The following is a 57451-nucleotide window of genomic DNA, read 5'->3' as shown; positions in this document are numbered from 1 at the left end:
AGGTCGACGAGCGGATTGCGGTTGCGCAGTTGCTGGAAGCCCCAGATGCCGAAGACAACCACGGCGGACGCGGCCATGGACAGCACCGCCGGGCTCGTCCAGCCCCACGAACTGCCCTGGGTGATGGGCACCAGCAAACAGATCAGTGCTGCCGACAATCCGGCCGCACCCACCACGTCGAAGCGTCCGCCCGCGCGGCTGTCCGACTCCGGCACGACCAACCACGCCGCAAGCGTCACGCCCGCACCGATGGCCGCGGTCACCCAGAACAACAGGTGCCAGTCGGCGAATTGCACGATCGCGGCGGCGAAGGGGATTCCGACCGCGGTGCCGATGCCGAGGGTCGAGCTGAGCATCGCAACCGAGCGGTCCACGCGATCGCGCGGCAGCACCTCGCGCAGGATCGCCATGCCGATCGGAAGCACTGCGGCGCCCGCTCCCTGCAGGCCGCGCGCAAAGATGAGCAGCCCGATGTTCGAGGTCATGGCGCAGATCAGCGAGCCGATCGTCATCACCGTGAAGGCGATCAGGAGCATCTTCTTCTTGCCGATCATGTCGGCGAGGCGGCCGAAGATCGGTGTCATCACCGCGCCGACCAGCAGCGTCGCCGTCACCAACCACGACACCGCGGTCGGTCCGGCACCGGTGAAGCCCGGCATGCTGGGCAGCAGCGGCACCATGACGGTCTGCATGATCGCCTGGAAGACGGCTCCGACCGCGAGCACCGCGAAGACGAACCGGCCCAGGTCCGGACGACGGGCAGCGCGAGCGTCGATGCGGATTCGTTCAGCGGGACGGAAGCGGCGGGGCACGGACAGCCGCAGAGGGACCGAAACTGTCAAGGCCCCTCCTCGGCATAGGTGAATGGGTGTTCACCAGATTAGGTGAACACCCATTCACCTCACAACACGAGTGAGACGATTCACTCCCGAATGCCGTCGAGAAGCGTCTGCACCAGCGGTGCGTAGAGGGCCACGACCTCGTCCAGCGTTCCCGTGGCGTGCTCCCGCATCATGCGACGACGCATGATCGCGAGACCCATCACCGCCGACATCGCCAGTTCGGCGCGCAACCTCGCATCGGCGCCCGGCAGCCTCGCGGCAAGAGCATCGATCATCTGCGTCGAATAGTTCTCACGCAGCAGGCGATTGCTCTCGTCGCTCGCCCCGCTCATGAACAGAATGTTCATGGACAACGGCTTGTACGGTTCGAGCGGACGGGCGAACATCGCGACCATCCGCTCCCCCAGCGTCTCCAGCGGGCCGTCGAACAGCACCTGCGCGCCGGCTTGGAAATCCACCAGCGCTTCGTACAACTGCTCCTTCGAGCCGAAGTACTTGATGATCAGCGGAGCACTCACCCCCGCGTCCACCGCGATGTCCTTGAGGGTGATGTCGCGGTACGGCCGGGTCGCAAAGGCCTTGCCCGCCGCATCGAGGATCAGCTTGCGCGTCTCGTCCGAACTCCGTCGGCGCTTCTCGGGTTCGTCCGTTGAGATGTCGTCCGCGGCTCCGCCGGTCACATCGCTCGCCGGCCCGACAGCGCACGTCCGAGGGTGAGCTCGTCCGCGAACTCGAGGTCACCGCCCATCGGCAGGCCGGACGCGAGGCGCGTCACGGTCAGCCCGGGGAAGTCGCGCAACATCCGGACCAGATACGTCGCGGTGGCCTCGCCCTCCGTGTTGGGATCGGTCGCGATGATCACCTCGGAGACGTCGACGCCGTCCTCCTGGTTGCCGATCCGGGTGAGAAGTTCCCGGATGTGCAACTGGTCAGGCCCGATGCCGTTGAGCGGATCGAGCGCACCACCGAGCACGTGGTAGCGGCCGCGGAACTCGCGGGTGCGCTCGATCGCCTGCACATCCTTGGGTTCCTCGACCACGCAGATCTGTGTGCGGTCGCGCCGGAGGTCGGAACAGATCCTGCACCGCTCCCGATCCGACACGGTGCCGCACACCTCACAGAACTGAACCCCGTCGCGCACCTTCTGCAACGCCGCCTGGAGTCGGTCGATTTCGGGAGGCTCCACCGACAACAGATGGAACGCGATGCGCTGCGCACTCTTCGGCCCGACACCGGGAAGCTTGCCCAGCTCGTCGATGAGGTCCTGTACCGGTCCTTCGTACAACGCGAGCCTCTAGAGACCGGGCAAGCCGGGAATGCCGCCGCCGAGACCGCCGGCGAGCGGGCCGAGCTTCTCGGCGGCACTCTCCTGCGCCTTCGCGGATGCATCGGCGATCGCGCCGACCACCAGGTCCTGCAGTGTTTCGATATCGTCGGGATCGACGACCTTCGGATCGATGTGCACGGCGACGACCTCGCCCGTGCCCTTCACCGTCGCGGTCACCAGGCCTCCACCGGCCTGACCGGTGACCTCCTCCTGTGACATTTCGTTCTGAGCGGCCATCAGTTGCTGCTGCATCTGCTGGGCCTGAGCGAGGAGTTGCTGCATGTCGGGCATTCCACCGGGTTGCACGGACACGTCCTTTCTGCACGTTTGTCTGTCCAGGGTAGTCGTCCACCGTCTGCGGTGATACGACAGAGAGTTCAGTCCACTTCGTTCTTCAGGTTCTGAAGGACCTGCTGCTGGATCTTGCGCAGCCCGATCGGCGCGAAGGTCTTCTCGAAGAATCCACCGATACCGCCCGCTCCGTTCCAGCCGGTGAGGACGACCACCGTCGAACCCGTGCCGTGGGGCACGACGCTCCAGGTGGTCACGAGCGACGAGTTCGCGTCCGTCTCCGTGATGGTGCTGCCGGAGACGGAGACGGTGGCCTGCACATCGCGCTGCCGCTTCTCGGTGGCCTGGAGAATCCAATGCACGACGGTGCCCTCACCCCGGCCACCCGAGATCACCCGGTAGTCGCGGTAGTGATCCGACAGGATGCGCGGGCGCACCGTCTCGTAATCGGCGAGGGCGGCAAGCACCTTGTCGGGCGCTGCCTCCAGTTGTATCGAACTGCTCGCACTGACCTGCGCCATGTCGATTTCCTCCGTAGTCGATCGGATATTGCTCGTGGACGAGTTCTCCGTCCATCCTGCCTTCTCCTCAGTACCGGGACGGGCACGAGCCACGGGTTTATTGTGGGTGTGCCATCAAGCAGCGCCGCAGGGGAGTCGATGCTCATGCTGGGAAAGCCACGCGCCACGAGTCCGTACGGACTGCAGGTTCACCGCGAAGGTGTGGAACGACTGTTGCGCTCGTACCGCGACATTCCCGAGCGTGCGCCGGTACGGCTCGCGAAAAAAACGTCGAATCTCTTCCGTGCCCGCGCGAAAGTGGATGCCCCCGGGCTGGACGTCTCCGGCCTCGGCGGTGTCGTGTCGGTCGATCCGCGTACCCGCACCGCGGATGTCGCCGGGATGTGCACCTACGAACACCTCGTCGACGCGACATTGCCCTACGGGCTTGCTCCCCTCGTGGTTCCGCAACTGAAGACCATCACCCTGGGCGGCGCCGTCACCGGTCTCGGAATCGAGTCGACCTCGTTCCGGAACGGTCTGCCCCACGAATCGGTGCTCGAGATGGACATCCTCACCGGCGCAGGTGAGATCGTCACGGCGCGGCCCGACGGCGAACACTCGGATCTGTTCCGAGGATTCCCCAATTCGTACGGGTCCCTCGGATACGCGACCCGCCTGAGGATCGAACTCGAACCGGTCAAACGGTTCGTTGCCCTGCGCCATCTGCGGTTCGATTCACTCGCCGAGATGCAGGCAGCGCTCGACCGGATCACCGCCGACCGCGTGTATGCCGGTGTCGCTGTGGACTACATCGACGGCGTCGTCTTCTCCGCCGAGGAAAGCTACCTCACACTCGGGGTCCAGACGGACGAGCCGGGTCCGGTATCCGACTACACCGGACGCGACATCTACTACCGGTCCATCCAGCACGCGTCGGTCAACCATCCCAAAACCGATCGGCTCACGATCCGCGACTACCTGTGGCGCTGGGACACCGACTGGTTCTGGTGTTCGAGGGCGTTCGGGGCACAAGACCCCCGAATCCGCCGGTTCTGGCCGAAGCGACTGCTGCGCAGCAGTTTCTACTGGAAGCTCATCGCGCTGGACCACAAATACGCGGTCGCCGATCGTATCGAGGCACGCAAGGGCAATCCCCCTCGTGAACGTGTCGTGCAGGACATCGAGGTACCGGTCGAACGCACCGAGGAATTCGTGCGCTGGTTCCTCGAAGAAACCCCCATCGAGCCGATATGGCTGTGCCCGTTGCGATTGCGCGAGCGTCACGGACCGGGCGGTGCGTCGTTCGATGCCCAGCGTCCGTGGCCGCTGTATCCCCTCGAACCCAAACGCACGTATGTCAACGTCGGCTTCTGGTCCTCGGTGCCCGCCGATCCCGGCGGGGTCGACGGTGCCGCGAACCGGCTCATCGAAAACAAGGTGGCGGAACTCGACGGTCACAAATCCCTGTACTCCGACTCGTACTACACACGCGACGAGTTCGAGAAACTGTATTACAGCGGTGGGGAATACACCGCACTCAAGAAGAAGTACGACCCGCGGTCCCGCTTACTGGACCTTTTCTCGAAGGCGGTGCAAAGAAGATGACCACGTTCAAGTCCGAGCCTTCGGCCGGCGTGCGCCCGGCCGATGACAAGATCCCCCTCGCGAAGATCGTCGAAACCGTCACGGGCGGCGCCATGCCGCTGCGTTTCACGGCGTACGACAATTCGGCCGCGGGTCCGGAAAACTCCCCTTACGCCCTTCATCTCGCGTCGCCCAAGGGCGCGACCTACATCGCGACCGCCCCCGGCGACCTCGGGATGGCGCGCGCATACATTTCCGGTGAACTCGAGATCCGCGGCGCTCATCCCGGTAACCCCTACGCTTTGCTTGCCGCCCTGGGAGACATGCATTTCGAGCGCCCCCCGGTCCGCGTCCTCGCGCAGATCGCCCGGTCGCTCGGTACGGAACTGCTCAGGCCGATCGCGCCGCCGCCGCAGGAACATCTGCCCCGATGGCGCCGCGTCGCGGAAGGTCTCCGGCATTCCAAGAATCGCGATGCCGAGGTCATCCATCACCACTACGACGTGTCCAACACGTTCTACGAGTACGTACTCGGCCCGACGATGACGTACACGTGCGCTCTCTTCGATTCCGAGAGCCAGAAACTCGACGATGCCCAGGAGAACAAGTACCGCCTCATCTTCGAAAAGCTCCGCCTGCAACCCGGTGACCGTCTCCTCGACATCGGTTGCGGCTGGGGCGGAATGGTGCGCTTCGCCGCGCGCCGTGGAGTGAAGGCACTCGGGGTGACCCTGTCGCGCGAGCAGGCGGAGTGGGCGCGGCAGGCGATCGCGGACGAAGGGCTCGGCGATCTGGCCGAGGTTCGGCACTCCGACTACCGCGACGTGACCGAAACCGGATTCGACGCGATCTCGTCGATCGGCCTCACCGAGCACATCGGCGTCGGAAACTACCCCGCGTACTTCCAGTTCCTGCACGACAAGCTGCGGGTGGGCGGGCTGCTCCTCAACCACTGCATCACGCGCCCGCACAACCGTGGGCGGGTGAAGGCGGGCGGATTCATCGACCGGTACGTGTTCCCCGACGGGGAACTCACCGGCTCCGGCCGCATCATCACCGAAGCGCAGAACGTCGGATTCGAAGTGGTGCACGAGGAGAACCTCCGGCAGCACTACGCGTACACCCTCGCGGGCTGGTGCGAAAACCTCGAAAAGAACTGGGATGCGTGTGTCGCCGAGGTGGGCGAGGGCACCGCGCGGTTGTGGGGCCTGTACATGGCCGGGTCCCGGCTCGGATTCGAACGCAACATCATCCAGTTGCACCACGTGCTCGGCGTCAAGCTCGGCGCGGACCAGCGTCCGCAGGTACCCCTGCGCCCGTGGTGGGTCGCATAGCCCCCGCCGCCGGCGGCCTCACACCGATGACGCCGTAGCCGGAACGAGGAAGGGCCCCGAAGCGATTCGGGGCCCTTCCTGTCTATCGGACATGCATGCGCAGGTCAGTCGCGGAGCGACGCCGGCGGGGTGAAGCGCTCACCGTACTTCGCGGCGAGTTCCTCGGCCCGCTTCACGAAGCCGGCCTTGCCGCCCGGGTATCCCGTGACGAACTGCGAGACACCACCGGTCCACGCCGGGAAGCCGATGCCGAGGATCGAACCGATGTTGGCGTCGGCGGTGGTCTCGAGAACACCCTCGTCGAAGCACTTCTGCGTCTCGATGGCCTCGGCGAAGAGCATCCGGTCGATCAGGTCCTGCAGCGGAACATCCAGGGTCGCGACGGTCTTGAACTGATCGCGCACGCCCTGCCAGATGCCCTGACGCTTGCCGTTCTCGTCGTACTCGTAGAAACCGGCCTTCTCCAGACGACCCGGACGACCCTGCTCGACCATCCAGTCGATGACGTCGAGCGCGGGGTGACGGGTGGCGCCCATCTTGGTGTCGCCCTGCTTGGCGGCCTCCGCGGTCTCCTTGGCGATCTTCTGCATGAGCTTCATGTTCAGCTCGTCGGTCAGCTGCAGCGGCGGAGCCGGGTAGCCCGCCTGCGAACCGGCCTGCTCGATCGTCGCGGGCTCGATGCCCTCGCCGAGCATCGCGATGGCCTCGTTGACGAACGTGCCGATGACTCGCGAGGTGAAGAATCCACGGCTGTCGTTGACGACGATCGGGGTCTTGCGGATCGCGAGCGTGTAGTCGAACACGCGGGCCAGCGCCTCGTCCGAGGTCTTCTCACCCTTGATGATCTCCACCAGCGGCATCTTGTCGACCGGCGAGAAGAAGTGGATCCCGATGAAGTCCTCGGGACGCTTCACACCCGTGGCGAGACCGGTGATCGGCAGCGTCGAGGTGTTGGAGCCGAGCAGCGCGTCGGGTTCGACGATGTCCTCGATCTCCTGGAACACCTTGTGCTTGAGCTCGGTGCTCTCGAAGACGGCCTCGATGACGAAGTCGACACCCTTGAAATCGGCCGCGTCGGCGGTCGGGTGGATGCGGCCGAGCAGTTCCTTGGACTTCTCCTCGGTGGTCTTCCCACGCGAGAGTGCCTTGGCCTCGATCTTCTCCGAGTAGTTCTTGCCGCGCTCGGCGGCCTCGATGCTGATGTCCTTGAGGACGACCTCGTACCCGGCACGCGCTGAGACGTACGCGATGCCCGCGCCCATCATGCCGGCGCCGAGCACGCCGATCTTCTTGATCTCACGCTTGGGCACGTCCTTCGGACGCGACGCGCCGGAGTTGATGGCCTGCATGTCGAAGAAGAACGCCTGGATCATGTTCTTCGCGACCTGGCCGGTGGCCAGTTCCGTGAAGTAACGGGACTCGATGGTCGACGCGTTGTCGAAGTCGACCTGCGAGCCCTCGACCGCGGCGGACATGATCGCGCGCGGAGCCGGCATCGGCGCGCCCTTGATCTGCTTGCGCAGGTTCGCCGGGAACGCGGGGAGGTTCGCGGCGAGCGAGGGGGTCGACGGGGTGCCGCCGGGGATCTTGTATCCCTTGACGTCCCACGGCTGAACGCCACCCTCGGGATTGGCCTTGATCCACGCCTTCGCAGCGGGAACGAGTTCGTCGACGCTGCCGACGACCTCGTGAACCAGGCCGATCTCCTTGGCCTTCACGGCGTTGTACTTGTTGCCCTGCAGCAGGACCGAGAGGAGCGCGGTCTGGATGCCGAGCAGACGCACGGTGCGGGTGATACCGCCGCCACCGGGCAGCAGGCCGAGGCTGGCCTCGGGCAGGCCGATCTGAACGCCCTTGACGTCCGCAGCGATCCGGTGATGGGTCGCGAGAGCGATCTCGAGGCCACCGCCCAGGGCCGCACCGTTGATGGCGGCGACGACGGGCTTGCCGAGGGTCTCGAGGCGACGGAGGTCTGCCTTGATGTCCTGCACCTCGTCGAACGCGGCCTGCGCGTCGTCCGGCCCGATCGCGATGATGTTGCGGAGGTCGCCTCCGGCGAAGAAGGTCTTCTTCGCCGACGTGATCACCACACCGCTGATCGAGTCCTTCTCCTCGACCAGGCGGTCGACGGTGGCTTTCATGGAGGACTTGTAGAGCGCGTTCATGGTGTTCGCGCCCTGGTTGGGGTCGTCCAGGGTGAGCACAACGATGCCGTCGGCGTCCTGATCCCAAGAAATCATGTTGTCGGTCACTGTATTTCGAATCCTTCCGGGTATCAGACGCGCTCGATGATGGTGGCCACGCCCATACCGCCACCGATGCACAAGGTGACGAGGGCGCGCTTGGCTCCGCGGCGCTCGAGCTCGTCGATCATGGTGCCGGTGATCATGGCGCCGGTAGCGCCGAGCGGGTGACCCATCGCGATGGCGCCGCCGTTGACGTTGAGCTTCTCGTCCGGGATCTTCAGATCCTTCTGGAACTTCAGGACGACGGACGCGAACGCCTCGTTGATCTCGAAGAGGTCGATGTCGTCGGCGGTGAGACCGGCGGCGGCGAGCACCTTCTCGGCGGCCGGAGTCGGGCCGGTGAGCATGATGGTCGAATCGGCACCCGAGGTGGCCGTCGCCACCACGCGGGCACGCGGGGTGAGACCGAGATCCTGGCCGGCCTGCTCGGAGCCGACGAGCACGAGAGCCGCGCCGTCGACGATGCCCGAGCTGTTACCGCCGTGGTGGACGTGGTTGATCTTCTCCACGAAGTGGTACTTCTGCAGCGCGACAGCGTCGAAGCCGCCCATCTCGCCGACCGAAGCGAACGACGGCTGCAGCTTCGCCAGACCCTCGAGGGTCGTGTCGGGACGCATGTGCTCGTCCTGCTCGAGGATCGTCAGACCGTTCTGGTCCTTGACGGGCACGACCGACTTCGAGAAGTAGCCACCGGACCACGCTGCGGCTGCGAGCTGCTGCGAACGCAGTGCGTAGGCGTCGACGTCCTCGCGGGAGAAACCCTCGATGGTCGCGATCAGGTCGGCCGAGATGCCCTGGGGCACGAGGTAGCTGTCGTAGTTCGTGGCGGGGTCGAGCATCCACGCGCCGCCGTCGGAACCCATGGGCACGCGCGACATGGACTCGACACCACCGGCGAGGACCAGTTCGTCCCAGCCGGAGCGGACCTTCTGCGCAGCCATGTTGACGGCTTCGAGGCCGGACGCGCAGAAACGGTTGATCTGGACACCACCGGTGGTGGCCGGCATGTTGGCGACGGTGACGGCGGTGCGAGCGATATCGGCACCCTGATCGCCGACCGGGCCCACGACACCGAGGATGAGATCCGAGATGCGGTTCTCGTCCAGGTCGGGGAAGCGGACGCGCAGTTCGTCGATCAGGCCGGTAACCAGAGAGATCGGCTTGACGGAGTGCAACGATCCCGTCTTCTTGCCTCGGCCTCGTGGTGTTCGGATGGCTTCATAGATGAATGCCTCGGTGGTCACAGTGCGCAGGTTCCTTCCCGTGCTTGCGGAGTAACAGCACCGACGGCCCCCTTCGGAGCCGTCGTGCCCAACTTCACACCACCGTAGAAGGTGTGGCCCACAGCAGTAAGGACCGAAGCGATCGGGGTCCGTGACCGAACCGAGCGACCTTCCGTCAGAACACGCACCGCGAAGACGGTCGAAGAAACGGGGTTCGCTCTGGCACTGGGCAGTCGCCCGCAGCGATCTGATGGAGCAACTCGCCGATCAGCGGCCGAAGCTGACCAAGGATCGCAAGGAAGTGCAGCAGGCCGTGGGACTCGAGACCAAGGACGGTATCTGACCCGCCGCTACTTCTCGTCGAGTCGCTTCGCTCCCAGCATGTCCTCGAGCAGTTCGATCGCGACATCTTCGGGGTCGCGCCGCGCCGAGGGATCGCCCGGGGTGGCGGCCTCGGCGAACATCTGCTCGACGTCCTCGGGGGTCACCACAGACGGGTCCGGGGGCGGGAGCGGCACGTAGCCAGGCTCGAGTCCGGGGTCGTCGGGCAGGTCGGGCGCTTCCGGCGGCGGGATGTCGTCGTCGGGCGGGGTCGCGGAGGCATTCTGCGGAGGCCCCGACGGTCCGGACGGCGCCGGGGAGGGGGCAGGTGTCTGCTTCGCCTGGCTCGGACGGGAAAAGCGAGGCTGCCCGGACTGCTTCGACTGTGCTTGTGCGGGAGCGGTTGTGACCGGGGCGGCCGGTGCAGATCCGTGCAGGCATGTGACTTCGAACGTGCCGCCGAAGACGTCGCCGAGGGCGGCGGCGATCACGGTCGCGTTGCGAGGCTCGGCCAGTCGCTTGACCAGCGGCGCAGAGTCGTGGACGAGGACGACGCGGTTACCGTCGACTTCGCGCACCGTCGCACCGGACAACATGACCTCGACGGTGCGGCTGCGGTCTCGCACCTTCGCCCGGACCTCGGACCACACCGCGCGGATCGCGGCGGCGTCGGGTCCTGCCGCTACCGGCGCGGGGACCTCGGACACCTCCGGCGACAGCGGCTGTGCCGCAGCCGGATCCGGCTCGGGAGTACGCCGGGGTTCCGGAACGGCGTCGGGTTCCGGCGTGCCGGACGGGCTGTCTCCGGCCCGGACCGCATCTTGCGCGGGAACCGGCGGGGCCGGCTGTCGATCCCGCACGGGGGGCGACACCGGGTCGGGCTCGGACGGAGCAGGCGGGGATGCCGGGACCGCGGTGTCGGGCTGCGAAGGCGGCGTCGCCTGGCGCTGGGACGGCCGCCGGAATCGGGTCGCGGCCTCGTCCGGCGCTCCCGCCGGTTGCGGCGGGACGACGGCATCTGCCGGCGTCTCTCGTTCCGGAGCGGTGCCGCGGGCCGGTGCGGCGGCGGGCCGCGCCGCGACCATGCCTTGCTCGAGCCGTTCGAGTCGTTGCAGCACAGCCGAATCCGTGTCGGAGGCGGCGGGAAGCAACATGCGGGCGCACATCACTTCGAGCAGCAGACGCGGCGCGGTGGCACCTCGCATCTCCCCCAGTCCGGCGTGGACGATCTCCGCGTAGCGGGTGAGCGTGGCCGGTCCGATCCGTGACGCCTCGTCGCGCATCCGCTCGAGGACGTCACCCGGAACGTCGATCAGGCCGCGCTCGGGAGCATCGGGGACGGTGCGCATGAGAATCAGGTCGCGGAACCGCTCGAGAAGGTCGACGGCAAATCGCCGCGGGTCGTGACCGGCGTCCATGATCTTCTCGACGGTGCCGAACAGCGCCGCGCCGTCTCCGGCAGCGAGGGCATCGACTGCCTCGTCGATGAGCGCGACGTCGGTGACGCCGAGAAGCGACAGGGCCCGCTCGTAGGTCACGCCCTCCGGTCCGGCACCGGCCAGCAGCTGATCCATCACCGACAGCGAGTCGCGTGGGGAACCGCCCCCGGCACGAATCACCAGCGGGTAGACCGCGTCGGCGACCGGGACGTTCTCCCGCGTGCAGATCTCTTCGAGCAAGCCGCGCATGGCGGTGGGAGCGAGCAACCGGAACGGATAGTGGTGGGTACGCGACCGGATGGTCGGCAGCACCTTTTCGGGCTCGGTGGTGGCGAAGACGAAGATCAGATGCTCGGGCGGCTCTTCGACGATCTTGAGCAGGGCGTTGAAGCCCTGCGTGCTGACCATGTGCGCCTCGTCGATGATGAAGATGCGGTAGCGCGACTCGGCCGGCGCATAGAACGCGCGGTCGCGGAGTTCGCGGGTGTCGTCCACGCCGCCGTGACTCGCGGCGTCGAGTTCGGTGACGTCGAGGTTGCCTCCCCCGCCCGGACCGAGCGCGATGCACGACCGGCAGGTACCGCACGGCGTGGATGTCGGTCCCTTTTCGCAGTTGAGCGAACGGGCAAGGATGCGGGCGGACGATGTCTTGCCGCATCCGCGCGGACCCGAGAACAGGTAGGCGTGGTTGATACGGCCGGTATCCAGGGCGGTGCCGAGGGGAACGGTGACGTGCTCCTGCCCCACCACCTCGGCAAAGGTCGCGGGTCGATATTTCCGGTACAGGGCCACGCGCCGAGAGTACCGGCGCGGGCCGACACATGAGCAGGTCGGTCTCCGCGTCGCCGGCACATCCCCTGGTCCCGGCCGCGCGGGAGAGGCGTTGCGTGGGTCAGTTCATATCCGACCCTTGACGTAACGATATATCGCGTTCTATCTTGATCGTATCCACAGGAAGGGAGTGCACCTCATGCGCATCCACGGATTCCCCCACGGCGCGCGTCGCGCCGGACACGATCACGACTTCTTCCCCGACGGCCCGTTCCGTCCGGACGGCCCGCAGCGGGGCACGCCGCAACACCCCGGAGGAGGGCCTCATCCCCGGCCGCATCGCGGCGGACACCCACCCCGCGGCGGACGCAGGGGCCGTGCTCAGCGCGGCGACGTGCGCGCCGCCGTCCTGATGCTGCTCACCGACGAGCCGATGCACGGCTACCAGCTCATGCAGGCCATCGCCGAACGCACCGGCGGGGCATGGCGGCCCAGCCCGGGTGCCATCTACCCGACCATCGCCCAACTCGAGGACGAAGGACTCGTCGTCGTCGACAAGAACGGCGGACGCAAGCTCGTCTCGCTCACCGACGAGGGCCGCGCTCTCGTCGACGACCCGGAGAACGTCCCGGCAGACCCGTTCGAGGGCCACACCCGCGAAGCGGAGACACCGGACCTGCGTGCAGCCCTGCACGGGTTGCAGCACGCGGCGCGGTCTGTCGCCGTGACCGGAACCGACGCGGACGTCACCGCGGCACACAAGGTGCTCACCGATGCCAAGAAGGCGCTGTACCGGATTCTGGCGGAAGACGACGGTACGACCGCGTCGCCCGAGAGCGACTGAGTTCGACGGTGACCGAGTTCGACGCGGCCTGCGCTCAGCTCCCCGCGAACATCCGGATGCGCTGCTCCCGGCTGCGCTCGAGATGCGCGCGCATGTGTTCGCGGGCCGCGGTCTCGTCGCGCGCCCGGAGTGCGTCGAGGATCTGGGCGTGCTCGTCGTTGAGCAGGTCGGGCTCGCCGTAGTTCGACGGCGGGCCGGAGTCGTAGATCCGGAGTTGGGTGGTCAACCTCACCAGCAGCGCCGTGATCGTGGAGTTGTGCGCCGCCTGCCACAGCGCCTCGTGGAACCGGAAGTTTCCCGTTCGCACCGCGACCTCGCCCGTCGCATGGCAACACGAGTCGTGAAGTCGCTCCAGACGGGCCAGATCCAGGTCGGTGTGCCGGATGGCAGCGGCACCCGCAGCCTCCGACTCGAGCGCCACTCGCGCGGCGTAGATCTCGATCACGTCCTCGGGCGTGCCCGAACGCACCCGGAAACCGCGATTCGCGCGTTCCAGCAGACCGTCGTGGGCGAGCCAGTTCAGCGCTTCCCGGATCGGCGTGCGCGACGCGCCGTACGTCTCGCTGAGCTGAGTCTCGTGCAGAGCCGCACCCCGCGGGAACTTGCCGGCGAGGATGTCCGAGCGCAGACGCAGGTACTGCTTGGACGTCTGGTCGTCGCGCCCGGTCGGCGGCACTACGAGGAGCGAACTCCCCAACTCTGCCGCAGTGTCCTGCTCGGTCATGTGTGCCCCCGTGTGCTGATCCCGGTGTGTCCGCCGATTATGCCATTGATGACACACGAATACTTGCGTATACGCTCGTGGTCGTTTAGCGTCGCAAACGAGTTCCACGAAAGGACGACCGCGTGCCCGACCAGGCTTCACCATCCGAGCAGGTGCTGATCAGCGCCGAAACACTGGCACGTGACGTCGGCACCTACACGATCCTGGACGCCACGGTGTCCTTCCCCAAACCGCGATTCGACGGCGACTACCGCCCCGAATCCGGATACGCGGCCTGGCGCGGCGCCCACCTGCCGGGTTCGGTGCACGCCGATCTGCTCGGAGATCTCAGCGCCGACCATCCCACCCTGCACTTCTCCCGTCCGGCTCCGGACGGACTCGCCCGAGCCCTCGCCGGACTCGGAGTCGCTCCCGGCGCCGACATCGTCGTCTACGACGACGGCGGCATGACGTGGGCTTCCCGCCTGTGGTGGATGCTGCGCAACGTCGGCATCCCCGCCCGCGTGCTCGACGGTGGTCTCGCACGCTGGACTGCGCTGGGGCTTCCCGTCGAGACCGGCGACGCCGCAGAGAACCACGCCACCGGCATCCGAACCGACCTGACCGACCGCGGACTGTGGCGCGATCGGGAGGACGTCGTCGGCGTCGTCCGAGGAGACGAGCCCGGCACCTTGGTCTGCGCCCTCGACCACGAGCAGTTCACAGGCACCGCGACCACCCGCTACGCGCGTCGCGGGCACATCCCGGGAAGCCTCAACCTCTCGGCCAAGAGCCTGCTCGACGACGGCACCCTGCGGTCCGCGTCGCACGTGGCCGAACTGGCCGATGCGGCACTCGCCGGCGCTGCACGTCCGGTGATCCTCTACTGCGGTGGTGGCGTGTCCGCGTGCCTGGTCGCACTCGCGCTGGTCCGGGCGGGACGCGACGACATCGCGGTCTACGACGGGTCGCTCGAGGAGTGGGCCGCAGATCCCGCCCTGCCCATGGTCACCGGCACGACCGCGACCGAATCGACCGTCACGGAAGGGAAGGGCGACGCATGACGCGATGTCCCCGGTCCTGACCCTGCCCCGAATCCCCCTCTCCGACAGGATTTCTGTGACTACCACGACGAATGCTCCCACCGTCGACGATCTCGTCTCTGCCCTCGACGCGCTCCGTGCGCAAGTGCCGCTGGTGCAGTCGCTCACCAATATCGTCTCCGCGAACTTCCTCACCAACGTGCTGCTCGCGGCCGGTGCCAGCAACGCGCACATCGACAACGCACACGAAGCCGGAGAGTTCGCGCGCATCGCCGGCGGTGTGCTCGTCAACCTCGGGACGCCCGACGACGGGACCGCCCTCGCCTTCACCCGCGCCGCCGAAGCCGCACACGATGCCGGCACCCCATGGGTGCTGGATCCGGTCGGGGTCGGCGGCCTGTCCTGGCGCACCGGTCTCGCCGCGGATCTGCTGAAGTTCCGGCCGACCGCGGTCCGCGGCAACGCATCCGAGATCATCGCGCTCGCCGGACTCGGCGGCGACACCCGCGGTGTCGACAGTGCCGACGAGGCCGCAGCCGCCCTGCCTGCCGCGCTGGCTCTGCTCGAGCACGCGGACGCCGTGTCCGCGTCGGGGCCGATCGACTACCTGGTCGGCCGCGACCGCAACGGTGAGATCACCGGACTGCGCATCGGCGGTGGCAGCGCGATGCTCCCCCGCGTGACCTCCACCGGATGCTCGCTCGGCGGCCTGGTCGCGGCGTACCTCGCGGTTGCTCCGACGCCGCTGATCGGCCTCGCGGCCGCCCACACCCACGTCGCGGTCGCGTCGGAGATCGCCGAGGAGAACTCCACCGGTCCCGGTTCGTTCGCGGTGGCCTACCTCGACGCACTGTTCACCGTCGATGCGGCGGCGCTTCGCGCCCGCGCACGCATCGACACTCTCGATCTCCCGACGAAGGACGCACACTGATGGGCATCAAGACCTTCTGGTATCTCACCCAGGCGGACGGCGACTATCCCTGGAGCCCGGACGGGCTGTACCCGGTCGACGGGCAGCGACAGATCGAGCTGGCCAAGACCATCGACGACGGCGGCTTCGACGGCGCGCTCGTGGCGACCTGGCCGAACGACCCGTTCATCTCCGCCACGTGGGCCGCGGCGCACACCAGCCGGATGAAGTTCCTCGTCGCGGTCTACGCCAACATGACACCCGCGCGGCTCCTCGCCGAAAAGGCGCTGACCTTCGACGCGTTCAGCGGTGGCCGGTTGATGATCAATTCCGTCAACGGCCGGGAGAACATCCTCACCAAGTACGACATGAACGTCGAGCACGATCGGCGTTACGAACTCGGTGAGCAGTACTGGGCCGACTTCCGCCGCATCTACGCCGAAGGCACGGAGTCGAACTTTCCCAACACCCCGCTGCGGATCGATCCGCCCGAAACCGGGCACACGGTGCCCCTCTGGGGCACAGGCGATTCCCCCGCCGGCCTGCAGAACTCCGGCAAGGTGCTCGACGCCTACCTGGTGATGCTGCGCGAAAACGCTTTCGTCCGAGACAAGTTCACCGCAGCGCGCGCATCCGCTGCCGCCGAGGGGCGCGAGTTCAGCGACTTCGGTGGCCTGTCGGGCGTGATCGTGCGCCCGAATCGCGCCGAGGCGCTCGACCGGTTCCGCTCGCTGTTCGAGAAGACCGGGATCGAGCGGATCCGCGAGGTGCTCGACAATGCGGTGCGCCGCCGGACCGGTGGTCAGCAGACCTTGGAGACGTTCACCGCTCGCGACGCGCAGCGACAGGGCTGGGTCGACACGATCAACGCCGGCAAATTGCCCGAGCCCGAGGACCTGTACCTCGGCGACGGTCTGTACGCGGGCATCACCGCCTGGTCGCCGCTGGATATCTTCGCCACCGGATCGTCGGCGGTGTACTACGTCGGCGAACCGGACGAGATCACCGGGCATGTGCGCACGCTGCGCGACGAAACCGGATTGACCACCCTCATCCTCGCGGGATGGCCGCTGATCGACGAGGCGAAGCACGTCGCGGAGCATCTCATCCCGCGGTTCCGCGAACTCTGATCTCGCAACGAAGTAGCCCGGTGACCCAGCCGGGCTACTTCTTCGCGGCCTTCGCCTCGGCCTTGGCCGCCTTCTTGAACTCACGCACCTCGAGAAGCGACTGCTGATCTACGACATCGGCGATCGACCGGCGCGAATTCTCGTCACCGTAGGCGCCCGCCGCTGCTCGCCAGCCCGTCGGCTCCACACCGACCTGCTTGCCGAGCAGCGCGAGGAAGATGCGTGCCTTCTGGTCGCCGTATCCCGGCAACGCTTTCAGCCGCTTCAGCACTTCCTTGCCGTCCGGTTCACCGGAGGTCCAGAGCGCGGTGGCGTCGCCGTCGTAGTGCTCCACGAGGTATGTGCACAGCGACTGGATACGTGCCCCCATCGACTTCGGGAACCGGTGCACCGCGGGGGGCTGCGCACACACCGCGATGAACTCGTCGGGTTTCATCGCGGCGATCTCATGGACATCGAGCCGGCCGAGCCGATCCGCGATCTTCTTCGGGCCCGCGAACGCGGTTTCCATGGGGACCTGCTGATCGAGCAGCATCCCGATGAGCAGCGCCGCCGGATTCTGCGAGAGCAGAGCGTCGGCGTCGGGGTCTCCCACCAGATTCAGCGTTGCGTCCATGGGTCGATCATGCCCCGGTCGGCCCAGCCGACGCCACAGCCCGGCGTGACGGCCTTAGACCGGCTCCGAGCACCGTACCGAACCACGCCGCGCAGAAACGGACATTTCTCACAGGGTGTGGAATTCGCAGGCCCCTCCGAGAACCACAGGTCAGAGCGCTGCGCTCGCAGTTGTCCACGTTCGGTCCACCGGAATTCCACAGGGTTGTCCACAGCTTGGGAACAAGCGTGAACCGGGCCTTTCCGTTCGGACCCCGGCACCGGCGGAGACCGGCACGCGGTCTGCGGCGGACGCCGACCGTCGTCGAGCCGGTGGAGCTACGCCTCGAGCGCTTTCTCCGTGGCGGCGAGCAGGACGCATGTCGCGACGCCGTCCATGGCCTTTTCGAGTTCACCGAGTGACGGGAAACTCGGCGCGAGCCGGATGTTCCTGTTGTCGGGATCATTCTTGTACGGAAACGCGGAGCCCGCACCGGTGAGTGCGATGCCGGCGTCCTTCGCGAGCGAGATAACCCGCTTGGCGGTGCCGTCCACGACATCGAGGCTGATGAAGTAGCCACCCTTGGGGTCGGTCCACGACGCCACCTTCGACTCACCCAGCCGATCCTCGAGGATGCGGCGGACGAGCGCGAACTTCGGCGCGAGGATCTCGCGATGCTTGGCCATGTGGGCTCGGACGCCCGCGGCATCGCCGAAGAAGCGCAGGTGCCGGAGCTGGTTGACCTTGTCGGGTCCGATGGTCTTGATGCCGAGGTGCTTCTGGTACCACGCGAGATTCTCGGTGGAGCTACCGAAGAAGCTGACACCGGACCCGGCGAACGTGATCTTCGACGTCGACGCCAGCGCGAAGACCCGGTTGGGGTGGCCGGCCTGCGCGGCAAGTCCCAGGATGTCGATCGCCGGGGCCAGGTTCTCGGTCAGCGGGTGCACCGCGTACGCGTTGTCCCAGAAGATCCGGAAGTCGGGTGCCGCGGTCGGCATCGACACGAGTTCGCGTGCGACGTCCTCGCTGTACACCGCGCCGGTCGGGTTCGAATAGGTGGGCACCGTCCACATGCCCTTGATCTGCGGATCGTTCGCGACGAGATCGGCGATCAGCCGCACGTCGGGTCCGTCGTCGCGCACCGGAACGGGGATCATCTCGATGCCGAGCGACTCGCTGATCGCGAAGTGCCTGTCGTACCCCGGTGCGGGGCACAGGAACTTGACCACCGGTTCCTGCGACCAGGGACGGGGGGAATCGACCGTACCGTGCAGCATCGACCAGACGATGAGGTCGTGCATGATCTCGAGGCTCGCATTGTTGCCCGCGAGCAGGTTCTCAGCGGGGATGTTCAGCAGTTCGCCGAAGATCGCGCGCAGCTCGGGCAGGCCGGTGAGGCCACCGTAGTTACGGGTGTCGGTGCCGTTCGCATCGCGGTAGTCGCCTTGCCCGGGCAGCGACAGCAACTCCGCAGAGAGGTCGAGCTGTTCGGGCGACGGCTTGCCGCGCGTCAGGTCCAGCGTCAGCTTCTCGGTCTTCAAGCGCTCGTAATTCGAGGACTGGCGCTCGTGCTCTGCGACGAGTTCCTCATGGCTCATCAACCCGAACTGGGTCTGCCTAGGCATGCGGAAGGACCTTTCACCGTGCACGGTGACACGGGCATCGGCGGAGATTAAGAGGACCCCGCGCACCCGGCAGAGCCCGTTGACCCTTGCTGCCTTCCGGCCCTGGGGGAGTTCACAGGATGCGCGCCGCGCGGGATCCATCGGCAAGTGTAGAGGACGTACGGCACGCCGCGCACCACCCCCCTCCCAGGGGCGGAAATCCGTGGTTCGACCTGCCCGTTTGGTAACTATGGCCGGACATTCGCTATGCTTCCCCACGGAGGATTCGCCTAGTGGCCTATGGCGCTCGCCTGGAACGCGGGTTGGGTTAACGCCCTCAGGGGTTCAAATCCCCTATCCTCCGCCACAGGAACCCCCGTGGGACGCGAAAGCGGCCCGCGGGGGTTTTCTGCATCCGGTGGACTCCGGAGTAGCGGCGGACCTCGGAGCTATACGGTTCGGCGGGTCCGGCGGATCCCGACGACGAGCCCCACCACGCAGGTCAGCACTGCCGCAAGGACGCCGCGTGCGACAGCCGGATCGGCAACCGCACCTCCGAGCAACGCCCGTTCGGCGTCGACGATGTAGGTCAGCGGGTTGAGCAGCGCGACCGTCCGCATCCATGCGGGGCCCGCATCGAGCGGCAGCATCATTCCCGACAGGATCAGGAGCGGGAACAACAGAGTCTGCTGCACGGTCCAGAACATCCACTCGCGGTTCTGGGCGGCGAGGGCAAGCGCACAGGACAGTGCGCCCACCCCGATTCCGAACACACCGAGCAGCGCCAGTCCCGCAAGTACATGGAACGGGTACAACTCGAAACCGAACGGCACACACACGATCACGATGAGCAGACCCTGAATCATGAGCGGCGCGAACTCTTTCAGCGCTCGTCCCACGAGAAGTGAAGACCTGCACAGCGGGGTCGCGAGTACGCGTTCGTAGGATCCCGTCATCAATTCGTACAACAGGTTCGAACCCGTCATCGAGGTGCCGAACAGCGCAATCATGACGATCACGCCGGGCACGAACCACTGCAACGTCTCGGCGGTGGACCCGACGCCGAGTGCACCCGTGAGGAGCGGGCCGAAGAGCGCGAGGAACACGAGGGGTTGCAGCAGCGAGAACGTAAGGCTGAACGGGTCGCGGAGCAGCAGCAGTATCTCGCGGATGAACACCGCTGCGGTGTCGGCGGTGAATTTTGCGGCCCCAGCCCGTGGTGCCGTTACGTCGGCGGGGCGGGAACGAACCGGTGGGACGTCGGTCTGCACGTTCACGACGCGATCTCCTCTCGCAGGCTGCGACCGGTCAGGTTGAGAAAGACGTCGTCGAGGCTCGCCTGCGTGAGCGAGGCGGACAGCACCGCCAGGCCGGCAAGACGCATCGCTTCGAGCGCGGCGGGAAGCCGCTCGGCGCCGTGGGTTGTGGCAATGACGACGGTGACGACATCGCCCGAGACCTCGGTGTCCACGGCTCCGATGTCCGGCGGGAGAGCCCGGCGGACGAGCCCGGCCGCCTCGGTGGCGTCGAGTACGGCCGGCGAGGCGACGCGTGCGGTGATGACGTCGTCGGCATACTCGCGTTCGAGATCGCCCGGCGACGCGTCGGCGACGATCCGGCCGTGGTCGATCACCACCACTCGTTCTGCCATCTTGTCCGCTTCGTCGAGGTAGTGCGTCGTGAGCACGATCGTCATACCGGTGCGCCGGCGGAGTTCCTGGATGTGCTCCCACAGATTGGCTCGACTGTGTGGGTCCAGACCCGTGGTGGGTTCGTCGAGAAACAGCAGTGGCGGTTCGTGCATGAGACCGAGTGCGACATCCAACCGGCGCTTCTGGCCGCCGGACAGTGATTGGATGCCGCGCTTCTCGAGCCCACCGAGTTCCAGCGCCTCGATGAGTTCCGCAGCGCGGCTGCGGTATCGGCGTGCGGGCAGGCCGTAGAACCGGCCCTGGTTGTACAGCTCGTCGCGCACTTTGTAGGAGTAGCCACCGCCGTTGCCCTGTCCGATGTAACCGATGTGGGCGCGTACCCGGTCGGGGTCGCGGACGACATCGAACCCGGCGACCGTCGCCGTGCCCGATGTCGGTGTCAGGAGGCTGGTCAGCATGCGCATGGTGGTGGACTTTCCGGCCCCGTTGGGGCCGAGGAAGGCAACGAGTTCACCTTCCGCAACGTCGACGTCGACGTCGTCCACTGCCTGGATCGTGTCCTTCTTGCGACGGAACGTCTTGGTAAGTCCTCGTGCTCGGATCATCCGATTCTCTATTCGTACGTCGTACCGGAATAGGCGGGACCAGATTATCATACGATGTACGGAAACAAACCCGGAGAAAGGATCGTCGTTGCCGCCCGACCGGCAGAACGAAGAAGACAGAGAATCGGACCGCACCGCCGAGGCGACCCGTCGTCTCGCGCTGTTGTGGGCACCGACCGAACCCAAGACCCGGGGAAGAAAAGCCGGCCTCACCCGCGACGACGTGGTCGGGGCCGCAATCGCTGTCGCGGACGAGGGCGGACTGGACGCACTGTCGATGCGGCGCGTCGCGGCCGCACTTCGCGTCGGCGCCATGTCGCTCTACACGTACGTCCCCGGGCGGACCGAACTGATCGATCTCATGGTCGACCGCGCCTACTCCGAACTCGACCTGCCGGCACCGGGCACCCCGTGGCGTCCCGCGCTCGCCACGTACGCGCGCGAGCACTGGAACCTGTACCTCCGGCACCCCTGGATCCTGCAGACCAACATGTGGCGGGCACCGCTCGCTCCACACGTTCTCGACACACAGGAAGCCGGCCTCCGCATCCTCGTGGACGAGGGCACCACGGAGCGTCAGGTCGTCGAAATCATCGGTGTCGTGGACAATTTCGTCCAAGGGCTTGCACGCGGCGCGATCGCGGAGAACCGGGACAGGGAGAACACCGGACTCGACCGCGACGCGTACTGGATGTCGATGAACAGTTTCTGGGAAGACTGGTTCGACGTCGAGCGCTACCCGACCATGACCCGTGTCTGGGAAGCCGGGGCCTTCGACGAACCGGACGGGCCGTTCGAACCGAGCCTCGAACGACTCCTCGATTCGATCGAACTCACGATCGAGAAGGCCCGGAAGTCACGCACGCCGTGACTCCCGGGGCGGCAACCCGTTTCGCGGGGTTCACTCGCACGCGACCCCGTCTTTGTCACGGTCCATCTCGGCCCGGTAGCCGGGCTCACCGGCATAGAGCGGCGCTGCTCCTGCAGCGCGGGCAGCCGAGCAGTTCTTGTAGTACGCGCTCGCGGGTGCAGGTTCCGGCGCGGGAGCGGGAGCCGGCGCGAGGGGCTGGGGCTGGGGCTGGGGCTGGGGCTGGGGCTGGGGAGCGACCGTCGTCGGCACCGGCGTCGCGGTGTCGGTCCCGGCGGAACCGGCTGCGACTCCTGTTGCCGTGCCGCCACATTCGGTGAGGATTCTGACCATCGCATCGTGCTCGGCCTGAGTCACCCACAACCCGTACTCGGCCTTGACCTGGACCTGACGTGCGACATACGTACAGCGGTACGGGCGATGCGGCGGCAGCCAGGTCGCGGCGTCGCCGTCGCCCTTGCGCGAGTTGGTGGGACCGTCGACCGCCTGAAGATTCCGTGGATCGTTCGCGAAGTTCGCGCGCGTCTCGGGATCCAGTTGCTGCGCACCCTTCTGCCAGGCATCCGATAGCGCAACGACGTGGTCGATCTGCACTGCGGTGGACGTGTCCTGACCACGAGTGAACGCGATCGTGGTGCCGGTGTAGACATCGTGCAGCGTGCCGGACGCGACGACGCAGTCGCGGGTGCCGGGCTTGTAGGCGATGTCGACCAGGTCACGGCGCAGGATGTCGTTGCGGGTGTCGCAGCCGTTGTGCCCGAACTCGACCGACACATCGTCACTCCACGCCTGACCGAACAGGTCGCGGTCGTAGCCCGTCTTCGGGGCGCGTCCCTTGATCGGTATCTCTGTCAACCGGGACAGGGCCGTCGACATCGACGAGGTGTCCTCGGACACGGCCGGCGGCGCGGTGCTCGGCGCGGTCGGCGCTGGAGGGGTGGTCGGGGCCGGCGCGACCCGTTCCGTCGTCGACCGGTCTGTGGCCGCGACGGCGGGGACGGCCGACGCGGTGTCCTCCTCCACCCCACCGCAGCCCACCAGAACGAACCCTGCGACCGTCGCCGCGACAAGCGCGCGAAAGCCGGACGACGTGCGGGGTGATGCCATGCAGAAACTCCTGAGAAAGGTGAGGCCGGGTGCCCCCTGCTCATCGCCGACCGGACGCTGTGCCGTTACAACGGGGTCCCGGCGACGGGTTCGGTCCTACTATTGCCCCGTGCCCGAAAACAACAGAGAGCTGCAGGCACTCACGGTGGCCCTGTCGGCACTTGCGGGGTTCGTCGATGCTCTCGGGTTCATCACCCTCGGTGGTGTGTTCGTCTCCTTCATGAGCGGCAACTCCACACGGTTCGCCGTCGAAACGGCCGACGCCTCATGGCGCACGGCTGCTCTGATCGGGGGCATCGTTGTCCTCTTCGTGATCGGGGTGATTCTGGGTGGCGTCATCGCGGAACTCACCGACCGCGACCGCAGAACGCGGAAAACTGCGGTGCTCGTCACCGTCGCGGTGCTGCTCGCCATCGGTTCGCTGAGCGCGATACCCGGGTGGATACCGGTGGCAGTGACGGCGATGACGCTGGCGATGGGCGTCGAGAATTCCGTGTTCCGGCGCAAAGGCGAGGCAACCGTTGCCCTCACCTACATGACCGGTGCGCTCGTGAAGATCGGGCACGAGATAGCGTCCGCATTCTTCGGCGGCCCACGCTGGGGCTGGCTGCCCTACCTCGGCCGATGGGGAGGCTTGGTGGCGGGAGGGTTGCTCGGAGCCCTCGCGCATCATCTGTTCGGCCTGCACGCCCTCTGGATCGCGACCGCGGTCGCCGCCGCGCTCGCCGTGGCGGTGCGGTTCCTTCGCTCGCCGGAAGTGAAGAAGACGGCGTGACAGCGAGATCCGGATCGGCGCGGAGCGTTATCCCCGTACGTTCGTACGGTCGCCCGCTCCGCTACGGTGCATCCATGCGCGCCCGCCCCTACGCCACCACCAGCCCCACCAGGCTCGCTGCGGCACTGCTCGAAGTTGCCGCACGCAGTGGACTCGAAGCGGCCAGCGTGCGCGAAGTCGCCAACGAGGCCGGCGTATCGATCGGCGCGGTGCAGCATCACTTTCCGACGAAAGACGAGATGCTCGCCTATTCGTTCCGCGCCCTATCCGACCGGGTACTCACCCGCCTCGCGAACGTCGATCCCGACATCGACCCGGCGCGGACGCTGTTCGCCGCGCTCAGCCAGTTGCTGCCGCTCGACGAGCAACGCGGCAGCGAGGTCCACGTGATGGCTGCGTTCGCCGTCCGCGCAGTCACGTCCCCGTCGCTGAGCGGGATCCGCAGTTCGACGCTGTTCACCGTTCGCACCGGCATCGCAACCGTATTGATCAGGCTGGGCGCCCCAGACCCGGAGACGCGCGCAACGCTCCTCCTCGCCGCGGTGCACGGTCTCGCGCTCGATGCCGCATCGAGCCCGGATCTCTACCCGCGCGAATACCTGACGCACGCCCTGCACACGCAGATCCAGCTCGCCCTGCACGGCGCGGACGCGCACTGAGCCCGGCTCGGCGGAGTACACCGATGTCACATCCCACAGAACGACCGGAGCCCGCCACCGCAGGGGCGGGCCGGTTCGCGCCCAGCCCGTCGGGCGACCTGCATCTCGGCAATCTCCGGACCGCCGTGCTGGCATGGTTGTTCGCACGCTCGACGGATCGGCGGTTCCTGCTGCGCGTGGAGGATCTCGACCGGGTCCGCCCCGGCGCCGAACAACGGCAACTCGCGGATCTCGCGGCACTGGGTCTCGACTGGGACGGTCAGGTTGTGCACCAGTCCCGTCGAATCCGTCTGTACGAGGACGCAATCGACCGCCTCACCCGTGCCGGTCTCACCTACGAGTGTTACTGCACGCGACGGGAGATCCAGCAGGCCACATCGGCTCCGCACGCCCCGGCCGGCGCATACCCCGGCACCTGCCGTGACCTCACCGAGGACCAGCGGAACGCAAAACGTACCGCCGATCGCCCACCGGCGATCCGACTCCGTTCCACCGAGCAGTGGTTCACCGTCCACGACGTCCTGCACGGCGACTTCACCGGGATCGTCGACGACTTCGTACTGCGCCGCAACGACGGGACTCCCGCCTACAACCTCGCCGTCGTCGTCGACGACGCCGCCCAAGGCGTGGACCAGGTGGTACGCGGAGACGATCTGCTCACCTCGGCTCCGCGGCAGGCGTATCTGGCCACCCTGCTCGGCCTCCCGGTGGCGCAGTACGCGCACGTGCCGCTCGCACTGAACGAGGAAGGCAAGCGGCTCGCGAAGCGGGACGGTGCGGTGACGCTCTCCGACCAGGAAGCAGCGGGCCGGTCCGCGGCAGACGTGCTGGGCACGATCGCCGTGTCGCTGCGTCTGGCGGACCCAGGTGAACCCGTGACACTGCCGTTGCTGCTGGACCGCTGGGACCCCGCGCGAATGCCCCGCGAGCCGTGGGTTTTCCATCCCGATCGTGGCGTGTGAGGCGGGGTGAACGGAGGACCGAAGTGGTGCTTTTCGGCTGAAGGACACGTACTCTGCGGTGGAGCAGGCGTTCATCCACTCCTGCGGAGAGGGCACCGATGACTACCGGCGGTTACGACCCGAGCAAAGACCCACAGAATCCGGGTGGCGATCCCTATCCGCCGCAGGGTGGGAACTACCCGCCCCCGGGCGGATATCCCCCACCTCCGTCGGGAGGCGACTATCCCCCGCCCGGCAACTATCCCCCGCCCGGCAACTACCCACCCCCACCCGGCGGAAACTATCCACCCCCGGGCGGATACCCGCCCCCTCCCGGCGGTAACTACCCGCCCCCACCCGGTGGGAACTACCCGCCCCCTCCCGGCGGTTTCGGCTCCGGGGGCTTCGGAGCGCCCGGACCGGCCCGGCTGAGCGTGGGCGACGCGATCTCCTTCGGCTGGCGCAAATTCAGCGCGAATCCAGGTGTCTGGATCGTGCTGGTCGTCATCGCCTTCGTCATCCAGGCCCTGATCAACGGAATCTTCAACGGGTTCGATTACACGCAGGATTCCGACAACATCTCGTTCACCACCGCCTTCTCCGCCACGAACCTGATCGGCACGTTGGTCACCGCAGTGGTCGGCTATCTCATCGAGGCCGCATTCGTGCGCGGAGCGCTCAGCGAGGTCGACGGCCGGAAGCCCGCGTTCGGGACGTTCCTGCAGGTCGGCCCGATCGGCGCGGTCATTCTGACCGGCTTGCTCGTCGGGATCGGCACCTCGGTGGGTCTCGTGCTGTGCATCCTGCCCGGACTGGTCTTCGCGTTCCTGACGTGGTGGGCGATGCCCTTCGTCGTCGACCGGAACCAAGACGCGATCACGGCCATCAAATCCAGTTTCACTGCGATCAAATCCAATGCGGGCACGCTGATCCTGCTGGCGCTGGCGCTGATCGGTATCAACATCCTCGGTGCGTTGCTCTGTGGTCTCGGACTTCTCGTCAGCATTCCGGTCTCGATCATCGCGTCGACGTATGCCTACCGGATCACCACGGGAGGTCCGGTCGTCGCCTGAACCGCTCGTCTTCTGCCCGTCCGTTACACATCGCTACATCGCTGTCGATGCGCCACGGTTACGTTGTACCGTGGCGCGTTGCCATGCCGATCGACAAGGAGTCATATGACCACCGGTGGATACCCACCCCCTTCGCAGGACCCGCGCAAGCACAGCGGCTACCCGGGTGCTCCCTCGCACGGTGACCAGCCGTACGGCAGCCAGCCCGCCGATTACACCCAGCAGTTCCAGAACCCCATCCAGTCCGGGTACAACCCGAACGACCCGTCGCAGGGCGGGCAGTACGGGGCTCCCCAGTACGGCGCGCCTCAGTACGGGCAGCAGCCCGGCGCTCAGCAGCACGGCGCCGGTGCCACTCAGTACGGAGCACCGCAGCAGGGTGGCGCTCAGTACGGGGCTCCCCAGTACGGAGCACCCCAGTACGGAGGACCCCAGCAGGGTGTCCCCCAGTACGGGGCTCCCCAGAACGAGCCGTACGGCGCCACGCAGTACGGCGCACCCGGTTTCCCGCCCGCGCCCGGAGCCGGATTCGGCCCCACGCGGCCGGGGGAACTGCTGCCCCGTCTCGGCGCCCGCATCATCGACGCGCTGATCGTCGGCATCCCTATGGCGATTCTCACGAGCATCGTCGTGTTCGGGAGCGACAGCGGGTTCATGGCGTTCGTGATGTCGGTGCTCTCGGGCGTCGCAGCGTTCGCGTACTGGACCTACTTCGAGTCGACCAAGGGCGCCACGATCGGCAAGAAACTGCTCGGTCTGTCGGTCGTCGGACCCGGCGGCGGACTCCCGACCCGTGAGGAGGCCGCGAAGCGCAACGCCTTTGTCGCACTGCAGATCCTCAGCGGTATCCCGTTCCTCGGCTGGCTCGTCAGCCTGGCGTCCTTCGTCGCCTGGATCGGCATCGCCGTGACCATCGAGCAGGACAGTGGCAAGCAGGGCTTCCACGACAAGTTCGCCGGTGGCACGCGGGTCGTCAAGTCCTGACGCCGCACTCTGCGAAGCGGGCCCCGTCCTCCAGGACGGGGCCCGCTGCCGTTGAACAACTTCGCGATCATCGTCGCGTGATGCTTGGATGGCCGGGTGACACAGCACGAAACGAGTTCCCCGTCATCCACCACGCATCACGCGGCATTCGCCAGCGTGGGGCGCAGTTCCTACCCGGGGATCGTCGTCCTGTTCACCGCGGTGCTGATGATCTCCAACATCTGCGCGACGAAGGGCATCGCGTTCTTCGGTGACGCCGAGGTCTCGCTCGGTCCACTGCAGGTCCTGCCGATCATCACCGACGGCGGGTTCTTCCTGTTCCCGCTCGCCTACATCCTCGGCGACGTGCTCAGTGAGGTGTACGGGTTCGCGGCGACCCGCCGGGCCGTGCTGTACGGGTTCGGAGCCGTGGCGCTGTCCGCACTCTGCTTCTGGGTCGCCCAGTCGCTTCCCGCGGCGGAGTTCTACGCCAACCAGGAGTCGTTCGAGGCCGTTCTCGGGGTGGTGCCGAGGATGCTGCTCGCGGGCCTGGCGGGCTACGTCGTCGGCCAGTTGCTCAACTCGTACATCCTGGTGCGGATCAAGGAGCGCACGCAGGAGAAGCATCTGTGGGCGCGCCTGATCGGGTCGACGGTGGTCGGCGAGTTCGCCGACACCCTCGTGTTCTGCTCCATCGCGGCCGGCGCGATCGGCATCACCACGTGGAGCGACTTCGTCAACTTCGTGATCATCGGTTTCCTCTGGAAGACCGTGATCGAGATCGTGCTCCTGCCGGTCACCTACCGCGTGATCGCGTACGTGAAGAGGCGCGAGCCGACCTACGCGCCGGCGTCGGACTCCGCCTGACGCTTCTTCGCGTAGAACCGGCCGAGGGTTTCGGCCTTGTGCTCCTCGAAGTAGCCGCCTTCGATGCTCGACCGGATCTCGTCGACGAGGCGCACCGTGAACCGTTCGTTGTGGATGGTGCACAACGTGGACGCGAGCATCTCCTTCGCCTTGAACAGGTGATGGATGTACGCCCGGGTGTAGTGGGTGCACGTGTAGCAATCGCAGTTCTCGTCGATCGGGGTGAAGTCGCGGCGGAACCGGCTGGTGTTGATGTTGAACCGGCCGTCCGGGTGGTAGATCGCCGCGTTGCGCGCCACCCGCGACGGATTGACGCAGTCGAAGGTGTCGGCACCGTGCTCGATCGCGACGAAGACGTCGTCGGGCTCGCTGATACCGAGCATGTGCCGCGGCTTGGCGTCGGGGAGTTCCTCACAGCACCAGCGCACGATCGTGCCGAGGTTGTGCTTCTCGAGCGCTCCGCCGATTCCGTATCCGTCGAAGCCCCGGCCCGACTCCCCCACGATCGATTCGAGGCCACGGCACGCCTGCCGGCGAAGGTCCTCGTACTGCGCTCCCTGCACGACACCGAAAAGGGCCTGGTAGGGACGGTGCGAGCGCTCAGCGGTGAGCTTCTCGTGCTCGGCGACGCAGCGCACCGCCCACGCCTGGGTACGTTCGATCGAGCGTTCCTGATAGCCGCGCGTGTTCATCAATGTCGTCAACTCGTCGAACGCGAACATGATGTCGGCGCCGAGTTGGTGCTGGATCTGCATCGACACCTCGGGAGTGAACCGGTGCCGCGATCCGTCCAGGTGGGATTTGAAGGTGACGCCGTCGTCGTCGACCCGGGCCAGCCGTTCCTTGCCGTGCGCGATGACATCGTCGTTCTGGACGCCGACCGCCTCCATGGCGATGACCTTCTTGAATCCCACGCCGAGCGACATGACCTGGAAGCCGCCGCTGTCGGTGAACGTCGGGCCGTCCCAGTTCATGAACTTGCCGAGCCCACCGGCCTCGTCGACGATGTCCGATCCCGGCTGCAGGTAGAGGTGGTAGGCGTTCGCCAGCAGCGCCTGCGCACCCAGGTCCTTCATCGCCTCGGGCAGAACCGCCTTGACCGTCGCCTTGGTCCCCACACCGATGAACGCGGGCGTACGGATGTCGCCGTGCGGGGTGTGGATGGTGCCGGTGCGGCCCAGTCCGTTGTCGAGTCGGGCCCCGACGGTGAAGAACGGGTCGGGCGGAACCGGTAGCGCGGAATCGGTACTGCGAAGGACACTCACCCGACGATTGTGGCAGGTCACCGCTACCTCCCCGACGACCGCCCGGCACTCGGCCCGCCGAGGCGGCGTTCAGTCCCGACGCCGGGCACGCGCGATCGCCTTCCCGATTTCGTCCACCCACAACACCACCGAACCGACCGCGATCGCCAGCATCCACTGGGGTGCGGTCAGGGCGGTGGTATCGAACAGACCCTGCAGGAAGCTCGTCTGCACCACGCAGACCTGCAGCACGATCACGACGACGATCGCGATCCAGATGGTGTGGTTGGTCAGCGTCTGCAGCGAGAACACCGATCCGACGTTCGAGCGCACGTTGAAGAGGTTGAAGACCTGGAAGAACACGAACGTGGTGAAGGCGAGCGTCGTGGCGAACAGCGGATCGCCCGCGCTGTCGGGGAACAAGTCCGGTCCGAAGCGCAGCACTGCGAGGGTGCCGACGGCCATCACGATGCCCAGGCCCAGGATCCGCTGAATCCGCGACCGGGTGAGCAACGCTTCCTTGGCCGGCCGCGGGGGCCGCTTCATCGCGTCCGGTTCCGTCCGGTCCACACCGAGGGCGAGGGCGGGCGGGCCGTCCATGATGATGTTGACCCACAGGATCTGCAGCGCGGTGAACGGGGCGCCGCCCGCGAGCCCGAGTGCACCGGCCGCGAGGAAGATCAAGACGAATCCCCACGCGGTGGTCAACTGGAACTTCACGAATTTGACGATGTTGTCGTAGATGCCGCGTCCTTCGGCGACGGCAGCGACGATCGTGGCGAAGTTGTCGTCGGTGAGGATCATGTTCGCGGCGCCCTTGGACACGTCGGTGCCGGTGATGCCCATCGCGACGCCGATGTCGGCCTGTTCGAGCGCGGGCGCGTCGTTCACGCCGTCGCCCGTCATCGCGACGATCTGCCCGTCCGCCTGCAGGGCCTTGACGTACCGGATCTTGTGTTCGGGTGCCACCCGCGCGAGCACACCGAACCCCTCGGCCCGGGCGCGCAACTCCTCGTCGTCGAGGGCATCGAGGTCTGCGCCCGACGCGGCGTTCCCGTCGATTCCGAGTTGTGCCGCGATCGCGGATGCCGTGACCAGGTGGTCGCCGGTGATCATGTGCACCGCGATACCTGCCTCGTGTGCCACCTCGATCGCCGCTTTCGCCTCCGTCCGCGGCGGATCCACGATGCCCACCACCGCATAGATCGTGAGGTCGGATACGAGTGCCTGGAGCGCATCCGAATCCCCCCGCGGCACCGCGTCGAGGTCGCGTCCGGCGATCACCAGCGTTCGCAGCCCCTCGCCGGCGAGTCCGTCGACGGCGTCGCGGATCTTCCGGCGCGCCGCGTCGTCGAGCGGTATCGTCCCGTCCCCGCCCTGCGCGGTGGATGCGCGCTCGAGCAACGCACCCGGCGCCCCCTTGGCGAAGCAACGGAACCCGCCGTCGGGCACGGTGTGAAAGGTCGCCATGTACTTGTAGGCCGAGTCGAACGGGACCTCGGCTATCCGGGTGAGTGCGGCGCGCGCACCGTCGACGTCGATGCCGCCCTTCTCGGCCAGCACGACGAGCGCACCCTCGGTCGGATCTCCGACGAGCACACCGTCGTTGACCGTGGCGTCGTTGCACAGACCCATACCGAGCAACGCGTCGGTGAGGTCGGGGGCCGGCTGACCGTCGCCGACGAGGATCTTCCCGTCCGTCCCGTAGCCGGAGCCGGTGACACGGAACGTGCGCCCGCGTATCAGCAGACGTTGCACCGTCATCTCGTTGAGGGTGAGCGTTCCGGTTTTGTCGGTGGCGATGTGCGACGTGCTGCCCAGCGTCTCGACTGCCGCGAGTTGCTTGACGATCGCCCCGCGGGCCGCGAGGCGGGAGGCTCCCATGGCGAGGGTGAACGCGACCACCGCCGTGAGCCCCTCGGGGATGGTCGCGACAGCCAGCGACACCGCGGTGACGAGCAGGTCCGACCACGTCTGCCCCCGCAGCAGACCGAGAACGAAGACGAGCGCGACGGTGACGATCGCGACGATGGTCAGCGTCTGGGCGAGTTGGCCGATCCGGCGCTGCAGCGGAGTCTGTTCCACGCCTGCGCTACCGAGAAGGGTGGCGATGGCGCCCATTTCGGTGGCCATACCCGTCGCGGTCACGACCATTTCCGCGCGTCCGCGCGTGACCTCGGTGTTCATGAACAACATGTCGGTGCGGTCGCCGAGCGGGGCGTCCGGGGCATCCACCGGGTCGATCGACTTGTCCACGGGGTGCGATTCACCGGTGAGCGCGGCCTCGGCCACCTGCAGTCGCACGGCATGGACGAGGCGGCCGTCGGCGGGCACCGAGTCGCCGGATTCGAGCAGGACGATGTCGCCGGGGACGAGTTGTTCCCGGGGCAACGACTGTTCGCGGCCGTCGCGCCGCACCCGCGTTGTGGACACGGACATCTTCTTCAGCGCCTGCAGGCTGTTCTCCGCCCGCGATTCCTGCACGAAGTTCAGCACCGTGTTGAGCGCGATCACCGCAAAGATGACGACGGGGGTTTCCCATTCCCGGGACACCACTGCGCTCACGACCGCGGCGACGACGAGCACCAGGGTCATCTTGTCGGCGAGCAGCGAGAGCACTTTGCGCCAGGCGGGGGTGCCTGCCGTCTCGGCGATCAGGTTGGGTCCGTGCTCCGCCAGTCGTTGCTCCACGTCGGCGGTGGAGAGCCCTCGTTGCGTGTCGACGCCCAGCGCGCCGGTCACCTCGGGAGCCATAGCGGTGTGCCAGGGCTGCGCGGTTGCCACCTGCATGACGGCTCCTCGGTGTCGGAAATCGGTCGGTTCTCACCGTACTGTGAGCAGACAGTCACGGGGTTCGAGTGCACCCGTCCGGCGTTCGTGGTGAGCTAGGGGAAAGACTCATCGAGTTCGAGGAGTATGCCGTGAGCGACAGCCCGAATACCGGCGAACCCACCACCGTTCTGAGCGACGAGGAAAGCTGGGAACTGCTCGCGACCGAGAAGGTCGGCCGTCTCGTCGTCGTGGTGGACGGCTATCCGGAGATCTATCCGGTCAACTACGCGGTGCGCGACCGGAAGGTGTACTTCCGCAGCGCCGAAGGCAGCAAACTCGCGGAATTGACCGTGTATCCCAAGGTGGCGTTCCAGGTCGACCACATCGAGGCAAGCGAAGCATGGAGCGTCGTGATCCACGGGCGCGCCCATATCCTTCTGCATTTCAGCGACGTGCAGGCCGTCGACGCGCTGGGCCTGACCCCTTGGGTTCCGGATTCGAAATTCAACTACGTCGAGCTGGTCGCCGCGGAAACCACAGGTCGAAGGTTCGCCCTGGTCGAGCACTGATCACTGGTCGAACACGGACGTTCGGTCGAACACCGCCCTCATGACCCACGCGGACGAGAACCGCCTGCTGATGCGGTTCATGCTGCTGTCGGTCGCCGCCGCGTTGGTCACCATCGCGATGAAAGTGCTCGCGGCGTGGCTCACCGGATCGGTGGGCCTGCTGTCCGACGCACTCGAGTCCGGGGTCAACCTCGTCGCGGCGGTGGTCGGCTTGATCGCACTGCGGGTCGCTGCCAAGCCTGCCGACTACAACCACCAGTTCGGCCACGGCAAAGCCGAGTACCTGTCGGCGGCCGTCGAGGGAACCATGATCTTCGTCGCGGCCACCGCGATCCTGTGGTCGTCGGTGGACCGCCTGGTGCATCCGCAACCGGTGGAGCAGCCCGGTATCGGTCTCGCGTTGTCCACCGCCGCGTCCGTCGTCAACCTTGCCGTGGGTCTCGCCCTCATCCGGGCGGGCCGGCGGCACCGCTCGATCACGCTCGTCGCCGACGGCAATCACCTGCTGACCGATGTGTGGACCTCGGTAGGTGTGCTCGCCGGTGTCGGACTCGTCGTACTCACCGGATGGGACGTGCTCGATCCCGTCGTGGCAATCCTCGTGGCAGTCAACATCCTGCGCATCGGGTACGGGCTGGTGAAGCAGTCCGTCATCGGCATGCTCGACGTCGTGCTCCCCCCGGAGGATGTCGCCGCGGTCGATGCGGTCCTCGAGCGGTACCGGCAAGGCGGTTCCGTCGTGATCCTTCCGCCGCGCACCCGGCAGTCCGGACGGCAGCGCTTCGTGTACCTGACCGTGCGGGTACCGGGTGACTGGACGGTCCGGGCGGGCCACGATCTGCTCGACCGGCTCGAAGCCGATCTCCGTGATGCTCTGCCCGGAACAACGGTCTTCACGCACCTCGAACCGATCCGGCCGGCTGTGGCGGTTTCGGCAGACGAACCCCGGAGGCGGTGACGGGCGCCTAGCGTGGAGTGATGGGCACACCGCTGATCACCTTGAACAACGGAGTCACCATCCCCGCGCTGGGCTTCGGTGTCTTCCAGACCCCACCCGAGCAGACCGTCGCGGCGGTGACCACCGCATTGGACATCGGCTACCGGCACATCGATACCGCCGCCGCGTATCTGAACGAGCGCGAAGTGGGTCAGGCCGTCGCCCGGTCCTCGGTCGACCGGTCCGATGTCTTCCTCGAGACCAAGGTCTGGATCACCGATTACGGATACGACGCGACCTTGCATTCGTTCGACAAGAGCGCCGCGAAACTGGGTGTCGAGCAGATCGACCTGCTCATCCTGCACCAGGCGCTGCCCGGCGAGTTCGACCTCACCCTCGCCGCCTACAGGGCGCTCGAGACACTGCTCACGGACGGCAAGGTGCGTGCCATCGGAGTCAGCAACTTCATGCCGGACCATCTCGACCGGCTCATGGATGCGACCTCGATCGTCCCGGCGGTCAACCAGATCGAAGTGCATCCCTACTTCCGCCAGTCCGCCGTGCTCGAAGCCGATGCCGAGAACGGCACAGTCTCGCAGGCGTGGTCACCGATCGGAGGAATCACCTTCTATCGGAACGGATCTCACGGATCCACCCTGGACGACCCCGTCATCGGCGGTATCGCTCGGGCACACGACAAGACCCCGGCTCAGGTGATGTTGCGGTGGCATCTGCAGCAGGGGCGCCAGGTCATCCCGAAATCGGTGACCCCGTCGCGGATCGCCGAGAACTTCCATGTCTTCGACTTCGATCTCACCGCGGATGAACTCGCGGCGATCGACGACCTCGACACCGGAGTGCGGGGCGGACCCGAACCCGAAGCCATCACCCGCGAAAACTTCGGACTCGACATTCCCGAACCCTGAGTCCGGTGGCCGGTCGCTACGTTCCTGCCGTCACGAGCCCTGCGCCGAGGCCGAGCATGAGCACCGCGACGCCACCGTCGAGAAAACGCCACGAGTTCGGTTTCGCGAACCATCGCTGGAGGTGCCGGGCGCCGTAACCGAGCGCGCCGAACCAGACCGCGCTCGCGACGATCGCGCCGACACCGAACCACCACCTGCCCGGGTTGCCGTAGTGGTTCGCCACCGATCCGAGCATGAGGACCGTGTCGAGATAGGTGTGGGGATTGAGCCAGGTCAGGGCGAGACACGTGGCCAGGGCCGCCCCGATGGTGACGGCGCCACCGGGCGCGGCCGCGAGCGCCGCCGGACGCAGGGCACGCCGCGCGGCAAGCAGTCCGTAGACGATCAGGAACGCCGCTCCGGCCCAGCGGATCACGTCCACTGCTCCGGGCGCATGGTCCAGCAGGGTGGAGATACCGGCGATGCCGGCGGTGATGAGTATCGCGTCGGAGATCGCACAGACGGCGATGACGGGCAGCACGTGCCGGCGCGCGATGGCCATTCGCAACACGAAGGCGTTCTGCGCGCCGATCGCAACGATGAGGGACATGCCCATGCCGAATCCGGCGACGACGAGATGCATGCCGTCCACCGTAGGAATCCGAGACTATGAAGAACAGGTGATTTTTCTTCAGTACCATTAGAGTTGCTTCATATGGACGTCGACTTCGCACAACTGCGCACATTCGCCGCCGTACTCGACGAAGGCACGTTCGACGGTGCGGCCGCGGTCCTGCGCATCACGCCGTCCGCGGTGAGCCAGCGGATCAAAGCGCTCGAACACCATGTGGGCCAGGTGTTGTTGCGGCGCACCCGCCCCGTGACGGCCACCACCGCCGGCGAGGCGATCATGCGACTGGCCCGGCAGGTCTCACGCCTCGAGGAAGACACCGAGGATGCACTCGGGCTCGCACCCGGTGACGACAATCACGTCACGATGTCCCTCGTCGTCAACGCCGACTCCATGTCGACCTGGATGTTGCGCGCACTCGCCCGCATGCCGGAACGGCACCGCGCGCTGTTCGAGTTGCACCGCGAGGACGAGTTCCATTCCACCGAACTGCTGCGGGACGGCACCGCGATGGCTGCGGTGACCTCGGTACCCGAACCGGTCCAGGGCTGCACTTCCGAAAAGCTCGGTGCCATGCGGTATTACGCCATGGCGAGCATCGACTTCGCCGAACACTGGTTTCCCGACGGGACCACCCCTGCCGCCCTGCGTGTCGCACCGATGCTCAGCTTCGACCGCAAGGACGACATGCAGGACCGCGCATTGCGCAGGGTGACACGCGCGCGACTCGAACCGCCCCGCAACTATGTCCCGGGCGCCCTCGAGTTCGTCGACGCGGTCCGCCTCGGCCTGGGCTGGGGCATGCTGCCCGAACCCATGCTCACCGACACGACGGGCATGGTCCGCCTCGACCCCGGCCGGCCGTTCGATGTGCCGCTGTACTGGCAGCGATGGAAACTGGAATCGCCGGTTCTCGACTCGCTCACCGAGGCTGTACGACGCACCGCCCGGGAAGTCCTGCGGTAGCGGGATTCGGGCGAGATCTCAGTCGACCAGCACCTTGAACTGGGCGTCGTAGAGGCGCGCGTACGCACCGCCCGCCTCGAGCAACCCGTGGTGCGTGCCCTGCTCGACGATACGTCCGTCCTCCATCACCACGATCCGGTCGGCATCCCGGATCGTCGAAAGCCGGTGTGCGATGACGAAACTCGTCCGTTCGTCGCGCAACCGGGCGGTCGCCTGCTGGACGAGCAGTTCGGTGCGGGTGTCCACGGAACTGGTCGCCTCGTCGAGAATGAGGATCGACGGCTTCGCGACGAACGCGCGAGCGATCGTGACGAGCTGGCGCTCACCGGCGCTGAGGCTGCCGTTCTCCTCGTCGAGCACCGTGTCGTAGCCGTCGGGCAGCGCACGCACGAAGCGATCCACGTAACTCATCCGCGCGGCCGACATGATCTGGTTCTCGGTGGCGTGCGGATTGCCGTACGCGATGTTCTCGCGGATCGTGCCGCCGAAGAGCCAGGTGTCCTGGAGGACGATTCCGATACGCGAACGCAATTCCTCCCGCGACATCCGGGTGATGTCCACCCCGTCGACGAGGATGCGGCCCGAGTTCACTTCGTAGAAACGGAGAATGAGATTGATGAGCGTGGTCTTGCCGGCACCCGTGGGGCCGACGATCGCGATCATCTGACCGGGCTCGACGCGCAGCGACAGATCCTCGATGAGCGGTCGATCCGGCACGTACGAGAAGGAGACGTGTTCGAACTCGACGAGACCGTGACGGCTCCACGGCATCGTGGGTGCCGGGGGTTCCGGCTCCTCCTCCGGTTCGTCGAGCACCGCGAATACCCGCTCGGCCGATGCCGACGCCGACTGCAGCAGATTGACCATCGCGCCGATCTGGGCGAGAGGCTGGACCAGTTGTCGTGAGTACTGGATCAACGCCTGGATCTCGCCGAGGGTGGCGGTACCCGAGGCGACACGCAACCCGCCGAGGACGGCGATCACGACATAGCCCACGTTCCCGAGGAACGTCACGAGCGGCATCACCAGGCCCGAGACGAATTGCGCTCGGTACGACGCCTGATAGAGCGATTCGTTGGTCTCGGTGAAACGCTTCTGGACCTCCGCGGTGCGGCCGTACGCCGTGATGAGCTCGTGGCCGGTGAACGCTTCCTCGATCTGCCCGTTGAGTGTGCCCGTCGCCTCCCACTGCGACGCGAAATGCTTGCGGGATCGGCGCGCGACGATCACCGTCGCGAGCACCGACGCCGGGACGGTGAGGATGGCCACGACGGCGAGCACCGGCGAGATGAACAGCATCATCACGACGAGCCCGATGAGCGTGAGCACCGCCAGCACCAGCTGCGAAATGGATTCCTGCATGCCCGCCGACACGTTGTCGATGTCGTTGGTGACGCGACTGAGCATGTCGCCGCGCGAATGGGTGTCGAAGTATCTCAGGGGCAGCCGGTGGATCTTGCGTTCCACCCGCGACCGCATGTCGCGCACGACGCGCTGCACGATCTCGTTGAGACCGTACGCAGCCATCCAGATCAGGCCCGACGACAACAGGTACAGCGCGAGCACGATCACGAGGATCCGGCCGAGATTCCCGAAATCGATCCCGACACCCGGCACGACGTTCATGCCGGACACCATGTCGGCGAACTGGTCTCGCCCCTCCGCCCGCAGCCCCGCGACCGCCTCTTCCTTGGACACGCCGGCGGGGAGTTGCTTTCCGATCACACCGTTGAAGATCACGTCGGTGCCGCGACCGAGAACGAACGGGGCGATCGACACGCTCACGACACCGAGCACTGCGGCGAGGAACACCGAGTAGACGGCGTATCGGTGCGGGTGCAGCATCCCGAGGACACGGGCGACGGTGCGAATGCGCGACGGCGCGCTCTCCTCCGGGGTGGTCATACCGACGCCATCCTCTGGGACTCGACGATCTCGACGTACGTGGGGCAGCGACCGAGGAGACCGAGGTGCGTACCCACGTCGACCATCGTGCCGTTGTCGAGCACCACGATGCGGTCGGCGTCCTGCACCGTCGACACGCGCTGGGCGACGATCAGCACGCACGCATCGCGGGTTTCCGGCTCGAGGGCCGCACGCAACCGGCTGTCCGTGGCCGGGTCCAGCGCCGAGAACGCGTCGTCGAACAGGTAGATGGACGGACGGCGAACCAGTGCGCGGGCGATCGCGAGGCGCTGTCGCTGCCCACCCGAGACGGTCGTGCCGCCCTGCGAGATCTCGGTGTTCAGCCCGTCCGACGTGGCCCGGACGAAGTCCGCGGCTTGCGCTATCTCCAGGGCGCGCCACAACTCGTCGTCGGTGGCGTCGGACCGTCCGTAGCGCAGGTTGTCGGCGATGGTGCCCGAGAACAGATACGCCTTCTGCGGCACGACGGCGATCCGGGAGCGCAGCACCTCGGTATCGAGCGTGCGGATGTCGGTGCCGGCGACGAGCACCTGACCTTCGGTTGCATCGATCAACCGCGGTAGCAGGCGCATCAACGTGCTCTTTCCGGACCCGGTACCGCCGATGACGGCGGTGGTGGTGCCGGGCTCGGCGCGGAACGAGATGCCGCGGAGCACCGGTGCGTCGGCGCCGGGATAGGAGAATCCCGCCGCGCGGAACTCCACGGAGACGCGGGCGGGGAGTTGCCGGACCGGTTCGGGCGGCGATGCGACCGTGGGTTCGGTGTCGAGCACCTCGAGCAGGCGTTCCGCGCACACCGTGGCGCGCGGCGCCATGATGGCGATGAACGAAGCCATGAGCACCGCCATGAGGATCTGTGCGACATAGGTGATCATCGCGGTGATCGAACCGATCTGCATCTCACCGGCGTCGATGCGCTGGCCACCGACCCACAGCACGGCGACGGTGCTGGCGTTCGCGATCAGCAGGACCGCCGGATACAGCAGGGAGTTGACCCGTCCGACGCGCAGCGCAGTCGCGGTGAGGTCGTCGTTGGCCCGCTCGAAGCGGGCGCGTTCGGTGTCGTCGCGAACGAAGGCCCGCACCACCCGGATACCGGTGATCTGTTCGCGAAGGACCCTGTTCACCCCGTCGATGCGTTTCTGCATCACCCGGAAACCGGGCAGCATGAGCAGGATCAGCGCCACCATGGTGAAGACGAGTGCCGGTACCGCTACGACGAGAACCAGCGATGTTCCGGGGTCTTCGCGCAACGCCATGATGATGCCGCCGACGGCCATGATCGGAGAAGTCACGACGATGGTGCAGGTCATGAGGACGAGCATCTGGACCTGCTGCACGTCGTTGGTGTTGCGGGTGATCAGCGACGCCGCGCCGAAGGTGCCGAACTCCCGCGCCGAGAACTCGCCGACACGCCGCACGATCGCCAGCCGGACGTCCCGGCCGAACGACATGGCGGCCCGCGCGGCGAAGTACACCGCGCCGATCGCGGCGCTGATCTCGACGGCGCTGATGGCCAGCATCACCAGGCCGGTACGCATGATGAAGTCGACGTCCCCGGCCGCCACGCCCTCGTCGATGATGTCGGCGTTGAGGCTCGGCAGGAGCAGCATCCCGCCCGTCGCGACAAGCTGGAGCAGCACCACTGCGGCAAGCGCGCCCTTGTATGGCGCGAGAAACCGCCGCAACAGCTGTATCAGCATGGGCAACACGCTACCTGCGTGGCGCGACGATCCCGGATTGCGGAGCCCTGCCCGGGACCGGTCACCGCGGAACCGGCCGAGCGGCCACCGGCACGAATACCGGTGACCGCCGACCGGGTCGTCACACCCGGGCCGTTTCTGTCTCCGTCTCCGCCTCGCCGGCGGCGAGTTCGCGAGTGAGCTTCTCGCCCTCCACGTCGACGTTCGGGAGGATCTTGTCGAGCCACTTCGGCAGCCACCACGCCTTGTCGCCGAGCAGCGCCATCACCGCCGGGATGATGACCATGCGCACGATGAAGGCGTCGAAGAACACGGCGACGGCGAGCGCGAAGCCCATCGACTTGATCAGCGAGTTCGGTTCTGCGATGAAGGCCGCGAACACCGAGATCATGATGACCGCCGCCGCACTGACGACGCGGGCGCCGTGGCCGAAGCCGGACACCACAGCATCCTTCGCCGACGCGCCGTGCACGAACTCCTCGCGCATGCGCGTCACCAGGAACACCTGGTAGTCCATCGCCAAGCCGAAGACGACACCGATCAGGAAGATCGGCATGAAGCTCACGATGGGTTGCGGGTTGGAGATGAGCCCGCCCCAGCCTTCCTGGAACACCGCCACGGTGGCACCGAACGTCGCGAGCACACTCAGCAGGAAGCCGAGCGTCGCGGTGAGCGGCACAAGGATGGAGCGGAAGACCAGCATGAGCAGGATGAATGCGAGTCCGACCACCACGGCGAGGTACGGAACCAGAGCGGTCTGGAGGCTCTCGGACACGTCGCCTTCCAGCGCCGTCTGCCCGGTGATGCCGTACGAGACTCCGAACTCGTCCTGCAGCCGGGACTCGTCGTCACGGATGGACGAGACGAGATCCATGGTCGCTTCGTCGCTCGGGCCGCTGCGCGGCGTGACGAGGATCTGCGCGGTGTCACCGGCCTCGTTGACCGACACGATCTGCGCGTTGACGACCTCGTCGTGTTCGGACAGCGACGCGACGACCGCACCGAACGCCGCGGGTGCGTCCACCTCGGCTTCACGGGCGTCCGCGACGACGACGAGCGGGCCGTTGCGTCCCGGGCCGAAGCCCTCGTCGATCAGGTCGTAGGCCTGGCGTGCGCTGGTTGCGGGGTCGCCGGTGGCTTCGCTCGGCAGGGCGAGTCGCAGGCCGGTCGCGGGAAGGGCGAGCACGCCGAGCAGCACCACACCCGCGACGAGCGGAACGAGCGGGCGGCGCACGAGCGCGGCGGCAAACTTCGGAGCGGCACCGGGCTTGTCGTCGTCACCCGCACCGGCCTTCAGGCCGGGGATGCGTCCCGCGAAGGCCTTCTCACCGAAGAGCGAGAGGACGGCGGGGAGCAGGGTGATGGCGATGAGCACGGCCATGAAGACGGTGAAGGCGGCCGCGTATCCCATCGCGGAGAGGAACGGGATACCCACGACTTGCAGGGCTGCGAGCGCGATGATGACTGTCAGACCCGCGAACACGACCGCCGAACCGGCGGTGCCCACCGCGCGACCTGCCGCTTCGGCACGGTCGCTGGTGACGGTGAGTTCGTGCCGGAAGCGCGAGACGATGAACAACGAGTAGTCGATCGCGACCGCGAGACCGATCATGATCGCGAGGGTCGGCGTCATCGAGCTGAGGTCGGTGAAGCCGGTCGCGATGGTGATGCCCATGCTGCCGATGCCGATGCCGACCAGGGCGGTGATGAGCGGCAGACCGGCCGCGACCAGGGACCCGAACGTCAAGGCGAGCACGATCGCGGCAATGCCGATGCCGACGAGTTCCGCGGTACCTCCCGGGAGTTCGACCGCGCTGGCAGCGGTCCCGCTGACCTCCACGGTCAAGCCGGCGTCGCGGCCGATGTCCGCTGCGGCCGCGATCTGGTCACGCATGGTGTCGTCGACGTCGCTCATCTCGCCCGTGAAGGGGACGGTGACGAAGCCGACCGTGCGGTCGGAGCTCAACGGCGACAGTGCGGCGGCGTTCGCGAGAGCGGCGTCCTCGGGCAGTCCCTGTTCCGCACCGGCAGCCTTCATCTGTTCGACGAGGCCGGCGTCGGCGAGTACCGGGTTGGCCAGTACACCGGCCTGCTCCTCGGGCGTCGCGGTCGCCGGATCCACCTTGGCCGGCGGCGCCACACGGTCGATGTCGCGCACTGCGGCGAGCACGTCGTCGATGGCCTGCATGTTGGCGGGCTCGTCGAGCGTTTGTCCGTCGGGGGCGGCGAACACATACCGGGCGCTGAGCTGGTTCATCGGATCTTCGGCCGACGGGAAGCGTTCGGCCATCAGGTCCTGTGTCTTCTGCGCGGGGGTACCGGGCAGAGAGAAGGAATCGGTGGTCGGACCCGACAGCGTCGCGGCACCGACACCGAACAGGACGAGGATCGCCAGCCAGAAGGAGAGAACCGTGCCTTTTCGCCGGTAGGCGAACTTGCCGATCCGATATAGGTAGGTCGCCACGAGGCACCCTTTCGTTCGGACATTTCTTGCGGAGGGAGGGGTCGAGTCGACCGCTGTGGGGCGTACTCGCGCGTTACGGGAAACCGAGACGCAACCGGCCGAAGGCGTCGCGGATGAGGTCTTCGGGCGACCGGCCGACTCCCGCGAGATGCATCTCGATCGCTGCCTTGATCGCGCCGAGAGCCACGTGGTGGATCAGGTTGGGGAACAGTTCCACGCCCGGATCGGTGCCCGTGCGTTCTGCGATGACGTCGATGAGCATCCGCGTCGACCGTCGCTCGACCTCGATGCCCCGGACGAGCAGTGCCGAAGATTCCTCCACGACCGAAACACACGCACCGATCTCGTCGAACGACCACTTCGGGTCGGTGACGAGACCGACGGCGCATTCCCGGAGGGAATCGAGGATGTGTTCGTCGGCCGGGCGCTGCCGCAACATCTCGATCCATTCCTCGATCACACGCTCGAGATGAACGAAGACCGCTTCTTCCTTGCTGGCGAAGTAGTTGTGGAACGTGCGCGTCGAGACGCCTGCGCGTGCGGCGATCGCATCGGCGGTGACCGCGTGCACACCGTGCTCGCGGGCGAGTTCGGCGGCCGCTTCGGCGAGCGCCGCCCGCGTCGCCGCTTTCTTGCGGTCGCGCAGACCTGAGGAGGGAAGACTCACTCCATCGACCGTACAGAAATTGCAGAGCTCGGTAAGTTTGCAGAAGTGTGCAAGATTATGCGATTACCCACATCGGGGCGCTCGCAGTAACGCAGATCACACTCGGCGGCGCTCCCAGGCACCCTGATCGCGAGTGAGTTCCTCGACGAACGCGGGCAGGTCATCGGCGACGACATCCTCGAGCGACACCTCTTCGAGGACCGCGCGCAGATTCACCCGCACCGCGATCCAGACGTCGCGCAACTTCTCGGCCGCGCCGGTGTAGACGACATCCTCGGGCCGCTCACCCCGGACCGACGCGAGAGGACCCTCGACCGTCCGAATGACATCGGCTATCGAGATCGCCCCCGGAGGACGAGCGAGCCAATAACCCCCTTCGGGGCCGCGCCTGCTGCACACCAGACCGCCCCTCCGCAGATCGGCGAGCACCGCCTCCAGGAACTTGTGCGGGATCGACTGCGCGGTCGCGAGGGTTTCGGCCTTCACCGGGCGGCCGTCGCCCTTGGCCGCGAGCTCGAGGAGGGTACGGACGGCATAGTCGACCCTCGCGGTGATGTGCATTCCACGCCTCTCACTACGCTGCCGACGGAACCCCCAATTCCTACCAGCAAACTGCGGAAACGGCCGTTCACGATTCCCAGGCTACTGGTGACACACACCACATCACGAGTAGATTGAACCGTTGTTCACACCTACCGAAAGTGGTGCCATGCGGGAGACCCTCTTCGACTCCTGGGGGTCGTTGCTCGAGCCCCTGCACGATCCGGTCGCGCTCGCGATCCCGGCTTTCGTGTTGTTCCTGGTTCTGGAATGGGTCGCGGCTCGCACGCTCGAACACGTCGAACCCGGGCCCGACGGCCGGACGCAGCCGCCGAAAGGCGGCTACGAAGCACGCGACGCACGCGCAAGCCTCTCGATGGGACTGGTGTCGATCGTCACCAGCGCACTCTGGAAGGTGCTCGCGCTCGTCGGATACTCCGCGATCTGGGTCTACCTAGCGCCGTGGCACCTGCCCGCCGACGCCTGGTACACCTGGGTGATCCTGCTGGTCGGGGTGGACCTGCTGTTCTACTGGTACCACCGCACCGCGCACCGGGTCCGCGTCGTGTGGGCGACCCATCAAGCTCATCATTCGAGCGAGTACTTCAACTTCGCGACGGCTCTGCGCCAGAAGTGGAACAACAGCGGCGAGATCATCATGTGGCTGCCCCTTCCGCTGCTGGGAATCCCGCCGTGGATGGTATTCGTCGGCTTCTCCGTGAACCTGGTCTACCAGTTCTTCGTGCACACCGAGCGAGTCGGCACCCTGCCCCGGCCCGTCGAGTTCGTCTTCAACACCCCCTCGCATCACCGGGTCCACCACGGCTGCGACCCCGAGTACCTCGACCGCAACTACGCCGGCATGTTCATCATCTGGGACCGGATGTTCGGCACGTTCCAGCCGGAGACACACCGGCCGACGTACGGCCTGACGAAACCCGTGGGCACCTACAAGATCTGGGAACTGCAGACCCACGAATACAAAGCGATCGCCCGCGACTGGCGTTCGGCAACGGCCCTGCGGGACAAGATGGGTTACGTGTTCGGACCGCCCGGGTGGACTCCCGCACACGGCCGGGAGGATTCGGAGACCGTCAGGTCCGCTCGAGCGTGATCAGGAAGTCGATGCTTCCGGTGCTGTCGACGGTCACGAACCCGAGATTCGGCGGTTCCACACCGTAATCCGCCCAGACCGTCGGGATGCTTCCAGACGCCACGATCACGTCACCGGTGCGGAGCACCTGCACCTCCAGCGTGGCCGGTCGCTCCTGCCCCCGCAACGTCAGCGTCCCGGTCGCAGGCAAGGTCGTCGCCGTTCCATCCGTCGGGAGCGCCGTCAGGTCCACCGGTTCGGTCAGGACGAACGTCGCCGTCGGATAGGTCCCGGTGTTCATCACCCGATCGCGAAACTGCCCGTCGCGCTGGGAACTGTCGGTGGTGACCGAGTCCACCCGGACCGTCACCTCGGCGGCAGTGAGCGTGTCGTTCTCGATGGTGGCGGTGCCGGTCACCTGGTCGGTACTGCCCACCACGGTGACATCGGCTCCGCGCAGGATCTCCTCGACGGTGTAGCCCGCGGCGGTGCGGTTCGGGTCGGTCCCCGCAGTCACCGTCCAGGAACCGTTCAGCTCACCGGAGGCGGCTTCGGCACCGGATTCGGAAACCGACGCTGCCGGCGCGTCGTCCTCGGCGATGAAGTTGCCGTAGACCCACGGCGCGACGAAGAACCCGACGATCGCGATCACGACAATGGCAGCGAGGGACCATCCGAGCTTGCGCATGCCCCGACAGTAGTTGAGGCTTCAACGCCGTGCGGGGTCGAACGCGAGAAGAGGTCGAACGCTGTGCTCCCCGGATCTATACCGGCGGATCGGGGTCAGCAGTGCCTGCCAGCACCGAATGACGTCGGCTGTACACGAAGTAGATGACGACCCCGATCGCCATCCACACGACGAAGCGGATCCACGTCTCCACCGAGAGGTTCACCATGAGCCACAGGCAGGCCAGCACCGCGAGTATCGGCACGTACGGCACCAACGGCACCCGGAACCCGCGTTCGAGATCGCCCCGGGTACGGCGCAGCACGAGCACTCCGATCGATACCAGGACGAACGCGAAGAGCGTGCCGATGTTCACCATCTCTTCGAGGGTGCCCAGCGGAACCAGGCCGGCGAGCACAGCCACCACCACGGTGACGACGACCGTCGTCCGCACCGGTGTTCCCCGCGTGCCCGTGTGGGCGAGTCGACGAGGCATGAGGCCATCGCGTGCCATCGCGAACAGCACACGCGTCTGACCCAGCATCAGCACCATCACCACGGTGGTGAGGCCTGCGAGGGCACCGATGGAAATCAGGTTCTTCGCCCAATCCATGCCGTTGATCGCGAAGGCGGTGGCCAGGGTCGACTCGTCGCCCTCGAGTTCCTGGTAGTTCACCATGCCCGTCAGGACGAGACTCACAGCGACATAGAGCACGGTGACGATCGCGAGCGAACCGAGGATCCCGATCGGCACGGCTTTCTGCGGAGTCCGCGTCTCCTCGGCAGTCGTCGCGACGACATCGAAGCCGATGAATGCGAAGAAGACGAGACTCGCCGCGGCGAGCAGGCCGTACCAGCCGAACGTGCTGCCTCCCGCTCCGGTGACGAAAGAGAACAGCGACTGGTGCAGTCCGTTGTCGGTCTCCGCGGCCTCGGCCGGCGGGATGTAGGGCGTGTAGTTCTCCGCCTTGATGTAGAACGCCCCGAGCGCGACGACGAAGATGACCACCCCGACCTTGATCGAGGTGATCACCAGCGACACCCGGGAGGACAGCTTGGTTCCGGACGCGATGACGACGCCGATCACCACGACGATCAGAACCGCTCCCCAGTCCACCTTGACCGGTCCGACCATCACGCTCGACGACAGCCCTCCCATCACCTCGCCGAGATACAGCGACCAGCCCTTGCCGACCACCGCCGCGGCAAGCGCGAACTCCAGGATGAGATCCCAGCCGATGATCCAGGCGACGAACTCGCCGAATGTCGCGAACGAATAGGTGTATGCGCTACCCGCGACAGGCACGGTGGACGCGAACTCCGCGTAACACAACGCGGCGAGAGCACAGGCAATGGCGGCGAGGACGAACGCCAGCGACACCGACGGTCCCGCGACATTCCCGGCCGTGCGAGCGGTGAGGGTGAAGATGCCGGCGCCGATGACGACCGCGACACCGAACACGATCAGGTCCCACGCGGTGAGATCCTTGCGCAGCTTCGAATCCGGGTCGTCGGTATCGCGGATGGATTGCTCCACCGACTTCACTCGGAACAGACCCCGATCGCGCTTGCTGCCGGCTCGAGTCATCGTCGCCCCTTCCGAGCAGGAACCTACTCGGTACGAGCGGCCGCCATGGACGATTCCGGAACGATGACGCGCTCGGCTCGGACATCGGTGTCATCCGCTCGAAACCGGGTATACCCCGGCGATTACCGAGGGTCGGCCGGGTTCGGCCGACGACTCCGTGCCCGAGGAAGGTGCGTATGAGAACACTGCGTGTCGCGTCGGTCCCCGCATCGCACGTCTACGTGCGGCATCTGTCGTCACCCGACGGCGACGACGGAGTGATCCGGCTGCCCGACCCGGTACCCGCCGACGGACGAAAGGTCCCCGGTGGATGGTGGCCACCGATGATGCTCGAGCCCGGATGGATCGACGATCACCACGATGAATTCGACATCTTCCACATCCACTTCGGGTTCGACGCGGTGGAACCCGAAGTGCTCGAGGAGGTCGTCGGCGCCCTCGACACCCACCGGATCCCCCTCGTCTACACCGTGCACGACCTGAGAAACCCTCACCACCCCACCCCGGGCGCGCATCTGAAGAACCTCGACGTGCTGATACCGGCGGCCCGGGAACTGATCACCCTCACCCCCGGCGCTGCCGCGAGAATCCGGGCCGGCTGGGGACGGACCTCGACGGTCCTGCCGCACCCGCACGTGCTCGAGCGGGACTGGTTCGACGCGCCGCACCGCCCGCCGGACCCGTTCGTCGTCGGTGTCCATGCGAAGAGCCTGCGAGCCAATATGGATGTGCTGCCGGTCGTGACCGCGCTGGCTCGAACGGTCGCCGACCTGCCCGAGGCCCGGCTGCAGATCGATCTGCACGACGAGATCTTCGTTCCGTCCAACCATTGGTACGCCCCGGACATGGGAGCCGCGCTGCTGGCGCTCGGGGAGAATCCCGCGGTGGACGTCCGGGTGCACCCGTATTTCGACGACGACGAACTGTGGCAATACCTCTCGGAGTTGACGGTGTCGGTGCTCCCGTACCGATTCGGGACCCATTCGGGCTGGCTGGAGGCCTGCCACGATCTCGGAACCGCGGTGGTTGCTCCGAGCTGCGGTTTCTATCGTCAGCAACAGTCCTGCGACGTGTTCACCCTGGACGAGGACCGGTTCGACCCGGCCTCCCTCGACCGCTCCATCCGGTCGCTGTACGAACGGCGGCACCACATTCCGCGGGCACAGTGGCCGCGACGACTCGAGCAACGCCGACGTCTCGCCGCGGCCCACCGCGATATCTACGAGCGGGCCTCGGCATGACCGCCCGACCGCTGCGCATCGCGCTCGTCGCGTCGAACCGGTATCCCATCCGCCAGCCGTTCGCCGGTGGCCTCGAGTCCCACGTCTGGCATCTGGCGCGTGCCCTCGGAGAAGCCGGTCACCACGTCACACTGTTCGCGGCGTCCGGTTCCGACGAGTCCCTCGGTGCCTCACATCTGGAGGTCCGGTCCTTCTCCCCCAGCGCGACCGCGCGCCACGACCCGTCCATGGCACCGAAGGGCTTCCTCGAGGACCACCACGCGTACCTGTCGTTGATGCTGAACCTGGCGGGTCCGCTGGCCGACTCCTTCGACGTCGTCCACAACCACAGCCTGCATTACCTGCCGGTGGCGATGGCACCGGCACTGCGCATCCCGATGGTCTGCACGCTGCACACTCCGCCGACCCCCTGGCTCGAGTCGGCCCTGGCCGCGACGGCACAGGTCCCGGCGACCTTCGTCGCGGTCAGCCGGCATACGGCGCACGCGTGGCGGCACGCGCTCGAGGCTCCCGCGACCGTCATCCCCAACGGGGTGGACCTCTCGGGCTGGCCGGTCGGTCCCGGCGGGACCGACCTGATGTGGTTCGGACGCCTCGTGCCGGAAAAAGGCGCGCATCTCGCGATCGAGGTCGCGCGCCGAAGCGGCCGCAGGCTCGCCCTTGCCGGACCGATCTCCGACCGGAAGTATTTCGACGACCGCATCGCCCCCCGACTCGGCGGCGAAGTCGAATACCTCGGACATCTGCCGCGCACGGAACTGGCTGCCCGGGTGGGCCACAGCGCTGCCGTCCTGATCACGCCGTGCTGGGACGAACCGTACGGCCTGGTCGTCGCCGAAGCCCTTGCCTGCGGCACCCCCGTGGTGGCGTTCGCCCGCGGCGGGATTCCCGAGATCGTCGACTCCGGGTCGGGGGTGCTGGTCCCCGCGGGCGACACCGACGCGATGGCCCGGGTAATGGTGGTGGATGTGTCGGTGGAGGTGACGTTGCTGGCGCGATTGTTCGGCATCCCGGTCGTGGTCATGGCCATGCCCGGAACCCGCACCGACGCACCGCACACTCTCGGTTACCGCTCGGCAGACCACCTGATCGCCGCGTGGCCGCAGGAGGTGTACGACCCCGAGTGGCTGCACCCGTACGCGCACAAGACGTCGTATGTGGGTGGCATCAGCCGATTCGACGGGCGCCGCACTCCCCCCGATGCGGACGATTCCGATGACCGTCCCACCGTGCTGGTGATGGGCGGGAGTGGTGGTTCGGCCTTGTCGTCCGGTGATTTTCGGTCCTGGAAGAGTCGCCACACCCGGTACCGGTGGGAAGGCCTGGGAGTTCCCGGGGGCGTCTGGGCCGACGATCCGTGGCCCTCGCTGTGCCGGGCCGACGTGGTGATCGGCCACGCCGGACAGAACACCGTCGCCGACATCGCAGCGGCTCGGCGCCCCGCGGTGCTCGTCGCCGAGCGGCGTCCCTACGACGAGCAGCACGCCACGACGGCCGCCCTCCACAGCGCCGGATTGTCGGTGGGGTTGCCGGAGTGGCCGGACCCCGACCGGTGGCCGGAGTTGATCGAGCGGGCCCGCGGTGAGGACCCCGCGCAGTGGGCACGCTGGCAGACCTCCGGAGCCGCGGCGCGCGCCGCCGCAATCGTCGACCGGATCGCCGAGGAGGAGGCACCGACGTGAAAGTCGGCGTGGTGACCATCGCAGCGCACCGAACCACTCACCTGCGCAGGCAGATGACGGCGCTCGCACGCGGTTCCCGGCGTCCCGACCAGCACGTTGTCGTGTCCATGGGCGATCGCGAGGTCTTCTCGCTGACCCGGGCCGCCGGTGCGGACGTGCAGTGGATGGAGCCGACGGAAGGCCGTCTGCCTCTGGCCGAAGCCCGTAACCTCGGCGCCCGGCGGGCACTCGAACTCGGCGCCGAGTTACTGGTGTTCCTGGACGTCGACTGCATCCCGGCCACGAATCTGGTGAGCCGCTACGAGGAGGTCGGCAACGATCCGCGTCACCAGGTGGCGTTGCTGTGCGGTCCGGTGACCTACCTGCCACCGCCTCCGGTCGGCGGGTACGACCTGGATGCACTGGACGCGCTGATCGATCCGCATCCCGCCCGTCCCCACCCGCGCGCCGGTGACGTCGTCACCGGTGAGGACTACACGCTCTTCTGGTCACTCTCGTTCGCTGTCACCGCGGCGACCTGGCACCGCGTGGGCGGATTCTGTACCGACTATTCGGGATACGGCGGGGAGGACACCGACTTCGGGCAGGTCGCGGCGCAGCGCGGCGTCGGGCTTCGCTGGGTCGGCGGAGCCCACGCTTTTCATCAGCATCACCCGGTGTCGGATCCGCCGGTCGAGCGACTGCACGACATCCTGGCCAACGCCACCGTCTTTCACGACCGATGGGGATGGTGGCCGATGCGTGGCTGGCTCGACGCCTTCGCCGGGCGCGGGTTGATCCGGTTCGACGACGAGACGACGCGGTGGGTCCCCACGAGCAAGTAGCGCCGCACTGTTCGCCCTTCTCAGAGCTTCCCCACCGATACCGCGAGCCGTCAACGGGAGCCAGTTGCCCGATGTGACTGTTGCCGGGTTAGCATCACCGCGGTTCCTTTCGGGTGTGGTATCGACGCCGCATGTGGGATTCAGGAGTGGCGGCTCCCCCACTGCGGCGTCGGCTTTTTTTCGGACGCCCCTGACCGCCCGGATGCAATTCCGGCAAGGTGGAACTCATGGAAGGCACTCATCCGAAACACATCGGAATCCTGGCCCACAGCTGGGAGGGCGCGTCTCTCTGCTGGCGGGAGATATGCGGCTACAGCACCGCGCAGGGCCTGCCGGCGCACCCCGATCTCACCATGGACTGCATCTCGTTCGAGCACTGCATGCCGGCGTGGGAGGCGTCGGACTACGAGTCGGTGCGCGCGGTGCTCGCCACCAGCGTCGACCGCCTCGCACGGGCAGGATGCGACTTCTTCATATGTCCCGACAACACCGCGCACCTCGCGCTCGAGGCTCCAGGAGCCGACCTCGCACTTCCGGGCCTTCACCTGGTCGACACCGTCGCAGCGGCCGCCGAACGGGCCGAGTACACACGCGTGGGAATTCTCGGAACCCGTTACACGATGCAGGGTCCTCTCTACCCCCGCGAATTGGCAGCGCGAGGCATCCAAGCCGTCAGCCCCGCCGACGACGATCAGGCCATGGTCCACTCGGCAATCTTCGACGAACTGGTACACGGAACCTTCCGGGACGAGACGAGGGATTCCTTCATCGACCTGATCGGACGACTCGCGGACTTCGGGTGTGATGCGGTGGCATTGGTCTGCACCGAGATCCCACTCCTCGTGCCTCCTGACCTCTCGCCGCTTCCGATTCTGGATTCCACCCGGCTCGGCGGGCGCGCGGCGCTGGAAGTCGCGGCGGGCCTTCGGGAGATGCCGACCTGGCGCGGATCCGGGTTTCGCACCGCCGCGGTCGAAACGTCGGCAGCCCCGCAATAAAAAAGTCCCTCACCTGCATGCAGGTGAGGGACTTTATGGCGGTGGCGGAGGGATTTGAACCCTCGGACGGGGGTTACCCGTCACACGCTTTCGAGGCGTGCTCCTTAGGCCGCTCGGACACGCCACCGCTAAAAGACTCTACCGGATGGTGCGCCTGCACTGAAATCGGCAGGTCAAAGCCCCGGACGAGGGTCGCGCCGACCGTGGAAGAACTCCTCCAGAACCGTCGCACACTCGTTCTCGAGCACACCGCCGCGCACCTGAGGGCGATGAGTGAGCCGGCGATCCCGCACGACATCCCACAACGATCCGGCAGCGCCGGTCTTCGGCTCCCATGCGCCGAAGACGATCCGCTCGACGCGCGCCAGGACAGCTGCACCGGCGCACATCGTGCAGGGCTCGAGGGTGACCGCGAGGGTTGCGCCCTCGAGACGCCAGCCGTCTCCGTGCACGCGCGCCGCCGCCCGCAGCGCCAGGATCTCCGCGTGCGCGGTGGGGTCCCCTGTGGCCTCACGCGAGTTCGCGGCCCGGGCCAGCTCGGTGCCGTCGGCCGCGAACACGACCGCGCCCACCGGAACGTCCCCGGCAGGCGCAGCGGTCGCAGCGTCCAGCGCGACCCGAATCAGTTTCTCGTCGTCGCGCAGCCCCATCTAACGCAGTTTGTCCAGCGCAGCGGCCCACACATCGTCGAACCCGAGGCGCTGTGCGACCTCCTCGAGTTGTTCGTCGGGATAGAGATCCGTCTCGGAGAGGATCACGGACAGCACGGGTTCCGGTAGACCCATGTCCTTGAGAATCCCCAGGTCACCTTCTTCCCACGGCTCCACGTCGTCCAGCTCGTCCGGATCGATGTCCGGGATGTCGACATTGAGTGCGTCGAGAATATCGGCCGCAATGTCGTAGTCGATCGCCATCGTGGCGTCGGACAGCAGGATCCGCGTTCCGGACGGTGCGGGCCGGATGATGACGAAGAACTCGTCATCGACGTTCAGCAAGCCGAACACGGCGCCGGAGCTGCGGAGCTCCCGCAACTCCGTCACGGCCGTCTCGAGGCTCGTCAATGCCGCATCCGAGAGTGCGCGGCACTTCCAGAGTCCGTCTTCACGCGTCACGGCGACGGCAAAACCGTCGAGGTCCTCGATCGAACTCACCGAAGGGCTCTTGTTCCCTACGCGTTGTGCAGCCATGCGCGCAACGGTAGTCTGCCTCGTCCCGCGAATGAAGCCCGCGCCCGAATATGCCAACCTGGAGCGGTGCCTACCGCTACGTTCGCCCCGCCCGTATGTGTCCTCGGCCTCGGCCTGATCGGTGGATCGCTTCTCCGCGCAGCGGCAGCGACCGGCCGCCAAGCATGGGGGTACAACCGCTCGCCGGAAGTCGTGCACTCGGCCCGCGATCTGGGTTTCGACGCGAGCACGGACTTGACTGCGACGCTCCAACGCGCCGCCGATGCGAACGCGATCGTGGTGATCGCGGTCCCGATGCCGGCGGTCGGGAGCATCCTCGAGGCGATCGCCGAACACGCACCGGATGTCGCGCTCACCGATGTCGTCAGCGTCAAGTCGGAAGTGGCGGCCGCCGTCGCCGCACACGGCTTGTCCAGGCGTTTCGTCGGCGGTCACCCGATGGCCGGCACCGCCGAGTCGGGCTGGGCCGCGAGCACCGTCGAGCTGTTCCGTGACGCCGTGTGGGTGGTGACGGTCGACGACGGCACCGACCCCGAGGTGTGGCAGGCCGTCGCGGACCTCGCGCTCGACTGTGGCTCGGTCGTCGTGCCGGCCGAGTCCGCCGAACACGATGCGGCGGTCGCCCGGATCTCGCACCTGCCGCATGTGCTGGCCGAAGCCCTCGCGCTGGCGGGGGCCGCCGGTGGCGATCTGGCCCTCGGATTGGCTGCGGGCTCGTTCCGCGACGGGACCCGCGTGGCAGCGACCGCTCCGGCACTCGTCGACGCGATGTGCGAGGCCAACGCCTCAGCGTTGCTCGTGGCACTCGACGAGACCCTCGAGGTGCTGTCGGCCGCGCGGGAACAGCTTGCCGACGGCAGCACCACCGACCTCACCCGGGCCGGATTCGACGCCCGCGCCCGGTACGACCAGCAGAAGCGCGTCTCTGTCACCGGCGTCGTCCCCGGGGAGGGTGACTGGCTGACCGTGCTCCGCGAGGCCGGGCGTCGCGGAGAGGTATGGACCCGATGACCTTGCGCGACGTCGCCTCCGCGCTCACGACCGGCAAGCTGACGCCGACCGAACACGTACGACAGGTACTGGCCGACCTCGACGCGCTCGACGGCACGCCGTGGCACAACATCGTCGCGGCCCGCGACGACGCGGCCGCCCTCGAGTCTGCGGCACGCGCCGACTCGGAGATTGCGGCCGGGAACTGGATAGGCCCGCTGCACGGCGTCGCAGTTGCGGTCAAGGACAACATCGACGTCGCCGGCATGCCCACCCGCTGCGGCAGCGCCGTGCTCGACGATGCGCCGCCCGCGACGACCGATGCCCGCATCATTCGTAAGTTGCGGGAGGCGGGCGCGATCATCGTCGCGAAGACCCACCTTCACGAATTCGCCTACGGTCCGACGGGTCTCGTCAATGCTTCCGGGCCCGCTGCGCATCCGCACGAACCCGGGCTCATCAGTGGCGGCTCGTCGTCGGGGTCGGCGGTTCTGGTGGCGCGCGGGATCGTCCCCGTCGCCCTCGGCACCGACACCGGATGCAGTGTGCGCACCCCGGCCGCCTTGTGCGGAATCGCCGGTTTCAAGCCGGGTCACGGAGCACTACCCGTCGACGGGGCATTCCCGTTGTCGACGACGTTCGATCACGTGGGTCTGCTCGCCGCGGACACGCTGGACGTCGCGCTCGCGTGGGGTGCGATCCCGGGCATCGCGCACCTGCGGACCCCGGTGTCCGGGCTCCGCATCGGTCGTCTCCGCGGCAGCATCTGGGACTTCCCCGACCCGGACTTCGAGGCAGCAGTCGACGCCGCGTGCCGCACACTAACCGACCTCGGTGCGGAGGTGGTCGAGGTGACGCTCCCGGAAACCGAGGAGCTTCTCGAGGTGTATCCCGTCGTCACCGGCTCGGAGGCCTACGACACCCACCGCGAGTGGTTCGAGTCGACCCCTGAGCGCTACCAGCCCGCCACGGCGTCGCTACTGGCAGCCCAGCGGGACCGGCCCGCCTACGAGTACGTGCGCGCGGTACGGACGGTCTCACGCCTGCGCCGCGACGTCCTGGATCGCCTGCGGAAAGCGGAAGGACTCGACGCGCTGGTCACCGCGACGACCGGCATCCGTTCGGCACCCCAGAACAGCGATCCGCTGGCTCTGCGGAGGCCGCTGCTCGAGCACTGCATTCCCTTCAGCGTCCTCGGCGTACCCGCGTTGTCGGTACCCGCACCGGGCGGCGGCACGAGACCGATCGGCTTGCAGGTGGTCGGACTCACCGCGGGAACCGGCGGACACGGGAGCCACCCCGCCGAGTCCACGGCGCTTGCGGTCGCCCTCGCGGTGGAAACAGCCGACGGCTAGATCCGCTCGGCCAGCCCGCGGTACTCCACGACGAATCCGTCCGCGTCGACGGTCACCGACGAGGTCGACACGGGCGACAGCACATGGATGCCGTCGGACGCGCTGCTGTACATCACGGCAGCTTCCTGCACGCCCAGGTCGACGAGGTTCACGTACACCACCGGGACCTCGAGGTCCGCGGAGCCCGACTGCAGTCCGTATCGCCGGATCGGCAGCGCATTGAAGAACGGGCTGAGGATGACATCGACGTCCAGCGCCCCACCGAACGTGGAACGTTGGTGCTGGGTGCCGTTGTCGACCATCCAGATGCCCTCTTCGGAACGGCTGATCGACATGTGTCGCTCACCCGCCGCGACGGTGGTCCGCACGGACAGCCGGCGCGTGACGCCGTTTTCGTCGGTCACCAGGTCGTAGGACGCGCTGAATGCGGGATGGTCGTCGCACGCGCCACCCACGATGCGACCGGACGCTTTGATCCGGCGGCCGTTGAGCTGCACGCGCACAGATTCCATACGGGGCGCGTCCAGCGCTCGCCAGGTGAGAAGCGCGGGCCATGCCGACGCTGTACTCGCCGCAGAACCCGCGGCATCAGAGGCTGGGATGCTCACGAGCTATACGTTAAGCGACGACCGTCGGCGGGGAGGCAGCGGTGCCGTTATTGGGCACCTCAGAGGGTTCCCGCGCCCGCGCGAATCTCCTCGACCGGCGCAAATCCTCGCGCCGACGGCGCGCCCCTTTTCCCGCGTACGACAAGTTCGGGCAATCCGGACGCCGCTAGGGGTCCTGGGGAATCGAACGTGGCCTCGGCGTCGTCGGTGGCGCGTGGACCGGCAGCATCGACTGTTGTGGACTGTGCGCGGAGGGGCACTCGGCCATCGGTATTGGCCTAGAGTCGCACCATGCGTACCGTGTGGACAGTTCCTCTGAACATTGCCCAAACTTTGCTGGAATCTCCCGAGATCCAGATGTTTCTGACCAGCAATGAGCTGCCCGACACCGCAGACGATCCCCGCCAGAGGCTCGAAGAGTTCACTCTGGCTCTCGGCGCGCTCAGCAAGCACGCCGGGCGCACCTTCGGCACCGTTGATGCGGCCAACCGCGAACTGTTCGGCGGTTCCGCCGGCAGGGTGCCCGTGTCGCTCCGCCTCACCGTGCTGCGCGCGATCGTCGCTCAGGTAGACGACCGCACCCCGACTCCCCAGCCGATGCCGCAGCCTGTGATCGACCAGCTCGGTGCGTATGTCTACGCCCTGCTCGATCCGCGCGATCGCAGCATCGTCTACATCGGAACCGGACGTGGAAATCGGATCTTCACTCTGGTCTGGTCAGCCCTCGGAGAAACCCACAAACTCGCCGAAGCCGGGGAGAAAGCACCACCGGCGACCCCGGAAACCGAGGCGGCACTCCGCCGTATCAAGGCCATCTACGACTCGGGTTACTCCGTGGACCACTACGTAGTGGCCGACCGGCTCAACCCGAAGTCCGACGCCGACCACACGGCGGACGTCACCGCGCAGGCAGTGATCGCTGCGCTCGGATTGATCGAGCCGCACAGGGGTGAGTGCATTCTCACCAATCTCGCGGGTACGACGGATGTTTCGGAGGCGGACCGCACCGCGATCCCGATCTCCGAACTTGTACGCCAGTATTCGGCGACTCCCGCACCGGAATTACCGACACCGTGCGTCGTCCTCCGCATCAACGAGGCAAAGAACGCCGACGCGGCGCAGGTTCGCGCCCTGGCATCGAGGCCGTGGCCGGCCGGTACGGCAGCGCGCGGCATCGACGGCTTGCCGATCATCGTGGTGGCCGACAACATCGTTCGCGCGGTATACCGGGCGACGCGGTGGGAAGCCGCGGGGCGCAGTGAGGAGAACGGCGGCACCGTTCTCTACCGCTTCTTCGGTGAATCCGATCCGGACCTCGAGCCCAAGTTCGTCGATACACGCCTCAGTCCGGATCGCTTGGGGCTCAAGCGATGGCCGTCGCACGGATGGGCGCCGCGCCTCACGCGCGCCTTGCCCCGCCCGGTCGCCCGGCCGAAGCCCAAGGCGTAATCCCGCCTGAAAGCAGTCGAGGGGGCCACATTTCGTGGCCCCCTCGACAACACCTTCCGGCTGAGCCGGCTTGCAAAACACTGCATACAGAAAAAACTGCATACCAAACACTGAAGGCCCCCAACACAGTTGGGGGCCTTCAGCAAACGGGTGTTCGGCGGTGTCCTACTCTCCCACACCCTGTCGAGTGCAGTACCATCGGCGCAATGGGGCTTAGCTTCC

Annotated in this window: 53 protein-coding genes, 2 tRNA genes, 1 other RNA gene and 1 pseudogene (1 of these 57 cut by a window edge); 28 read left to right on the top strand and 29 right to left on the bottom strand. The window is 67.0% G+C overall.

Annotated elements, in window-relative coordinates; all coding sequences use genetic code 11:
- From HF886_RS17405 to HF886_RS17385, 5 genes are all read right to left on the bottom strand, one after another.
- On the bottom strand, positions 1 to 782 hold the 5' portion of the coding sequence (locus HF886_RS17405; protein WP_346765403.1) for an MFS transporter. 634 nt of this gene lie to the left of the window's left edge; only the first 782 of its 1416 coding nucleotides appear in the window; it begins with the start codon at positions 780 to 782; its stop codon lies beyond the left edge, outside the window.
- Between the two features lie 140 nt (positions 783 to 922).
- Positions 923 to 1522: a TetR family transcriptional regulator gene (locus HF886_RS17400; RefSeq protein WP_346765226.1), complete on the bottom strand. Its 600-nt coding sequence runs from the start codon at positions 1520 to 1522 to the stop codon at positions 923 to 925.
- Positions 1519 to 2127 carry a recombination mediator RecR gene (recR, locus tag HF886_RS17395; protein WP_169622585.1) on the bottom strand — a complete coding sequence of 203 codons (609 nt, stop codon included), beginning with the start codon at positions 2125 to 2127 and terminating at the stop codon, positions 1519 to 1521. The genes HF886_RS17400 and recR overlap by 4 nt, the downstream gene beginning before the upstream one ends.
- A 9-nt stretch (positions 2128 to 2136) precedes the next feature.
- Complete coding sequence (locus HF886_RS17390; RefSeq protein WP_169622637.1) at positions 2137 to 2460, bottom strand: YbaB/EbfC family nucleoid-associated protein; 324 nt, start codon at positions 2458 to 2460, stop codon at positions 2137 to 2139.
- Positions 2461 to 2546: 86 nt separating this feature from the next.
- Positions 2547 to 2981 carry an SRPBCC family protein gene (locus HF886_RS17385; RefSeq protein WP_169622584.1) on the bottom strand — a complete coding sequence of 145 codons (435 nt, stop codon included), beginning with the start codon at positions 2979 to 2981 and terminating at the stop codon, positions 2547 to 2549.
- Between the two features lie 144 nt (positions 2982 to 3125).
- Between HF886_RS17385 and HF886_RS17380 the strand changes: the two genes are divergently transcribed.
- Entirely contained in the window at positions 3126 to 4568 is a 1443-nt protein-coding gene (locus tag HF886_RS17380; protein WP_169622636.1) for an FAD-binding oxidoreductase, read from the top strand.
- A complete protein-coding gene (locus HF886_RS17375) occupies positions 4565 to 5881 on the top strand; it encodes a class I SAM-dependent methyltransferase (RefSeq protein ID WP_169652997.1) in 1317 nt (438 codons plus the stop codon). The genes HF886_RS17380 and HF886_RS17375 overlap by 4 nt, the downstream gene beginning before the upstream one ends.
- A gap of 104 nt (positions 5882 to 5985) precedes the next feature.
- Here the strand turns inward: HF886_RS17375 and HF886_RS17370 are convergent, their stop codons facing one another.
- Together HF886_RS17370 and HF886_RS17365 are read right to left on the bottom strand one after the other, a co-directional pair.
- On the bottom strand, positions 5986 to 8133 hold the full coding sequence (locus HF886_RS17370) for a 3-hydroxyacyl-CoA dehydrogenase NAD-binding domain-containing protein (RefSeq protein ID WP_169652996.1): 2148 nt from the start codon (positions 8131 to 8133) through the stop codon (positions 5986 to 5988).
- A gap of 23 nt (positions 8134 to 8156) precedes the next feature.
- On the bottom strand, positions 8157 to 9371 hold the full coding sequence (locus tag HF886_RS17365) for an acetyl-CoA C-acetyltransferase (protein WP_169622581.1): 1215 nt from the start codon (positions 9369 to 9371) through the stop codon (positions 8157 to 8159).
- A 130-nt stretch (positions 9372 to 9501) separates the two neighbouring features.
- On the opposite strand from HF886_RS17365, the gene HF886_RS17360 reads away from it, so the two are divergent.
- Positions 9502 to 9693, top strand: a complete 192-nt coding sequence (locus HF886_RS17360; protein WP_169652995.1) for a hypothetical protein — start codon at positions 9502 to 9504, stop codon at positions 9691 to 9693.
- Positions 9694 to 9700: 7 nt separating this feature from the next.
- Here HF886_RS17360 and HF886_RS17355 read toward each other — a convergent pair whose 3' ends face one another.
- The gene (locus HF886_RS17355) at positions 9701 to 11902 is read right to left on the bottom strand and encodes a DNA polymerase III subunit gamma and tau (protein WP_169652994.1); all 2202 of its coding nucleotides are present in this window, start codon (positions 11900 to 11902) and stop codon (positions 9701 to 9703) included.
- Positions 11903 to 12080: 178 nt separating this feature from the next.
- On the opposite strand from HF886_RS17355, the gene HF886_RS17350 reads away from it, so the two are divergent.
- On the top strand, positions 12081 to 12725 hold the full coding sequence (locus HF886_RS17350) for a PadR family transcriptional regulator (RefSeq protein ID WP_169652993.1): 645 nt from the start codon (positions 12081 to 12083) through the stop codon (positions 12723 to 12725).
- 34 nt (positions 12726 to 12759) lie between these two features.
- Here HF886_RS17350 and HF886_RS17345 read toward each other — a convergent pair whose 3' ends face one another.
- Positions 12760 to 13449 carry a GntR family transcriptional regulator gene (locus HF886_RS17345; RefSeq protein WP_169622566.1) on the bottom strand — a complete coding sequence of 230 codons (690 nt, stop codon included), beginning with the start codon at positions 13447 to 13449 and terminating at the stop codon, positions 12760 to 12762.
- A 122-nt stretch (positions 13450 to 13571) separates the two neighbouring features.
- Here HF886_RS17345 and HF886_RS17340 point away from each other — a divergent pair, with 122 nt between their 5' ends.
- The 3 genes from HF886_RS17340 to HF886_RS17330 are packed head-to-tail and all read left to right on the top strand — an operon-like array spanning position 13572 to position 16511.
- A complete protein-coding gene (locus tag HF886_RS17340; RefSeq protein ID WP_169652992.1) occupies positions 13572 to 14492 on the top strand; it encodes a rhodanese-like domain-containing protein in 921 nt (306 codons plus the stop codon).
- 55 nt (positions 14493 to 14547) lie between these two features.
- On the top strand, positions 14548 to 15402 hold the full coding sequence (gene thiM, locus HF886_RS17335) for a hydroxyethylthiazole kinase (protein ID WP_346765396.1): 855 nt from the start codon (positions 14548 to 14550) through the stop codon (positions 15400 to 15402).
- A complete protein-coding gene (locus tag HF886_RS17330) occupies positions 15402 to 16511 on the top strand; it encodes an LLM class flavin-dependent oxidoreductase (RefSeq protein ID WP_169652990.1) in 1110 nt (369 codons plus the stop codon). The genes thiM and HF886_RS17330 overlap by 1 nt, the downstream gene beginning before the upstream one ends.
- 34 nt (positions 16512 to 16545) lie before the next feature.
- Here the strand turns inward: HF886_RS17330 and HF886_RS17325 are convergent, their stop codons facing one another.
- The 3 genes from HF886_RS17325 to ffs all read right to left on the bottom strand — a co-directional run bounded on the left by HF886_RS17325 (position 16546) and on the right by ffs (position 18876).
- The gene (locus HF886_RS17325) at positions 16546 to 17127 is read right to left on the bottom strand and encodes an HhH-GPD-type base excision DNA repair protein (RefSeq protein ID WP_169652989.1); all 582 of its coding nucleotides are present in this window, start codon (positions 17125 to 17127) and stop codon (positions 16546 to 16548) included.
- 317 nt (positions 17128 to 17444) lie between these two features.
- Entirely contained in the window at positions 17445 to 18734 is a 1290-nt protein-coding gene (locus HF886_RS17320) for an aminotransferase class I/II-fold pyridoxal phosphate-dependent enzyme (protein ID WP_169652988.1), read from the bottom strand.
- Between the two features lie 47 nt (positions 18735 to 18781).
- An RNA gene (gene ffs / locus HF886_RS17315) (signal recognition particle sRNA small type) lies at positions 18782 to 18876 on the bottom strand.
- A 116-nt stretch (positions 18877 to 18992) separates the two neighbouring features.
- Here ffs and HF886_RS17310 point away from each other — a divergent pair.
- A tRNA-Ser gene (locus HF886_RS17310) sits at positions 18993 to 19080 on the top strand.
- Between the two features lie 82 nt (positions 19081 to 19162).
- On the opposite strand, the gene HF886_RS17305 is transcribed toward HF886_RS17310, so the two are convergent.
- Complete coding sequence (locus HF886_RS17305; protein WP_296550915.1) at positions 19163 to 19891, bottom strand: ABC transporter permease; 729 nt, start codon at positions 19889 to 19891, stop codon at positions 19163 to 19165.
- Between the two features lie 95 nt (positions 19892 to 19986).
- Positions 19987 to 20970: an ATP-binding cassette domain-containing protein gene (locus tag HF886_RS17300; RefSeq protein ID WP_169652987.1), complete on the bottom strand. Its 984-nt coding sequence runs from the start codon at positions 20968 to 20970 to the stop codon at positions 19987 to 19989.
- Between the two features lie 88 nt (positions 20971 to 21058).
- Between HF886_RS17300 and HF886_RS17295 the strand changes: the two genes are divergently transcribed.
- Positions 21059 to 21841 carry a TetR/AcrR family transcriptional regulator gene (locus HF886_RS17295; RefSeq protein ID WP_169652986.1) on the top strand — a complete coding sequence of 261 codons (783 nt, stop codon included), beginning with the start codon at positions 21059 to 21061 and terminating at the stop codon, positions 21839 to 21841.
- A gap of 30 nt (positions 21842 to 21871) precedes the next feature.
- Here HF886_RS17295 and HF886_RS17290 read toward each other — a convergent pair whose 3' ends face one another.
- Positions 21872 to 22945, bottom strand: coding sequence for a DUF1524 domain-containing protein (locus HF886_RS17290; protein ID WP_169652985.1), 1074 nt, complete (start codon positions 22943 to 22945; stop codon positions 21872 to 21874).
- Between the two features lie 109 nt (positions 22946 to 23054).
- Here HF886_RS17290 and HF886_RS17285 point away from each other — a divergent pair, with 109 nt between their 5' ends.
- The 6 genes from HF886_RS17285 to HF886_RS17260 all read left to right on the top strand — a co-directional run bounded on the left by HF886_RS17285 (position 23055) and on the right by HF886_RS17260 (position 28223).
- On the top strand, positions 23055 to 23720 hold the full coding sequence (locus tag HF886_RS17285) for a YoaK family protein (protein WP_296550908.1): 666 nt from the start codon (positions 23055 to 23057) through the stop codon (positions 23718 to 23720).
- Positions 23721 to 23794: 74 nt separating this feature from the next.
- A complete protein-coding gene (locus tag HF886_RS17280; RefSeq protein ID WP_169622556.1) occupies positions 23795 to 24379 on the top strand; it encodes a TetR/AcrR family transcriptional regulator in 585 nt (194 codons plus the stop codon).
- Between the two features lie 23 nt (positions 24380 to 24402).
- A complete protein-coding gene (gene gluQRS / locus HF886_RS17275) occupies positions 24403 to 25341 on the top strand; it encodes a tRNA glutamyl-Q(34) synthetase GluQRS (RefSeq protein ID WP_169622555.1) in 939 nt (312 codons plus the stop codon).
- A 98-nt stretch (positions 25342 to 25439) separates the two neighbouring features.
- A complete protein-coding gene (locus HF886_RS17270) occupies positions 25440 to 26393 on the top strand; it encodes a hypothetical protein (RefSeq protein ID WP_169652984.1) in 954 nt (317 codons plus the stop codon).
- 105 nt (positions 26394 to 26498) lie between these two features.
- Positions 26499 to 27377, top strand: a complete 879-nt coding sequence (locus HF886_RS17265) for an RDD family protein (RefSeq protein WP_169622553.1) — start codon at positions 26499 to 26501, stop codon at positions 27375 to 27377.
- A gap of 96 nt (positions 27378 to 27473) precedes the next feature.
- Positions 27474 to 28223: a queuosine precursor transporter gene (locus HF886_RS17260; protein WP_169622552.1), complete on the top strand. Its 750-nt coding sequence runs from the start codon at positions 27474 to 27476 to the stop codon at positions 28221 to 28223.
- Here HF886_RS17260 and tgt read toward each other — a convergent pair.
- Positions 28196 to 29488: a tRNA guanosine(34) transglycosylase Tgt gene (tgt, locus tag HF886_RS17255; RefSeq protein ID WP_169622551.1), complete on the bottom strand. Its 1293-nt coding sequence runs from the start codon at positions 29486 to 29488 to the stop codon at positions 28196 to 28198. The genes HF886_RS17260 and tgt overlap by 28 nt on opposite strands.
- A 69-nt stretch (positions 29489 to 29557) precedes the next feature.
- On the bottom strand, positions 29558 to 32257 hold the full coding sequence (locus HF886_RS17250; protein ID WP_206038886.1) for a cation-translocating P-type ATPase: 2700 nt from the start codon (positions 32255 to 32257) through the stop codon (positions 29558 to 29560).
- 131 nt (positions 32258 to 32388) lie between these two features.
- Between HF886_RS17250 and HF886_RS17245 the strand changes: the two genes are divergently transcribed.
- From HF886_RS17245 to HF886_RS17235, 3 genes are read left to right on the top strand one after another with little or no spacing between them, the layout of a single operon-like run.
- The gene (locus tag HF886_RS17245; protein ID WP_169622550.1) at positions 32389 to 32808 is read left to right on the top strand and encodes a pyridoxamine 5'-phosphate oxidase family protein; all 420 of its coding nucleotides are present in this window, start codon (positions 32389 to 32391) and stop codon (positions 32806 to 32808) included.
- Between the two features lie 40 nt (positions 32809 to 32848).
- Positions 32849 to 33766, top strand: a complete 918-nt coding sequence (locus HF886_RS17240; RefSeq protein ID WP_240955195.1) for a cation diffusion facilitator family transporter — start codon at positions 32849 to 32851, stop codon at positions 33764 to 33766.
- 20 nt (positions 33767 to 33786) lie between these two features.
- A complete protein-coding gene (locus tag HF886_RS17235; RefSeq protein WP_169652983.1) occupies positions 33787 to 34671 on the top strand; it encodes an aldo/keto reductase in 885 nt (294 codons plus the stop codon).
- 16 nt (positions 34672 to 34687) lie between these two features.
- Here HF886_RS17235 and HF886_RS17230 read toward each other — a convergent pair whose 3' ends face one another.
- Positions 34688 to 35293: a LysE/ArgO family amino acid transporter gene (locus HF886_RS17230; protein WP_169622548.1), complete on the bottom strand. Its 606-nt coding sequence runs from the start codon at positions 35291 to 35293 to the stop codon at positions 34688 to 34690.
- Between the two features lie 72 nt (positions 35294 to 35365).
- Between HF886_RS17230 and HF886_RS17225 the strand changes: the two genes are divergently transcribed.
- On the top strand, positions 35366 to 36247 hold the full coding sequence (locus HF886_RS17225) for a LysR family transcriptional regulator ArgP (RefSeq protein ID WP_169622547.1): 882 nt from the start codon (positions 35366 to 35368) through the stop codon (positions 36245 to 36247).
- 18 nt (positions 36248 to 36265) lie between these two features.
- Here HF886_RS17225 and HF886_RS17220 read toward each other — a convergent pair whose 3' ends face one another.
- The 5 genes from HF886_RS17220 to HF886_RS17200 form a co-directional block, all read right to left on the bottom strand.
- The gene (locus HF886_RS17220; protein ID WP_169622546.1) at positions 36266 to 38152 is read right to left on the bottom strand and encodes an ABC transporter ATP-binding protein; all 1887 of its coding nucleotides are present in this window, start codon (positions 38150 to 38152) and stop codon (positions 36266 to 36268) included.
- Entirely contained in the window at positions 38149 to 39876 is a 1728-nt protein-coding gene (locus tag HF886_RS17215) for an ABC transporter ATP-binding protein (RefSeq protein WP_169652982.1), read from the bottom strand. Before HF886_RS17215 ends, HF886_RS17220 begins: the two co-directional genes overlap by 4 nt.
- Before the next feature lie 121 nt (positions 39877 to 39997).
- Entirely contained in the window at positions 39998 to 42340 is a 2343-nt protein-coding gene (locus tag HF886_RS17210; RefSeq protein WP_169652981.1) for an MMPL family transporter, read from the bottom strand.
- Between the two features lie 73 nt (positions 42341 to 42413).
- On the bottom strand, positions 42414 to 43007 hold the full coding sequence (locus HF886_RS17205) for a TetR/AcrR family transcriptional regulator (RefSeq protein ID WP_169622543.1): 594 nt from the start codon (positions 43005 to 43007) through the stop codon (positions 42414 to 42416).
- Positions 43008 to 43103: 96 nt separating this feature from the next.
- Positions 43104 to 43568, bottom strand: coding sequence for an Rrf2 family transcriptional regulator (locus tag HF886_RS17200; RefSeq protein WP_169652980.1), 465 nt, complete (start codon positions 43566 to 43568; stop codon positions 43104 to 43106).
- A 148-nt stretch (positions 43569 to 43716) separates the two neighbouring features.
- Here HF886_RS17200 and HF886_RS17195 point away from each other — a divergent pair, with 148 nt between their 5' ends.
- Positions 43717 to 44661 carry a sterol desaturase family protein gene (locus HF886_RS17195; RefSeq protein ID WP_169652979.1) on the top strand — a complete coding sequence of 315 codons (945 nt, stop codon included), beginning with the start codon at positions 43717 to 43719 and terminating at the stop codon, positions 44659 to 44661.
- Here the strand turns inward: HF886_RS17195 and HF886_RS17190 are convergent.
- On the bottom strand, positions 44642 to 45328 hold the full coding sequence (locus HF886_RS17190; RefSeq protein WP_169652978.1) for a YceI family protein: 687 nt from the start codon (positions 45326 to 45328) through the stop codon (positions 44642 to 44644). The two genes, HF886_RS17195 and HF886_RS17190, sit on opposite strands and share 20 nt — an antisense overlap.
- Positions 45329 to 45404: 76 nt before the next feature.
- Positions 45405 to 46895, bottom strand: a complete 1491-nt coding sequence (locus HF886_RS17185; RefSeq protein ID WP_169652977.1) for an amino acid permease — start codon at positions 46893 to 46895, stop codon at positions 45405 to 45407.
- Positions 46896 to 47071: 176 nt separating this feature from the next.
- On the opposite strand from HF886_RS17185, the gene HF886_RS17180 reads away from it, so the two are divergent.
- From HF886_RS17180 to HF886_RS17165, 5 genes and pseudogenes are all read left to right on the top strand, one after another.
- Positions 47072 to 48136 (top strand): glycosyltransferase family 1 protein, encoded by a 1065-nt coding sequence (locus HF886_RS17180; protein ID WP_169652976.1) that lies wholly within the window; start codon positions 47072 to 47074, stop codon positions 48134 to 48136.
- Positions 48133 to 49092 (top strand): annotated as a pseudogene (locus tag HF886_RS21155) (glycosyltransferase); the annotation flags it as partial. The gene HF886_RS17180 and the pseudogene HF886_RS21155, both read left to right, overlap by 4 nt.
- The gene (locus HF886_RS21430; RefSeq protein ID WP_346765402.1) at positions 49081 to 49818 is read left to right on the top strand and encodes a glycosyltransferase; all 738 of its coding nucleotides are present in this window, start codon (positions 49081 to 49083) and stop codon (positions 49816 to 49818) included. The pseudogene HF886_RS21155 and the gene HF886_RS21430, both read left to right, overlap by 12 nt.
- The gene (locus HF886_RS17170; protein ID WP_169652974.1) at positions 49815 to 50642 is read left to right on the top strand and encodes a galactosyltransferase-related protein; all 828 of its coding nucleotides are present in this window, start codon (positions 49815 to 49817) and stop codon (positions 50640 to 50642) included. The genes HF886_RS21430 and HF886_RS17170 overlap by 4 nt, the downstream gene beginning before the upstream one ends.
- A 227-nt stretch (positions 50643 to 50869) precedes the next feature.
- A complete protein-coding gene (locus HF886_RS17165) occupies positions 50870 to 51640 on the top strand; it encodes an amino acid racemase (RefSeq protein WP_169652973.1) in 771 nt (256 codons plus the stop codon).
- Between the two features lie 36 nt (positions 51641 to 51676).
- Here the strand turns inward: HF886_RS17165 and HF886_RS17160 are convergent.
- The 3 genes from HF886_RS17160 to HF886_RS17150 form a co-directional block, all read right to left on the bottom strand.
- Positions 51677 to 51767, bottom strand: a tRNA-Ser gene (locus tag HF886_RS17160).
- 46 nt (positions 51768 to 51813) lie between these two features.
- A complete protein-coding gene (locus HF886_RS17155; RefSeq protein WP_169652972.1) occupies positions 51814 to 52290 on the bottom strand; it encodes a nucleoside deaminase in 477 nt (158 codons plus the stop codon).
- A complete protein-coding gene (locus HF886_RS17150) occupies positions 52291 to 52827 on the bottom strand; it encodes a tRNA adenosine deaminase-associated protein (RefSeq protein WP_169622532.1) in 537 nt (178 codons plus the stop codon).
- A gap of 66 nt (positions 52828 to 52893) precedes the next feature.
- Here HF886_RS17150 and HF886_RS17145 point away from each other — a divergent pair, with 66 nt between their 5' ends.
- Entirely contained in the window at positions 52894 to 53838 is a 945-nt protein-coding gene (locus tag HF886_RS17145; protein WP_169652971.1) for a prephenate dehydrogenase, read from the top strand.
- Positions 53826 to 55172 carry an amidase gene (locus HF886_RS17140; RefSeq protein WP_169652970.1) on the top strand — a complete coding sequence of 449 codons (1347 nt, stop codon included), beginning with the start codon at positions 53826 to 53828 and terminating at the stop codon, positions 55170 to 55172. Before HF886_RS17145 ends, HF886_RS17140 begins: the two co-directional genes overlap by 13 nt.
- Here the strand turns inward: HF886_RS17140 and HF886_RS17135 are convergent.
- The gene (locus HF886_RS17135) at positions 55169 to 55780 is read right to left on the bottom strand and encodes a putative glycolipid-binding domain-containing protein (protein ID WP_169622529.1); all 612 of its coding nucleotides are present in this window, start codon (positions 55778 to 55780) and stop codon (positions 55169 to 55171) included. The two genes, HF886_RS17140 and HF886_RS17135, sit on opposite strands and share 4 nt — an antisense overlap.
- A gap of 291 nt (positions 55781 to 56071) precedes the next feature.
- On the opposite strand from HF886_RS17135, the gene HF886_RS17130 reads away from it, so the two are divergent.
- Positions 56072 to 57229, top strand: a complete 1158-nt coding sequence (locus tag HF886_RS17130) for a GIY-YIG nuclease family protein (RefSeq protein WP_169652969.1) — start codon at positions 56072 to 56074, stop codon at positions 57227 to 57229.
- Positions 57230 to 57451 lie beyond the last annotated feature (222 nt).

It is taken from the genome of Rhodococcus sp. 105337, assembly GCF_012844225.1.
Classification (GTDB): domain Bacteria; phylum Actinomycetota; class Actinomycetes; order Mycobacteriales; family Mycobacteriaceae; genus Rhodococcus.
This window is presented reverse-complemented; position numbering and strand designations above follow the sequence as displayed.

Coding starts and splice junctions, on each gene's coding strand:
- HF886_RS17220 (WP_169622546.1), bottom strand. CDS start 38,152: ATGACCACCCCGGAGGAGAGCGCGCCGTCGCGCATTCGCACCGTCGCC.
- HF886_RS17250 (WP_206038886.1), bottom strand. CDS start 32,257: ATGCAGGTGGCAACCGCGCAGCCCTGGCACACCGCTATGGCTCCCGAG.
- HF886_RS17240 (WP_240955195.1), top strand. CDS start 32,849: ATGACCCACGCGGACGAGAACCGCCTGCTGATGCGGTTCATGCTGCTG.
- HF886_RS17235 (WP_169652983.1), top strand. CDS start 33,787: ATGGGCACACCGCTGATCACCTTGAACAACGGAGTCACCATCCCCGCG.
- HF886_RS17200 (WP_169652980.1), bottom strand. CDS start 43,568: ATGCACATCACCGCGAGGGTCGACTATGCCGTCCGTACCCTCCTCGAG.
- HF886_RS17130 (WP_169652969.1), top strand. CDS start 56,072: ATGCGTACCGTGTGGACAGTTCCTCTGAACATTGCCCAAACTTTGCTG.
- HF886_RS17350 (WP_169652993.1), top strand. CDS start 12,081: ATGCGCATCCACGGATTCCCCCACGGCGCGCGTCGCGCCGGACACGAT.
- HF886_RS17155 (WP_169652972.1), bottom strand. CDS start 52,290: ATGGGGCTGCGCGACGACGAGAAACTGATTCGGGTCGCGCTGGACGCT.
- HF886_RS17385 (WP_169622584.1), bottom strand. CDS start 2,981: ATGGCGCAGGTCAGTGCGAGCAGTTCGATACAACTGGAGGCAGCGCCC.
- HF886_RS17330 (WP_169652990.1), top strand. CDS start 15,402: ATGGGCATCAAGACCTTCTGGTATCTCACCCAGGCGGACGGCGACTAT.
- HF886_RS17390 (WP_169622637.1), bottom strand. CDS start 2,460: ATGCCCGACATGCAGCAACTCCTCGCTCAGGCCCAGCAGATGCAGCAG.
- HF886_RS17325 (WP_169652989.1), bottom strand. CDS start 17,127: ATGGACGCAACGCTGAATCTGGTGGGAGACCCCGACGCCGACGCTCTG.
- HF886_RS21430 (WP_346765402.1), top strand. CDS start 49,081: ATGGCCCGGGTAATGGTGGTGGATGTGTCGGTGGAGGTGACGTTGCTG.
- HF886_RS17190 (WP_169652978.1), bottom strand. CDS start 45,328: ATGCGCAAGCTCGGATGGTCCCTCGCTGCCATTGTCGTGATCGCGATC.
- HF886_RS17375 (WP_169652997.1), top strand. CDS start 4,565: ATGACCACGTTCAAGTCCGAGCCTTCGGCCGGCGTGCGCCCGGCCGAT.
- HF886_RS17280 (WP_169622556.1), top strand. CDS start 23,795: ATGCGCGCCCGCCCCTACGCCACCACCAGCCCCACCAGGCTCGCTGCG.
- HF886_RS17345 (WP_169622566.1), bottom strand. CDS start 13,449: ATGACCGAGCAGGACACTGCGGCAGAGTTGGGGAGTTCGCTCCTCGTA.
- HF886_RS17140 (WP_169652970.1), top strand. CDS start 53,826: ATGGACCCGATGACCTTGCGCGACGTCGCCTCCGCGCTCACGACCGGC.
- HF886_RS17215 (WP_169652982.1), bottom strand. CDS start 39,876: ATGCTGATACAGCTGTTGCGGCGGTTTCTCGCGCCATACAAGGGCGCG.
- HF886_RS17165 (WP_169652973.1), top strand. CDS start 50,870: ATGGAAGGCACTCATCCGAAACACATCGGAATCCTGGCCCACAGCTGG.
- HF886_RS17185 (WP_169652977.1), bottom strand. CDS start 46,895: ATGACTCGAGCCGGCAGCAAGCGCGATCGGGGTCTGTTCCGAGTGAAG.
- HF886_RS17195 (WP_169652979.1), top strand. CDS start 43,717: ATGCGGGAGACCCTCTTCGACTCCTGGGGGTCGTTGCTCGAGCCCCTG.
- HF886_RS17290 (WP_169652985.1), bottom strand. CDS start 22,945: ATGGCATCACCCCGCACGTCGTCCGGCTTTCGCGCGCTTGTCGCGGCG.
- HF886_RS17265 (WP_169622553.1), top strand. CDS start 26,499: ATGACCACCGGTGGATACCCACCCCCTTCGCAGGACCCGCGCAAGCAC.
- HF886_RS17180 (WP_169652976.1), top strand. CDS start 47,072: ATGAGAACACTGCGTGTCGCGTCGGTCCCCGCATCGCACGTCTACGTG.
- HF886_RS17230 (WP_169622548.1), bottom strand. CDS start 35,293: ATGCATCTCGTCGTCGCCGGATTCGGCATGGGCATGTCCCTCATCGTT.
- HF886_RS17270 (WP_169652984.1), top strand. CDS start 25,440: ATGACTACCGGCGGTTACGACCCGAGCAAAGACCCACAGAATCCGGGT.
- HF886_RS17380 (WP_169622636.1), top strand. CDS start 3,126: ATGCTGGGAAAGCCACGCGCCACGAGTCCGTACGGACTGCAGGTTCAC.
- HF886_RS17225 (WP_169622547.1), top strand. CDS start 35,366: ATGGACGTCGACTTCGCACAACTGCGCACATTCGCCGCCGTACTCGAC.
- HF886_RS17300 (WP_169652987.1), bottom strand. CDS start 20,970: ATGATCCGAGCACGAGGACTTACCAAGACGTTCCGTCGCAAGAAGGAC.
- HF886_RS17150 (WP_169622532.1), bottom strand. CDS start 52,827: ATGGCTGCACAACGCGTAGGGAACAAGAGCCCTTCGGTGAGTTCGATC.
- HF886_RS17320 (WP_169652988.1), bottom strand. CDS start 18,734: ATGCCTAGGCAGACCCAGTTCGGGTTGATGAGCCATGAGGAACTCGTC.
- gluQRS (WP_169622555.1), top strand. CDS start 24,403: ATGTCACATCCCACAGAACGACCGGAGCCCGCCACCGCAGGGGCGGGC.